General features: G+C 55.9%; 61 protein-coding genes (1 of these 61 cut by a window edge). 28 read left to right on the plus strand and 33 right to left on the minus strand.

From position 1 onward, the window contains the following. From ACEWL3_RS16065 to ACEWL3_RS16085, 5 genes are all read left to right on the plus strand, one after another. On the plus strand, positions 1-76 hold a 76-nt coding region (locus ACEWL3_RS16065), incomplete at its 5' end, for a DUF1153 domain-containing protein (RefSeq protein ID WP_435001205.1). A 98-nt stretch (positions 77-174) separates the two neighbouring features. Next, positions 175-882: a response regulator transcription factor CtrA gene (ctrA, locus tag ACEWL3_RS16070; RefSeq protein WP_386178545.1), complete on the plus strand. Its 708-nt coding sequence runs from the start codon at positions 175-177 to the stop codon at positions 880-882. Between the two features lie 100 nt (positions 883-982). Further along, the gene (gene ligA, locus ACEWL3_RS16075) at positions 983-3,103 is read left to right on the plus strand and encodes an NAD-dependent DNA ligase LigA (RefSeq protein ID WP_386178548.1); all 2,121 of its coding nucleotides are present in this window, start codon (positions 983-985) and stop codon (positions 3,101-3,103) included. Then, entirely contained in the window at positions 3,100-5,190 is a 2,091-nt protein-coding gene (recG, locus tag ACEWL3_RS16080; protein ID WP_386178550.1) for an ATP-dependent DNA helicase RecG, read from the plus strand. Before ligA ends, recG begins: the two co-directional genes overlap by 4 nt. A gap of 98 nt (positions 5,191-5,288) precedes the next feature. Further along, positions 5,289-5,417, plus strand: a complete 129-nt coding sequence (locus ACEWL3_RS16085) for a hypothetical protein (RefSeq protein ID WP_302622750.1) — start codon at positions 5,289-5,291, stop codon at positions 5,415-5,417. 235 nt (positions 5,418-5,652) lie between these two features. Here ACEWL3_RS16085 and ACEWL3_RS16090 read toward each other — a convergent pair whose 3' ends face one another. Then, the gene (locus ACEWL3_RS16090; protein ID WP_386178552.1) at positions 5,653-6,114 is read right to left on the minus strand and encodes an iron-sulfur cluster assembly scaffold protein; all 462 of its coding nucleotides are present in this window, start codon (positions 6,112-6,114) and stop codon (positions 5,653-5,655) included. Positions 6,115-6,195: 81 nt separating this feature from the next. On the opposite strand from ACEWL3_RS16090, the gene hisI reads away from it, so the two are divergent. Next, complete coding sequence (gene hisI / locus ACEWL3_RS16095; RefSeq protein WP_386178555.1) at positions 6,196-6,552, plus strand: phosphoribosyl-AMP cyclohydrolase; 357 nt, start codon at positions 6,196-6,198, stop codon at positions 6,550-6,552. Between the two features lie 75 nt (positions 6,553-6,627). Further along, entirely contained in the window at positions 6,628-6,831 is a 204-nt protein-coding gene (locus ACEWL3_RS16100) for a hypothetical protein (RefSeq protein WP_386178558.1), read from the plus strand. Positions 6,832-6,840: 9 nt separating this feature from the next. Here ACEWL3_RS16100 and gluQRS read toward each other — a convergent pair whose 3' ends face one another. The 4 genes from gluQRS to ACEWL3_RS16120 form a co-directional block, all read right to left on the minus strand. Further along, positions 6,841-7,692 carry a tRNA glutamyl-Q(34) synthetase GluQRS gene (gluQRS, locus tag ACEWL3_RS16105; protein WP_386178561.1) on the minus strand — a complete coding sequence of 284 codons (852 nt, stop codon included), beginning with the start codon at positions 7,690-7,692 and terminating at the stop codon, positions 6,841-6,843. Beyond that, the gene (locus ACEWL3_RS16110; protein WP_386178564.1) at positions 7,689-8,303 is read right to left on the minus strand and encodes a class I SAM-dependent DNA methyltransferase; all 615 of its coding nucleotides are present in this window, start codon (positions 8,301-8,303) and stop codon (positions 7,689-7,691) included. The genes gluQRS and ACEWL3_RS16110 overlap by 4 nt, the downstream gene beginning before the upstream one ends. 39 nt (positions 8,304-8,342) lie before the next feature. Beyond that, positions 8,343-9,680, minus strand: coding sequence for a methylenetetrahydrofolate--tRNA-(uracil(54)-C(5))-methyltransferase (FADH(2)-oxidizing) TrmFO (trmFO, locus tag ACEWL3_RS16115; protein WP_386178567.1), 1,338 nt, complete (start codon positions 9,678-9,680; stop codon positions 8,343-8,345). A gap of 269 nt (positions 9,681-9,949) precedes the next feature. Next, on the minus strand, positions 9,950-10,735 hold the full coding sequence (locus ACEWL3_RS16120) for an enoyl-CoA hydratase (protein WP_386178570.1): 786 nt from the start codon (positions 10,733-10,735) through the stop codon (positions 9,950-9,952). Between the two features lie 59 nt (positions 10,736-10,794). Here ACEWL3_RS16120 and ACEWL3_RS16125 point away from each other — a divergent pair, with 59 nt between their 5' ends. Then, on the plus strand, positions 10,795-11,223 hold the full coding sequence (locus ACEWL3_RS16125) for a PaaI family thioesterase (RefSeq protein ID WP_386178573.1): 429 nt from the start codon (positions 10,795-10,797) through the stop codon (positions 11,221-11,223). Positions 11,224-11,286: 63 nt separating this feature from the next. On the opposite strand, the gene ACEWL3_RS16130 is transcribed toward ACEWL3_RS16125, so the two are convergent. Then, entirely contained in the window at positions 11,287-11,517 is a 231-nt protein-coding gene (locus ACEWL3_RS16130; protein WP_386178576.1) for a DUF1127 domain-containing protein, read from the minus strand. Between the two features lie 98 nt (positions 11,518-11,615). Between ACEWL3_RS16130 and ACEWL3_RS16135 the strand changes: the two genes are divergently transcribed. From ACEWL3_RS16135 to ACEWL3_RS16150, 4 genes are all read left to right on the plus strand, one after another. Then, positions 11,616-13,022, plus strand: coding sequence for an aminotransferase-like domain-containing protein (locus ACEWL3_RS16135; protein ID WP_386178579.1), 1,407 nt, complete (start codon positions 11,616-11,618; stop codon positions 13,020-13,022). Between the two features lie 177 nt (positions 13,023-13,199). Next, entirely contained in the window at positions 13,200-13,661 is a 462-nt protein-coding gene (rplM, locus tag ACEWL3_RS16140; RefSeq protein WP_114878548.1) for a 50S ribosomal protein L13, read from the plus strand. Between the two features lie 2 nt (positions 13,662-13,663). Continuing rightward, the gene (gene rpsI / locus ACEWL3_RS16145) at positions 13,664-14,152 is read left to right on the plus strand and encodes a 30S ribosomal protein S9 (RefSeq protein ID WP_386178584.1); all 489 of its coding nucleotides are present in this window, start codon (positions 13,664-13,666) and stop codon (positions 14,150-14,152) included. A gap of 155 nt (positions 14,153-14,307) precedes the next feature. Continuing rightward, the gene (locus ACEWL3_RS16150; protein WP_435001178.1) at positions 14,308-15,807 is read left to right on the plus strand and encodes a tyrosine-type recombinase/integrase; all 1,500 of its coding nucleotides are present in this window, start codon (positions 14,308-14,310) and stop codon (positions 15,805-15,807) included. Here ACEWL3_RS16150 and ACEWL3_RS16155 read toward each other — a convergent pair. The 5 genes from ACEWL3_RS16155 to ACEWL3_RS16175 all read right to left on the minus strand — a co-directional run bounded on the left by ACEWL3_RS16155 (position 15,804) and on the right by ACEWL3_RS16175 (position 18,484). Then, positions 15,804-16,196, minus strand: coding sequence for a hypothetical protein (locus tag ACEWL3_RS16155; RefSeq protein ID WP_386178590.1), 393 nt, complete (start codon positions 16,194-16,196; stop codon positions 15,804-15,806). The two genes, ACEWL3_RS16150 and ACEWL3_RS16155, sit on opposite strands and share 4 nt — an antisense overlap. Before the next feature lie 222 nt (positions 16,197-16,418). Further along, a complete protein-coding gene (locus ACEWL3_RS16160; RefSeq protein ID WP_386178593.1) occupies positions 16,419-16,991 on the minus strand; it encodes a tyrosine-type recombinase/integrase in 573 nt (190 codons plus the stop codon). Positions 16,992-17,140: 149 nt separating this feature from the next. Continuing rightward, entirely contained in the window at positions 17,141-17,440 is a 300-nt protein-coding gene (locus tag ACEWL3_RS16165; RefSeq protein ID WP_386178596.1) for a DUF6626 family protein, read from the minus strand. Between the two features lie 137 nt (positions 17,441-17,577). Then, a complete protein-coding gene (locus ACEWL3_RS16170; protein WP_386178599.1) occupies positions 17,578-18,186 on the minus strand; it encodes a hypothetical protein in 609 nt (202 codons plus the stop codon). After that, positions 18,170-18,484 carry a hypothetical protein gene (locus ACEWL3_RS16175; RefSeq protein WP_386178602.1) on the minus strand — a complete coding sequence of 105 codons (315 nt, stop codon included), beginning with the start codon at positions 18,482-18,484 and terminating at the stop codon, positions 18,170-18,172. Before ACEWL3_RS16175 ends, ACEWL3_RS16170 begins: the two co-directional genes overlap by 17 nt. Before the next feature lie 315 nt (positions 18,485-18,799). Between ACEWL3_RS16175 and ACEWL3_RS16180 the strand changes: the two genes are divergently transcribed. After that, positions 18,800-19,759 (plus strand): BstXI family restriction endonuclease, encoded by a 960-nt coding sequence (locus ACEWL3_RS16180; RefSeq protein ID WP_386178605.1) that lies wholly within the window; start codon positions 18,800-18,802, stop codon positions 19,757-19,759. Here ACEWL3_RS16180 and ACEWL3_RS16185 read toward each other — a convergent pair. Beyond that, the gene (locus ACEWL3_RS16185) at positions 19,749-20,996 is read right to left on the minus strand and encodes a DNA-methyltransferase (RefSeq protein ID WP_386178608.1); all 1,248 of its coding nucleotides are present in this window, start codon (positions 20,994-20,996) and stop codon (positions 19,749-19,751) included. The genes ACEWL3_RS16180 and ACEWL3_RS16185 overlap by 11 nt on opposite strands. 137 nt (positions 20,997-21,133) lie before the next feature. On the opposite strand from ACEWL3_RS16185, the gene ACEWL3_RS16190 reads away from it, so the two are divergent. After that, positions 21,134-21,604, plus strand: a complete 471-nt coding sequence (locus ACEWL3_RS16190) for a DUF6641 family protein (protein ID WP_386178610.1) — start codon at positions 21,134-21,136, stop codon at positions 21,602-21,604. A 271-nt stretch (positions 21,605-21,875) separates the two neighbouring features. Further along, positions 21,876-22,892, plus strand: a complete 1,017-nt coding sequence (locus tag ACEWL3_RS16195) for an LLM class flavin-dependent oxidoreductase (protein WP_386178613.1) — start codon at positions 21,876-21,878, stop codon at positions 22,890-22,892. On the opposite strand, the gene ACEWL3_RS16200 is transcribed toward ACEWL3_RS16195, so the two are convergent. The 10 genes from ACEWL3_RS16200 to guaA all read right to left on the minus strand — a co-directional run bounded on the left by ACEWL3_RS16200 (position 22,856) and on the right by guaA (position 32,372). Next, on the minus strand, positions 22,856-23,224 hold the full coding sequence (locus tag ACEWL3_RS16200; RefSeq protein ID WP_386178615.1) for a hypothetical protein: 369 nt from the start codon (positions 23,222-23,224) through the stop codon (positions 22,856-22,858). The genes ACEWL3_RS16195 and ACEWL3_RS16200 overlap by 37 nt on opposite strands. After that, positions 23,217-23,834: a TetR/AcrR family transcriptional regulator gene (locus ACEWL3_RS16205; RefSeq protein WP_386178617.1), complete on the minus strand. Its 618-nt coding sequence runs from the start codon at positions 23,832-23,834 to the stop codon at positions 23,217-23,219. Before ACEWL3_RS16205 ends, ACEWL3_RS16200 begins: the two co-directional genes overlap by 8 nt. Next, positions 23,827-24,696, minus strand: coding sequence for a polyphosphate kinase 2 (gene ppk2 / locus ACEWL3_RS16210; RefSeq protein ID WP_386178619.1), 870 nt, complete (start codon positions 24,694-24,696; stop codon positions 23,827-23,829). The genes ACEWL3_RS16205 and ppk2 overlap by 8 nt, the downstream gene beginning before the upstream one ends. 51 nt (positions 24,697-24,747) lie before the next feature. Continuing rightward, positions 24,748-25,734, minus strand: a complete 987-nt coding sequence (locus tag ACEWL3_RS16215) for an alpha/beta fold hydrolase (RefSeq protein WP_386178621.1) — start codon at positions 25,732-25,734, stop codon at positions 24,748-24,750. Continuing rightward, positions 25,709-26,626 carry a homoserine O-acetyltransferase MetA gene (gene metA / locus ACEWL3_RS16220; protein ID WP_386178623.1) on the minus strand — a complete coding sequence of 306 codons (918 nt, stop codon included), beginning with the start codon at positions 26,624-26,626 and terminating at the stop codon, positions 25,709-25,711. Before metA ends, ACEWL3_RS16215 begins: the two co-directional genes overlap by 26 nt. 96 nt (positions 26,627-26,722) lie before the next feature. Next, entirely contained in the window at positions 26,723-27,583 is an 861-nt protein-coding gene (locus ACEWL3_RS16225; protein ID WP_386178625.1) for an ATPase, read from the minus strand. 17 nt (positions 27,584-27,600) lie between these two features. Beyond that, positions 27,601-28,527 carry a DMT family transporter gene (locus ACEWL3_RS16230; RefSeq protein ID WP_386178628.1) on the minus strand — a complete coding sequence of 309 codons (927 nt, stop codon included), beginning with the start codon at positions 28,525-28,527 and terminating at the stop codon, positions 27,601-27,603. A 110-nt stretch (positions 28,528-28,637) separates the two neighbouring features. Next, positions 28,638-29,732 (minus strand): OmpP1/FadL family transporter, encoded by a 1,095-nt coding sequence (locus ACEWL3_RS16235; protein ID WP_386178631.1) that lies wholly within the window; start codon positions 29,730-29,732, stop codon positions 28,638-28,640. Between the two features lie 132 nt (positions 29,733-29,864). Continuing rightward, a complete protein-coding gene (locus ACEWL3_RS16240) occupies positions 29,865-30,740 on the minus strand; it encodes a DMT family transporter (protein WP_386178634.1) in 876 nt (291 codons plus the stop codon). Between the two features lie 57 nt (positions 30,741-30,797). Then, a complete protein-coding gene (guaA, locus tag ACEWL3_RS16245) occupies positions 30,798-32,372 on the minus strand; it encodes a glutamine-hydrolyzing GMP synthase (protein WP_386178637.1) in 1,575 nt (524 codons plus the stop codon). Positions 32,373-32,577: 205 nt separating this feature from the next. Between guaA and ACEWL3_RS16250 the strand changes: the two genes are divergently transcribed. Then, positions 32,578-34,116, plus strand: coding sequence for a trimethylamine methyltransferase family protein (locus tag ACEWL3_RS16250; protein ID WP_386178640.1), 1,539 nt, complete (start codon positions 32,578-32,580; stop codon positions 34,114-34,116). Positions 34,117-34,137: 21 nt separating this feature from the next. Here ACEWL3_RS16250 and ACEWL3_RS16255 read toward each other — a convergent pair whose 3' ends face one another. Then, positions 34,138-34,440 (minus strand): DUF6477 family protein, encoded by a 303-nt coding sequence (locus ACEWL3_RS16255; RefSeq protein WP_114878562.1) that lies wholly within the window; start codon positions 34,438-34,440, stop codon positions 34,138-34,140. Positions 34,441-34,695: 255 nt separating this feature from the next. On the opposite strand from ACEWL3_RS16255, the gene ACEWL3_RS16260 reads away from it, so the two are divergent. From ACEWL3_RS16260 to lipA, 3 genes are all read left to right on the plus strand, one after another. Then, positions 34,696-35,820, plus strand: coding sequence for a DUF6456 domain-containing protein (locus ACEWL3_RS16260; RefSeq protein ID WP_386178643.1), 1,125 nt, complete (start codon positions 34,696-34,698; stop codon positions 35,818-35,820). Positions 35,821-36,001: 181 nt separating this feature from the next. Then, positions 36,002-36,457 carry a hypothetical protein gene (locus ACEWL3_RS16265; protein WP_386178646.1) on the plus strand — a complete coding sequence of 152 codons (456 nt, stop codon included), beginning with the start codon at positions 36,002-36,004 and terminating at the stop codon, positions 36,455-36,457. Between the two features lie 91 nt (positions 36,458-36,548). Next, positions 36,549-37,502 (plus strand): lipoyl synthase, encoded by a 954-nt coding sequence (lipA, locus tag ACEWL3_RS16270; protein WP_386178649.1) that lies wholly within the window; start codon positions 36,549-36,551, stop codon positions 37,500-37,502. 27 nt (positions 37,503-37,529) lie between these two features. Here lipA and ACEWL3_RS16275 read toward each other — a convergent pair whose 3' ends face one another. The 4 genes from ACEWL3_RS16275 to hpt form a co-directional block, all read right to left on the minus strand. Then, complete coding sequence (locus ACEWL3_RS16275; RefSeq protein WP_386178652.1) at positions 37,530-38,420, minus strand: c-type cytochrome; 891 nt, start codon at positions 38,418-38,420, stop codon at positions 37,530-37,532. A gap of 3 nt (positions 38,421-38,423) precedes the next feature. Then, on the minus strand, positions 38,424-38,888 hold the full coding sequence (locus tag ACEWL3_RS16280; RefSeq protein WP_386178655.1) for a c-type cytochrome: 465 nt from the start codon (positions 38,886-38,888) through the stop codon (positions 38,424-38,426). Between the two features lie 98 nt (positions 38,889-38,986). Next, a complete protein-coding gene (locus tag ACEWL3_RS16285) occupies positions 38,987-39,160 on the minus strand; it encodes a hypothetical protein (protein WP_386178658.1) in 174 nt (57 codons plus the stop codon). Further along, complete coding sequence (gene hpt, locus ACEWL3_RS16290) at positions 39,157-39,693, minus strand: hypoxanthine phosphoribosyltransferase (RefSeq protein WP_386178661.1); 537 nt, start codon at positions 39,691-39,693, stop codon at positions 39,157-39,159. The genes ACEWL3_RS16285 and hpt overlap by 4 nt, the downstream gene beginning before the upstream one ends. Positions 39,694-39,760: 67 nt before the next feature. On the opposite strand from hpt, the gene ACEWL3_RS16295 reads away from it, so the two are divergent. Next, the gene (locus tag ACEWL3_RS16295) at positions 39,761-40,216 is read left to right on the plus strand and encodes a type II toxin-antitoxin system RatA family toxin (protein ID WP_386178664.1); all 456 of its coding nucleotides are present in this window, start codon (positions 39,761-39,763) and stop codon (positions 40,214-40,216) included. Continuing rightward, complete coding sequence (locus ACEWL3_RS16300) at positions 40,213-41,487, plus strand: MmgE/PrpD family protein (protein WP_386178667.1); 1,275 nt, start codon at positions 40,213-40,215, stop codon at positions 41,485-41,487. Before ACEWL3_RS16295 ends, ACEWL3_RS16300 begins: the two co-directional genes overlap by 4 nt. Here ACEWL3_RS16300 and ACEWL3_RS16305 read toward each other — a convergent pair. The 4 genes from ACEWL3_RS16305 to ACEWL3_RS16320 all read right to left on the minus strand — a co-directional run bounded on the left by ACEWL3_RS16305 (position 41,469) and on the right by ACEWL3_RS16320 (position 44,889). Beyond that, positions 41,469-42,650, minus strand: coding sequence for an ammonium transporter (locus tag ACEWL3_RS16305; RefSeq protein WP_386178670.1), 1,182 nt, complete (start codon positions 42,648-42,650; stop codon positions 41,469-41,471). The two genes, ACEWL3_RS16300 and ACEWL3_RS16305, sit on opposite strands and share 19 nt — an antisense overlap. A gap of 136 nt (positions 42,651-42,786) precedes the next feature. After that, complete coding sequence (locus ACEWL3_RS16310; protein WP_386178673.1) at positions 42,787-43,269, minus strand: CinA family protein; 483 nt, start codon at positions 43,267-43,269, stop codon at positions 42,787-42,789. Positions 43,270-43,273: 4 nt separating this feature from the next. Beyond that, entirely contained in the window at positions 43,274-43,762 is a 489-nt protein-coding gene (locus ACEWL3_RS16315; RefSeq protein ID WP_386178675.1) for a phosphatidylglycerophosphatase A family protein, read from the minus strand. Further along, entirely contained in the window at positions 43,759-44,889 is a 1,131-nt protein-coding gene (locus ACEWL3_RS16320; RefSeq protein ID WP_386178678.1) for a bifunctional 2-C-methyl-D-erythritol 4-phosphate cytidylyltransferase/2-C-methyl-D-erythritol 2,4-cyclodiphosphate synthase, read from the minus strand. Before ACEWL3_RS16320 ends, ACEWL3_RS16315 begins: the two co-directional genes overlap by 4 nt. Positions 44,890-45,079: 190 nt before the next feature. On the opposite strand from ACEWL3_RS16320, the gene dusB reads away from it, so the two are divergent. The 5 genes from dusB (at position 45,080) to ntrX (ending at position 52,260) form a co-directional block, all read left to right on the plus strand. Next, positions 45,080-46,066, plus strand: coding sequence for a tRNA dihydrouridine synthase DusB (gene dusB / locus ACEWL3_RS16325; RefSeq protein WP_386178681.1), 987 nt, complete (start codon positions 45,080-45,082; stop codon positions 46,064-46,066). Further along, positions 46,063-47,136, plus strand: coding sequence for a two-component system sensor histidine kinase NtrB (locus tag ACEWL3_RS16330; protein ID WP_386178684.1), 1,074 nt, complete (start codon positions 46,063-46,065; stop codon positions 47,134-47,136). The genes dusB and ACEWL3_RS16330 overlap by 4 nt, the downstream gene beginning before the upstream one ends. After that, positions 47,136-48,503 (plus strand): response regulator, encoded by a 1,368-nt coding sequence (locus ACEWL3_RS16335; RefSeq protein WP_386178687.1) that lies wholly within the window; start codon positions 47,136-47,138, stop codon positions 48,501-48,503. The genes ACEWL3_RS16330 and ACEWL3_RS16335 overlap by 1 nt, the downstream gene beginning before the upstream one ends. 101 nt (positions 48,504-48,604) lie before the next feature. After that, complete coding sequence (locus tag ACEWL3_RS16340; RefSeq protein ID WP_386178690.1) at positions 48,605-50,830, plus strand: sensor histidine kinase NtrY-like; 2,226 nt, start codon at positions 48,605-48,607, stop codon at positions 50,828-50,830. A 14-nt stretch (positions 50,831-50,844) separates the two neighbouring features. Further along, positions 50,845-52,260, plus strand: coding sequence for a nitrogen assimilation response regulator NtrX (ntrX, locus tag ACEWL3_RS16345; protein ID WP_386178692.1), 1,416 nt, complete (start codon positions 50,845-50,847; stop codon positions 52,258-52,260). A gap of 60 nt (positions 52,261-52,320) precedes the next feature. On the opposite strand, the gene ACEWL3_RS16350 is transcribed toward ntrX, so the two are convergent. Beyond that, positions 52,321-53,325 carry a nuclear transport factor 2 family protein gene (locus ACEWL3_RS16350; RefSeq protein WP_386178694.1) on the minus strand — a complete coding sequence of 335 codons (1,005 nt, stop codon included), beginning with the start codon at positions 53,323-53,325 and terminating at the stop codon, positions 52,321-52,323. A gap of 90 nt (positions 53,326-53,415) precedes the next feature. Next, positions 53,416-53,889: a hypothetical protein gene (locus ACEWL3_RS16355; protein WP_435001197.1), complete on the minus strand. Its 474-nt coding sequence runs from the start codon at positions 53,887-53,889 to the stop codon at positions 53,416-53,418. 152 nt (positions 53,890-54,041) lie between these two features. Between ACEWL3_RS16355 and trkA the strand changes: the two genes are divergently transcribed. Both trkA and ACEWL3_RS16365 read left to right on the plus strand, forming a co-directional pair. Next, positions 54,042-55,418 carry a Trk system potassium transporter TrkA gene (gene trkA / locus ACEWL3_RS16360; protein WP_386178700.1) on the plus strand — a complete coding sequence of 459 codons (1,377 nt, stop codon included), beginning with the start codon at positions 54,042-54,044 and terminating at the stop codon, positions 55,416-55,418. A gap of 24 nt (positions 55,419-55,442) precedes the next feature. Continuing rightward, positions 55,443-55,786, plus strand: the start of a protein-coding gene (locus tag ACEWL3_RS16365) for a TrkH family potassium uptake protein (protein WP_386178703.1). 1,195 nt of this gene lie beyond the right edge of the window; only the first 344 of its 1,539 coding nucleotides appear in the window; the start codon lies at positions 55,443-55,445; its stop codon lies off the right edge, out of view.

Below are 55,786 nucleotides of genomic sequence, written 5' to 3' on the forward strand. Positions count from 1 at the left end.
GTGGGTCCGTGCGGTCACAGATCACGGGGAAGCGGCATTAAAAGCGACTGCATTGCAAAAATATAGACAACTTTAGGTTGCGAATCTGTTAGTCCAATCTCTGTTAGCGAGTGGTTAACCTTTTTTGTTCACGATCTAGTCCAAAGCAATGAAGCCGCCCCGGAGAGAATATTAATGCGTGTATTACTAGTCGAAGACGATCCAACTACTTCTCGCAGCATTGAGTTGATGCTGACCCATGCGAACCTCAATGTGTATGCCACCGATCTGGGTGAAGAAGGGATCGACCTGGCGAAACTCTATGATTACGATCTGATCCTTCTGGACCTTGATCTGCCAGACATGAATGGCCACGAAGTTTTGCGCCAACTGCGTTTGTCACGCATTGATACGCCGATCCTGATTTTGTCCGGGGCTGACGACACCGAAAGCAAGATCAAAGGTTTCGGATTTGGGGCGGATGATTATCTGACCAAGCCGTTCCACCGCGAAGAACTGGTGGCGCGGATCCACGCGATCATCCGCCGCTCCAAGGGGCATTCGCAATCTGTGATTGAAACCGGGCAAATCGCTGTGAATCTGGATGCCAAAACCGTCAGCGTCAACAATTCAACAGTGCATCTGACGGGCAAAGAATACCAAATGCTTGAGCTGCTATCCCTGCGCAAAGGGACGACCTTGACCAAGGAAATGTTTCTGAACCACCTCTACGGCGGCATGGATGAACCTGAACTCAAGATCATCGACGTGTTCATCTGCAAATTGCGCAAAAAGCTGAGTGTTGCAACCGGCGGCGAGAATTACATCGAAACAGTCTGGGGCCGGGGCTATGTGCTGCGTGACCCGGAACCTGCTGCAATGAGTTTGGCGGCGAGCGCTTAAGCCACCATCCATCCGAAACGACCCTCCAAAACGTGCTAGACCTGCCCCCCGTCGCCACCTATCTAAGAAGATAGAAGCGACACTTCCGGGGGCAGGTCTTGTGACATCAGAGATTGCAATAGAAGCGCTGACCGAAGCGCAGGCCAAGGATGAACTTGCGCGGCTTGCCAAAATTCTGAACGATGCAAACGCCGCCTATCACACACAGGACGACCCGGAAATTGACGATTCTGAATATGACGCGCTGAAACGTCGCAATTCCGCAATCGAGGCGCGGTTCCCGGACCTGAAGAGGCAGGATAGCCCCAGCGATCAGGTCGGTGCCACACCAGCCGAAGGTTTTTCGAAAATCACCCATGCGGTGGCGATGCTGTCACTCTCAAATGCTTTCGAGACTACCGATGTTGTTGAATTTGATGCGCGTGTTCGAAAATACCTTGGGATAGATGGCGCGACCAAGGTGGCCTATACCGCTGAACCAAAGATTGACGGTCTGTCACTGTCCTTACGATACGAGGACGGCCGGCTTATCCATGCTGCAACACGCGGTGATGGGGCCGTGGGCGAAAACGTCACGGCAAATGCGCGTACAATTGGCGATATCCCACAGGTCCTGAAAGACGCGCCATCCGTTCTTGAGGTGCGCGGCGAAGTGTACATGAGCCATGCCGATTTTGCGGCGTTGAATGAACGTCAATTGGCGGCGGATGCCAAACCCTTTGCCAATCCGCGCAATGCGGCCGCAGGATCACTGCGCCAGCTGGATGCCAGCATCACAAAATCACGCCCGCTGCGGTTTTTTGCCTATGCATGGGGCGCGCTGTCAGCCCCGCTCGCAGACACCCAGATGGGTGCCATCACACGGTTGTCGGATTTTGGGTTTTCCACCAACCCGCTTACCGCGATCTGTGATGGACCGGAATCGATGCTGGCCCATTATGCCCTGATCGAGGAACAGCGTGCAACGCTTGGATATGACATCGACGGCGTGGTCTATAAAGTCGATGATCTGGCGCTGCAGGACCGGCTCGGCTTCAGATCGACCACCCCCCGCTGGGCGATCGCCCACAAATTTCCGGCAGAACTGGCCTGGACCGTGCTGGAGGGCATCGACATTCAGGTCGGGCGCACGGGCGCTCTGTCCCCCGTCGCGCGGCTGCGGCCAGTGACGGTTGGTGGTGTGGTCGTGTCAAACGCAACCTTGCATAACGAGGATTACATCAGCGGTCTGGACAGCAAGGGACAGCAAATTCGCGGCGGCAAAGATATCCGTGTGGGCGATTGGGTGCAGGTCTATCGCGCCGGCGATGTGATTCCGAAAGTCGCTGACGTGGATCTGAGCAAACGCGATCCCGGTGCCACCGCTTTTGTCTTTCCGACCCTCTGCCCGGAATGCGGCAGCGAGGCGGTCCGGGAACCGGGGGATGCGGTGCGCCGTTGCACGGGTGGGCTGATCTGTCCGGCGCAGGCTGTTGAAAAGCTGAAACACTTTGTGGCGCGCGGGGCGTTTGACATTGAAGGGCTGGGTGCAAAGCAGGTTGAACAATTTTATGCCGATGGTTGGATCAAAGAACCGGCTGATATCTTTACCCTCAAAGATCGGTATGGTCAGGGTCTGCAGCAATTGAAAAACCGGGAAGGATGGGGCGAGAAGTCTGCGAACAACCTCTTTCAAAGCATTGAATCTAAACGGGATATCCCGCTGGGCCGCTTGATATTTGCGCTTGGCATCCGCCATGTGGGCGAAGCGGCGTCAAACCTGTTGGCACTGCATTATGGCACCTGGGATGCGTTTGAAGCGGCGATGATCGCCGCAGAGGCGCAACAAGGATCCGCGTGGGATGACCTGATCGGGGTCGATGGCGTCGGGGCCGTGATGGCGGGATCGGTGGTAAACGCCTTTGCGCAATCGGCCGAACGTGCGTCCATCGATCGGCTGATTGCGCAGTTGAATGTCATCGCCGCAAAACGGCCCGACACATCCGGCAGCCCGGTTGCCGGAAAGACGGTGGTTTTCACCGGCACGCTTGAAAAAATGACCCGCGCAGAGGCTAAAGCGCGGGCAGAGCGGCTGGGTGCGAAAGTGTCCGGGTCGGTCAGCGCCAAAACAGATATTCTGATTGCCGGCCCCGGTGCCGGATCCAAAGCGATAAAGGCCGCTGAATTGGGCATTGAAACCCTGGATGAAGACGGCTGGCTCGCGTTGATCAGTGACATATGAGCGGGCGGCCGGAACCACTTTTCCCGCTGTTTGCAGGATTGGAAACGCTTGAAGGCATCGGCCCGAAAACCGCGCAACTGTTTGCGCAACTTGGCATTCTGGCCCCACGGGATCTGTTGTTCACCTTGCCCTATTCCGGAATTGATCGCGCCCTGTCTCAAACGGTGAAAGACGCGGTATTGCCTGCAACATTGACGGTGGCCGTGACCATTGGCGCACATTACCCCGCCAAGAACAAAGGTGGGGCGTACCGCATTCACGTCGAGGACGCCAAGACCAGCTTTCAATTGGTCTATTTCCATGCGCGCGGCGATTTTTGGAAAAAACAACTGCCTGAGGGGTCACGCCGAATTGTCTCGGGCCGGGTTGAGCTTTTTGACGGCACGGCCCAGATGGTGCACCCCGATTTCGCCGTGGCCGAAGCGGACGCAGACGCTATTCCGGCATTTGAACCCGTCTATCCGCTGACCGCAGGGATCACCCAAAAGCTGATGTACAAAGCCACCCGTGGTGCCATTGCGCGGGTGCCTCAAATGGCCGAATGGTGCGATGCAGGGCAGGTGAACCAATCAGAATGGCCTGATTTTCTGACGGCGGTCACGCGGGCGCATGATCCTGTGTCGCTGACGGATCTGGCCCCGACCGCACCAGCGCGCGAACGGTTGGCCTATGATGAACTTTTTGCCCATCAGGTGACCTTGGCGCTGGCCCGACAAAAGGAACGCCGCAAGAAGGGCCGATCCAGCACCGGTGACGGGCGGTTACAGGCCCGGGTGATGGCCGCGTTACCCTATAAGCCGACCACAGCGCAGAACCGCGCAATCGCGGAAATCATCGGCGATATGGCAACCCAGCAGCGCATGAATAGGCTCTTGCAGGGCGATGTGGGGGCGGGCAAGACGCTTGTGGCCTTCATGGCATTGTTGCGAGCGGTCGAGGCGGGCGGGCAGGCGGTGTTGATGGCCCCGACCGAAATCCTTGCCCGCCAGCACGTTCAGGGGTTGCGCCCCCTGGCCGATCAGGCGGGCGTGGTGCTGGAAATTCTGACCGGACGGGACAAGGGCAGCGAACGACAGGCCAAGCTTGCGGCATTGGCACGCGGCGATATTCAGGTGCTTGTCGGGACCCACGCCGTGTTTCAGGCGGATGTCCATTTCAATGATCTGCGGCTTGCCGTGGTGGACGAACAACACCGGTTTGGCGTACGTCAGCGTCTTGAGTTGGGTCAGAAGGGCCATCGTGCGGATGTTTTGGTGATGACCGCAACGCCAATCCCACGCTCGCTCGCCTTGGCGCAATATGGCGATATGGACGTTTCCGTACTGGATGAAAAACCACCCGGTCGCAAACCGATCAAGACCGCATTGGTCAGCACCGAACGAATTGATGAGGTTGTGGGACGGCTGCGTTCTGCCATTGCCGAGGGGCGGCAGTGTTACTGGGTCTGTCCTTTGGTTGAGGAAAGTGAAATCAGCGACTTGATCGCTGCCGAGGAACGGTTCAAACGGTTGCGCGCCGCCTTGGGCGAGGGGGTCGTGGGGTTGGTGCATGGGCAAATGCCGCCCGCGGAAAAAGATGCGGCCATGCGCGCGTTTCAGAACGGCGAAACCCAGGTTCTGGTGGCCACGACCGTCATTGAGGTGGGGGTCGATGTGCCAAATGCCACGATCATGGTGGTGGAGCGCGCCGAGATATTTGGCCTGGCCCAGTTGCACCAGTTGCGGGGCCGCGTGGGGCGCGGCCAAGAGGCATCGACTTGTTTGTTGATGTATCAGCCACCGCTGAGCGAGAGCGGCAGACAACGTCTGGAGGTTCTGCGCGAGACCGAAGACGGGTTCATAATTGCCGAGACCGACCTGAAAATGCGCGGCACCGGCGATCTGATTGGCACGGCACAATCGGGGGTGCCGCGTTTCCGGGTGGCCGATCTGGAACGGCAGGCGGGGCTGATGGCAGTGGCGCAGTCGGATGCCCGCAAACTCTTGAACGATGATCCTGCATTGACGTCCCCTCGCGGCAAGGCGACGCGGCTGTTGCTGTGGTTGATGAGGCAGGATGAAGCGATCCGTTTGATTTCAGTAGGTTAACGGGTTTCAGTCTATTTTGTTCGCAAATGTTCCCATTTAGTTCTTTACAAGTGGTTAATAAAATGAGAACAAAGAGGCAACAAAGACGGAGACACAGAATGACAACGCTAAAATCGCTCAAATCCATCGCAACCCGGTCGCAAGGCACGTTGTTGCAGGATGCCGTCGGTGCGGCTGCTTTGATTGTGATGCTTGTTGTTGGTCTGCACCTTCCGGCCTTTGTTTGATATCTGCCTGCGCTCTCATGCCGCTTGCCTGACGCATCCGTCCCAAATTGATGCTGCCAACTGACACTGCCTGTCTGACGTTGGCATCGGGGGTATCCCCTACGGCAAATCCGGGTCCCGCATGAGAAACGCTTTCCTTGCGCCGCCATCCTTTTCAGGATGTGCGGCGTTTTTTTTACACAGCATGTCAGCCCGGACTTCAAAGCCCGCCCCAGCCGACATTCCATGCATCAGATCAAGGTTTGCTGACTTCTACCGGGGCCGATGCGTGCTGCATCGCCTCAGCCAGCGCTTCAATGCTCAACATGATCGACGCATGCCGGTTCTTGTATTCAACGGCGGGCGTCAGAACTTCAAATCCGTCAAAGGGCGGATCGGGCACCGGCCCATGGTTTTTCAGCATGGCACGCAATTGATCGCGGGCCTTTTCGACTTGTTCCAGCGTCGTGCCCAGTGCCGCAGCACCCATGACAGCCGCCGCTGCCTGGCCCAATGCGCAGGCTTTGACGTCTTGGCCCAACTGCGCCAACCTTCCGTCTGCGACGCGCACACCAACCGTTACCGTAGACCCGCACAGCGGCGAACGGCGCTTTACCGTGGCATCCGGCTCATCCAGGTGTCCCAGATGGGGAATGTCAGCAGCCAGCGCCAGGATACGCGCCGAGTAAAGTTTGATAAGATCGGTATCGCCCGACATGGTTGTTTCCTTTGCCTTTGAATGCCTACATAACCCCCCACACCAAAGATGCAAAAAACTTTTCTGAGAGGGGCCAAGCGGATGCGATTTGATCCTGCAAGTCTGACCTTTAACGACGCCGGGCTGATTCCTGCGATTGCGCAGGAGGTAGACAGCAAAGAGGTGCTGATGCTGGCATGGATGAATGTGCAAAGCATCACTCAAACGCTGGAAACGGGACGCGTGACGTATTGGAGCCGCTCTCGGCAGGCTTTCTGGATCAAGGGTGAAACCAGCGGCCATGTGCAGGAACTGGTGGAGCTGCGCTTTGATTGTGACCGGGATTGCCTTTTGGTGATGGTGCGCCAGACCGGGCCGGCCTGCCACACCGGGCGGCGCAGCTGTTTTTTTACGGCTGTCGAGGATGGCAAAGAGCGTGAGTTGACCAAACCCATCTAGCCGCCTCAGCGCGATCATTTGCAAAGATCAAATACTTCCGCTGGCCTGTTTATTCAAAGGGGTCAGGGTTGGGATTTGGCATATGACCACGGCAATAACTGGGATGAATTCCCGGGCGGGTACAAAGACGTGCTGCAGTATTTCAAGATCGACGTGCCGATCGTACGGTTCAAATTCGTGCAGAAGGGCGAGACATTGGGTCTGGCGTTTGACGGGCTGATCCATGTGAATGGCCGATGGGTGACTATGCCCAAACCCCGGCGCAGCCTACCAGGTTAAGAAAAGCGCCTAAAGCTCCACCATGAAACGAATATCCTCAGGTGTCTTACCCTCAGACCGATAAAGAGAAATGGCCCGCGCATCGTCGCGTTTGGCGAGCCGTTTGCCCGCTGCGTCCCGGATCAAACAGTGGTGGTGATAGGTGGGTGTCGGTAGCCCTAGAAGCTTTTGCAGAACGACGTGGATTTTTGTCGCCTCGAACAGATCCTCACCGCGCACCACATTGCTAATGCCTTGAGCCGCGTCATCCAGCACCACCGAAAGATGATAGGATGTGCCCATATCACGACGGGAAAGGACGATGTCACCAATCTCCAAGATCAAGGTATCGGCATCAACGCGGATATCTCCGTGCCGGTGCCCTGTTTCAGTGAAATAAACATTGTTATCAAAGCACTCAACCGCTTTCCTCATGTCCAGCCGCAAGGGGCAATTCGTGGGTCTCAGGCCCGTGCGACAGGCCGATGCACGGCATGTACCAGGGTAAATTATCCCGTCCGGCCCCTGCAACGGCGCGCCTTCCTGAGGAGCCGAGGCCGCCGCCGCGATATCTGCGCGAGAGCAGGTGCATGGATAGAGCAACCCATGCTGCCAAAGCTGATCAAGCGCGCCGTCATAAGCGGCTTGGCGCTCCGACTGCCGCATCACAGGATGTGGCCACCGCAATCCCAACCAAGCCAGATCATCATAAATCTGCGCCTCCCATTCAGGGCGCGCGCGTGACTTGTCAATATCCTCGATCCTGAGCAGAAATTCACCCGCATGTGCCTGTGCCATATCAAAGGCCAAAAGCGCCGAATACGCATGACCAAGGTGCAGCGGCCCTGTGGGTGACGGTGCAAAACGTGTTCGAAAGATCAATTCTTTTCAATCACATATACATTGGACTTCAAGTTAATACCCGGTAAATGCGGTCCGTGTTCGCGAAACAGCAAACAGGCGGCACCACAGTCGATCCATTCACTGACCCGTGCCTCGTTGGCCTTGTCCTGCAGTGCGTGATCGTTGAAAGAAAACACCATCAGCCCGCCTTTCGCGAGCCCCTTCATCAAGGTATCAAACACAGAGATCGGGGCAGCACCGGCCCCAATGACCCCGATCGCGGCAATGGCTGCATAATCGCCGGGCGCATGGATCAGCGGTGCATCAGCCTCGACATGATGCAAGGTCCGATAAACGCCTTTGTCATTGGCCTGCGCCAGCATATCAGCCGACAGATCCATCCCATCAATCGTGGTAAATCCGCCCAGTTTGAGTGCCAAACCCGAAAGCCCGGTGCCACAGCCAAAATCAAGAATGGGTTGGGTGGGATCGTCAGTGTATTTGGCAAGCGCTTTTGCACATCGCTCAGGGGTGGCATAGCCGTTTTCGCCCACTTCGGCCTCATAGCTCGCGGACCACTTGTCATAGAGTTCGCGGGTTGAGGCGGCATCGCGCGCGCTATACGCTTTGTCGAGAAAGTTATCACTCATGCAGAAAAATCTACGAAGGATGCATGGTCCCGTCCAGCCTTAACTTTCCAGCCAGCTTTGCCAGTCTGCCTTGGCGCGATCCGTATAGGCCTTGTAGCGGTCCTTGCGCCCCCGCCGACCTGATTTCAGGCCATCCACAGGGGGAAAAAGGCCAAAATTGACGTTCATCGGCTGAAAGGTTTTTGCCTCGGCACCGCCAGTGATATGGGTGATCAATGCGCCCATCGCTGTTGTGTTGGGCGGTGCGGTGATCGCTTCTCCCTTGATCTCGGCAACTGCCATGCGCCCGGCAAGCAGACCCATCGCGGCACTTTCAACATATCCTTCGACGCCAGTGATTTGACCTGCAAAGCGAATATGAGGGCGTGCGCGCAGACGCATCTGGTCGTCCAGTAGCGTGGGGGAATTGATAAAGGAATTGCGGTGAATCCCGCCAAGGCGCGCGAATCGCGCATTCTCTAGCCCTGGAATCATTTTAAAAACATCGGCTTGTGCGCCATACTTCATCTTGGTCTGAAAGCCGACTATGTTGTAAAGCGTGCCCAGTTTGTTGTCGCGACGCAGTTGCACAACGGCATATGCTTTGACGTCGGGCTGATGCGCATCGGTCAGGCCCACAGGTTTCATCGGACCAAAGCGCAGGGTTTCGCGGCCGCGTTCGGCCATGACTTCTATGGGCAGACATCCGTCAAAATAACCCGCAGTTTCGCCTTCGCGGAATTCGGTTTTATCCGCAGCCAGCAACGCGTCGATAAATGCCTCGTATTGGTCTTTGTCCATCGGGCAGTTCAGGTAGGCGGTGCGCTCTTCCTCGGTTTCGCCCTTGTCGTAGCGCGACTGCATCCATGCTTTGTCCATGTTGATGCTTTCAAAATAGACAATTGGCGCGATGGCGTCGAAAAATGCCAGCGCCTCGGCACCGGTTTGGGCGGCAATGGCATCTGCCAAAGAGCCGGAAGTCAGCGGCCCGGTCGCAATGATCCAGTGGCCGTCATCGGGCAGTTCAGTGATTTCGCCGTATTCAACCTTGATGTTCGGGTGGGCCAGCAACGCATCTGTCACCGATTGGGCAAAGGAATCGCGGTCAACCGCCAGTGCGCCGCCCGCAGGCAGACGGTGTTTGTCAGCCGTGGCCATGATCAACCCGTTCGCTGCGCGCATTTCCCAATGCAACAGGCCCACCGCGTTTTGTTCGCTGTCATCAGACCGGAATGAATTGGAACAGACCATTTCGCCCAAAAGCCCGGTCTGGTGTGCGAATGTGCCGACCTTGGGTCGCATTTCATGGATCACGACAGGAATGCCCGCGTTTGCCGCCTGCCAGGCTGCTTCTGATCCGGCCATGCCGCCGCCGATGATATGGAGTGTCTCTGTCATGAAACGCGATGTAGGGCAGGGTGCTTTGGTAAGCAACAGGAAGCCCACACCTGCGGTACATTTACTTGACTAGAAGAATGTAAGGGAGGGGTGATTTTTGGGGTCGCCGCTGCAGGTATGGTCGGTCAGTGAGAGGCTGACCTGGAGGGACCTTCCGCCGTCGGCGACCCAAAATCATCAAGGCTATTGGCCTTGCCCTATTGATGCCTCAATTATGCCCGATTTACTAGAGCAAAAACGTAAACAATCGCAATCATATTTGGAAACAATCATTGCGACCAGTCGGGGGGGCGTTTTTCGATGAAGGCATTGATGCCCTCTTGAGTGTCCTTATTCTGCATATTTTCAACCATAACGTCGCCAGTATAGGCATAGGCCTCAGCGACCGGCAGCTCCAGTTGTTGATAAAAGGCGACTTTGCCCAGTTTCACAGCCGACCCCAATTTAGAGGCAATTTGATCGGCCAACGCCGCGGTGGCGGCGCTGAGGTCGTTGCTTTCCACGACACGGTTGATCAGGCCAAGCTCCTCAGCGCGGGTGGCGTTGATAAAATCGCCTGTGGTAAGCATCTCAAACGCCTTTTTTCGAGCGATGTTGCGGCTGAGCGCCACCATCGGGGTTGAACAGAACAATCCGATATTGACGCCGTTCACGCCGAAACGTGTTTCTTTGGCAGCGACCGCCAGATCGCAGGTGGCAACCAACTGACACCCCGCGGCGGTTGCGATGCCATGTACCTGGGCAATGACCGGCTGCGGCATGAACCGTATGCGGGCCATCAAGGCAGAGCATCGGTCGAACAGTTCCCTGAAGGCGGCAACCCCGCCGTCCGCCTCTTTTCGTTTCTCTGCCATCTGGCGCAGGTCATGGCCGGCGCAAAATGCTTTGCCAGCGCCCGCGATGGTGATGACCCGGACCTGCGCATTGTTTGCCAGACCATCCAATCCGCATTGCAAAGCGGCCAACATCTCATCGGACAGCGCATTCAGCCGCTCTGGTGCGTTCATTGTCATGTGCGCCACTGGTCCGCGTACTTCAATCTCAAGAATTGCCATCTTGCTCTCTTACCCTCAAATAGGTCAATCCTAGGTCAACAATGCAGGAAAGAACAACCATGCCCGTAATGATGGACAAAGAGGCGCTGACACACTTCATGCAAGAGGTGTTTGACCAGGTGGCAGACGAATTTGCCGTCGATCATGTGGGCGAGGGCGAAATCACCATGCGGTTGCTGACCGCGCACCGGCATCTGCGCCCCGGTGGCACCGTGTCTGGCCCGTCGATGTTCGCGCTTGCAGATGTTGCGGCATATTTGGTGACACTGGCCATGATCGGACCACAGGCATTGGCCGTGACCACAAATTGTTCAATTGATTTCATGCGCAAGCCGCTGGCAGGGGTGGATTTGATCGCCAAAGCGCGGCTGCTGAAGCTGGGCAAGCAACTGTCGGTGACAGATGTGCTGATATTTTCAGAAGGATCTGACAAACCGGTGGCGCGGGCCAGTCTGACCTATGCGATCCCGCCAAAATCCATCGGGTAAGATGAAAAAAGGGCCGGGAAAGACCCGGCCCAGTGAAGAGGTCTGAAAGTCACCACAGGGATGTTATGGCTTCCAGAACACGCGGCAAGCCTCCGTTTCGGCCTGATCCGGTGTCAGTCCCACATCGCGCAATTGCCATGACTCCAGCTTGCGCAGCGCCATACGTGTGCGACGGCGTGTGGCCCATTTCGTCACACAGACCGCAAATTTGACCGCCAACAGCGCAGCGATTGGCATGCCGCGTGTATTGATGGTGGCCAACATCTCGGAAGAGAGGGTCAATGCGTGTGTCATGGGTATCTCCTTGTCCTAAATTGTATTGACACAATATAGCAAATCGCTACGATCAATTGGTACAAAGATTGATCTGAAATGACTAGGCAAACATTGTAATGGGTACAATTTGGCAACCGGAACTGTCCGATGGCGCAGGGCCCAAGTACAAGGCCGTGGTGGCGGCGATCCGCAAAGCGATAAGCAAGGGCGAGCTTGGTGTCGGGGACAAATTGCCACCAGTGCGCGATCTGGCCTGGAAGCTTGGCATCACTCCCGGCACCGTGGCCCGAGCCTATACCATTCTGACCGATGAGGCGGTGCTGACTGCCGAGGTCGGGCGCGGCACCTTTGTGACGGCACCCTTGCGCGACGTGCCTTATGTGCCAATCGAAATTGATGCGGTGGCGCACATGGGCCCGCATGACATGCACCGCGTTAATCTGTTTTCGCCGGTGCTGCCAAGCATCGGACAGGCTGCACTGATCCGGGAATTGCTGGGGCAGGTGGCCGACAACCCGGCGTCGGGGGTGATGCATTACCCGACACGTGCGTCTGCGGTTCCGGCCCGCAAGGCTGCGTTGAAGTGGTTGGCCAACACACCGCTTGGGCCGATAGACGCAGAAGATGTTGTCATGACGATGGGCGGGCAGCACGGTATTTTTTTGGTGTTGCAGGCGGTGCTGAGCGGGCGTCGACCTACGATTCTGGTCGAAGAGCTCGCCTATCCCGGCTTTCGCCGCGCCGCCGAATTGTTGCGCGCGGATGTCGTGCCGGTTGCGATGGACGAGGACGGTGTGATCCCGGAGGCCCTTCATGCCGCAGCCAAGGGGTGCGATGCCCAAGTGTTTTGCACATCCCCCGAAGTTCACAATCCGACGGTTGCACACACGCCGCTTGCGCGTCGTGAAGAATTGGTGGCCGTCGCACGCAGCCACGGTTTGCAAATACTGGAGGACGATTGTTACCGCATGGGGATAGAGCGGGCCGCCACCTACCGGGCATTGGCCCCTGAATTGGGGTGGTATGTTTCGTCGATCGCAAAGACGCTGACGCCCGCGCTGCGTCTGGGGTTTGCCGTGGCACCGAAAGGCAAGACATCCGGCCTGCGGCGCGCCAAGGAACATGGCTTTTTCGGGCTGCCAACACCGATGCTTGATCTGGCAGCCCTGTTGCTGGGTGATCCCCGGGTCAATGCCCTGACGGCCAAGGCCCGCGATATCTACGGGCAATATATCCAGACCGCAGCGGATACCCTGCAGGGGTACGACGTCAAATGGCGGCTGGATGTCCCGTTTTTGTGGCTCACGCTGCCGCAGGGCTGGCGGGCGGTCGCGTTCTGCCAGGCGGCAGAGGCGGCGGATGTGCCGGTGCGACCTGCCGAAGAATTCGCCGGTCGCGATGCGCGCGTGCGCCATAAGGTGCGCCTTGCCATCAACGCGGGCGTTTCCATTGAAAGCTTTGCGGCCGCTGTCCAGCGCTTGCGGGACTTGCTTGATAATCCACCGGAACAGATTTCGGTATGACGATATTTCGGTGTAAGAATGTGGGGTAATATATTACCTATTTAATAAACCATTGAATTTATAGCATTAAATAAGGCGCGCACCGCTTGACGTGGCAAACCGCATGTTTATAACCCGCCCATCACATGAAGGCATCGCCCGTTTGGCTGTGCTTTTACCATCAAACGGGAAATTCCGATGAAAACCTTTTCTGCAACACCGGCAGACATCGACAAGACATGGATCATCATCGACGCTGAAGGCGTTGTTTTGGGCCGTCTTGCGTCGATCATTGCCACGCGCCTGCGCGGCAAGCACAAGCCGTCATTCACCCCTCACATGGATTGCGGCGACAACGTCATCGTTATCAATGCTGAGAAAATCCAGATGACCGGCAAGAAGCGCGAAGAAAACTTCTATTGGCACACTGGCCATCCCGGCGGGATCAAGCAGCGTACCAAGGCACAGATCCTTGAAGGCGCGCACCCCGAGCGGATCGTGACCCAAGCCGTCAAGCGCATGTTGCCCGGCAACCGCTTGTCACGCCAGATCATGACCAACCTGCGCGTCTATGCAGGCACCGAGCACGGCCACGAGGCGCAAAGCCCTGTCGTTCTGGATGTGAAATCAATGAACTCTAAAAACACGCGGAGTGCATGAGCATGGCTGACGAAATCAACACACTCGAAGATCTGGCCGAAGTTGCAGGCATCGCCGCAGCTCCAGAGGTTGAATTGACACCCCGCGAGCCCGTCCGTGACGAGCTCGGCCGGGCATACGCCACAGGCAAGCGTAAAGATGCGGTCGCCCGCGTCTGGATCAAGCCGGGTTCCGGCAAGGTCACTGTCAACGGCAAGCCGCAAAACGAATATTTTGCGCGTCCGGTGCTGCAGATGATCCTGGCACAGCCATTCAGCATCACAGACCGCGTTGACCAGTTCGACGTGGTTGCCACAGTCAAAGGTGGCGGTCTGTCCGGTCAGGCCGGTGCGGTCAAGCATGGCGTGTCCAAAGCATTGCAGCTTTACGAGCCCGCTTTGCGCGGTGCACTGAAAGCAGCAGGCTTCCTCACACGCGACAGCCGCGTGGTGGAACGTAAGAAATACGGTAAGGCCAAGGCGCGTAAGAGCTTCCAGTTCTCAAAGCGCTAACTACGAACGAGTATATTACTCAACAATTACAAAGGGTTGCATGTTTTGCAGCCCTTTTTTTGTGCGTAGCAGAATTGTAGCAGTTCGCTGAATTCATTGACGTATTGATTTAGCGAAATTAGCATAACGATAGCGTTTGAGGTTGCTATTGGGGTGTGCAGTTGGCGTTTTACGAGAACAAAGTTGAACACTACGGCGGGGCACTTGTGCTTTTTCAACGCAATTTGTCTGTCGCAGTGCCCAACTCCAAAAGTCATCGCAAACAAACTTGGTATATGCGGCTGAAAATTGGTGGGCGCAAAGGCTACGTTACGCGCAGCACTAAGCTGACTGTTTACGAAGATGCATACGAGTTTGCGAAAGGTGAATTGCTAAGGTTGCAACAAGCTGCAAAGCTTGGGCACAGCTTGGATGAATACACTTTTGAGAAGCACTGGAACGACTGGTATGGACGCAACTTGCGCAATGGCACGTGGGCGGATGAGCGCGCGCGCTGGCACAAAATGTACTTCAATCGCTACTTCAAAGATTACTTCTCAAATAGCGATAGCAGCTCAATGCTGCTTAACGACATAACCTCACAGTATGCAGCTGGATATTGGGATTGGCGTAAGGGCTACTGGAGCAGTGAAAACGCTGCGAAGCTGCAAAGCTACAATCCAAAACGACGTGGCGCCAAAACACGCGGGACTGCAAACGCAAAGAAAGCACCTGCACTAAAGACACTGCAGATGGAACAAAGCGCGCTAAATCAGATATTCTACGATGCAATGGAACGCGGGCGCATGCAGCAAATCGTTAAGATGCGCGTTGCGAATAAAGGCGCTACTGCAAACAGGCGTGCAGGTTTTGACACAGGGCGGGAGTACGCAGTGCTTGTGCGAAACTTGCGTAGCTACAGGGATTGTGTCGGGCGATTTGCAAGCGAAGGGCTGAACGCATGGCATAAACTGCATCGCATACAGCTTTCACATTTCATTATGTTTTTGCTGCACAGCGGCTTGCGCGTTGGTGAAGCGCGAGAGATGCGTTGGAGTGACGTTAAGCTGGACGAAGTTGTTGAGGGTGAAGAAGAGCGCATTGCAGAAGTGCGAGTGAGTAAGGCGACGAAAAAGGGGCAGGCGCGTTTTGTGCAAACACAGCCAAGCGCAAATAACGCACTGAAAGAGTGGCAAAAAGTAACGCCACACAACGCGCGAAATGACTTTGTTTGGTTTGGACAGCAACTTGATGCTGACGGCAAAGCAACACAGATTGGCGACCTAAACAAAAGCTTTCAACATTATTTGCGCGCTATTGAATTTGACGGCAGGCAAGACGGCTTACTGAACGACAGGGACGGGGACAGGCGCAGCTTGTATAGCTTGCGGCACACATACGCTACGCAGCGCTTGGAGAAGGGCGACGTGAGTGTATACGACTTAAGCATAAACATGGGCTGCAAGGTTAAGCAGATTGAAACGCATTATTCACACGTTGTTTCAAAGCAGCGCAGGCAGCAGATTACACGCACAGTGCGAAAAAAGAAAAGCAGCGCTGAGAACGGCGCTGCTATGCAAGATGACGCGTTTTTTGCTGAAATTCGACGTCGTTATAAAGTTGGTGAAATCAGTGACGCGGCGTTCTTAGAGTTTGTGAAAAGTAACGCTAGCTAAGCGCGCTTTTTGTAGTACTCATCTACGCTGTAAGCTTTGCCAAAGTAATCCATTCGGCACATTTTGGTTAGGTCAAAATGTGTTTCCAGCACTTGCTTGAGCGACTTATTATCATTGCGGAACTCGCCGTAGGCAAATTTGCCATTAAAGTGTGTTTTGAAGTTGCTGGGCAATGGTCCATGCTCTTTGCACCAAGTGTCAGTCCAGTTAGCTGCTGTCGAAATTTTCCAAACATCGTCAACGTCGAAGCCGTTGATTTGCAGGCAAAGAAAAGCTGCCAGTTGTAGCTGTAGCTTCATTTGCTCGTAGTCGTTGCCACTAGTTTGCACATCAATGTCAAACATCACTTGCTGGTTGCGGTTGAAACTTACGATATAATTTACGTTCATTTTGGTTCTTTCATGTTGATTGGGATTTGTAAGGAGGTGTTCTCAACTTACCTTTTCAATCTACCATAAAACGGAGCGCTTGTCAAGTTGACGTGCCTGTAAACCATTGAAAACAAAGCGTAAAATGGAACTTTTTGGCTGCTTTTTACTCACTCAAGCTGTTGTTTCAGAACGAAACTTTTTTCAACTTTTTTCAACTTTTTTCGATTTTCTTAAACTTTATCACTGGAGCTCAATCGCGTTGCGCAGCTTGCTTTCGTTATAGTCAATGTAGCGCTGCGTCGTGCTAATGCCTTTGTGTCGCGCAAGTGCCTGTATCACGCGGACGTTAACACCCTTGTCCGCAAGCTCTGTCAAAAACTGGCGTCTGCCGCTGTGACTACTTGCGCCTTTGATGCCAGCAAGCGAGTAAAAGCGCGCAAACAAGTTCACAATTGTCTGCGCACTAAACCCACCGCGCTTTGCACTGAAGAACAGTGCTGCATTGGGATTAGTGATGTGACGCGGATAGGTTGCTGCAAACGCGGCAAGCGCTTTCTCCAAGCGCTTGCTTACAAGCACCGTGTTCGCCTCGTCGCCCTTCGTCTGTCCTGCCGCCAAGTAAACCGTGTCACGCACTGCGCCGTCCGCATCAAATACGTCACCAACTTTCAGCCCTGCAATCTCACATGCACGTAGCCCAGCATAAAAGCTGAATGCAAAGATTGTGTGGTTGCGCGTTGGATAACGATGACCGTTGATAAGCGTGTTAACACGCTTTTGTTCTGCTTGCGTCAGTAGCTTTGCCTGTTTCATATCTCACCTAAAATGTGTGCTTTTACTGTAATCCATTGTAATTCCACACATTTTATAAAACGATCGAAAAAGGCAGTTAGGCTAAGTCTTTGTTTTCAAATGCCGTTCAGCACTAATGTTACATATTATGAATTTCATAACATTTTGAGCTAGGCAGCCACGCCAGCTGCAATCTCAGCAACTTTGTGTTTGTGCAGTAAGTACTCACTCAAAAGCCGCTCCACTTCCGCCAGCCCGCGCTGTCCCACTTTGTCCTGCCGCTCAGCTAATCTCAGCCGCGTTCGCGCCAAGCAGTTTATTGCAGCGTCTAAGCTAAAGTCATGTCCTGCGTGTTTTTGCCAAGCAAACCAGTTCCTGTTCTTACTGCACCAATCTTTGCTAAGTTCTTCAGCTGTCTCAATCTCATCTATCTCAATCAGCTTCATGTATGTGTAGTTCAATAATTTCATCTAACTTTCCTTTGTTCGAAAACTTCGTTTGTTTGCTTTGAAGTTTTGATTTGGCAAAAACTTAGGATTAGCTGCAAACGCGCGTTTGCAACTTCCAGCGTTTCCGCCATTCACACATCAGTCAGCATCGCCGTTTTTCAGTGTGTTGCAGTCTGTTCTGCTATCTTCTTCCTGCGTTTAGCTAGTGCCTCCCGCATAAGTGCATTTTCCGTTATGCACTCGTTGTTTGCTTGTATTTTGAGTAAACGGCGTAACTTTTGGATTGGCTTGGTTTTTGGGTGTTGAGACAGATGCGTTGCGCGCAAGCAAAGTGTGTCAGCTCCCAATTTCCAAAATTCGTGTAGCCCATAGTTGCTGCAAGCCGCTGAATTTCTAGCTGGTTTAATGTCTGTAAGCTCATAGCCCATAGTAAAACTACTTGCTTCGTCCCAACTGCGCTTCGCTACATCGCAAAACTGTTCTGCGTTAACGCCTGGTTGCGCGACAAAATGATAGTGCACATTGCTGCCGCTGCTCCCCAGCTGCTTAAACACAACGCGCTCAATCCTATGTCCCGCATCAACCAAGTTGCGCCCCAAATACGCCCTATCCAAGCCGTTAAAAAACTTGCGCACAATTGCTTCCGCTTTGTGCTCGCTAATGCTGTGACCGTCTGTAAACATCAGCGTGCCAAAAACAGCCCAGTCTGTTGCTGCAAGCCAAGTTGCCAGCGCATAATGTTGTTTATTATTATCTACGTAGCTCATTTTTTCTCGTCGTTTGTACTGGTTTGATTGGGGATTGTGGACTTGCGGCGTTTGACTTGCGCACAAGCTTGCTACGCGTTTTGCCAGCGTTTGTTTGTACCCTGCGTTTTGCAGCATTGTCGCGTTTGCCACTACCCAGTTCTATCAGCCGCTGCCGCCTGCCACTTTGCTCGCGCAACATTTGCCGCAGCATCAAAACCGTCATGTCCATCGCTGTCTGCTGTCCTTCGTCGTCCAGCTTCATGTAGCATGCAAAAACCAACTCAAGCTGCTGTCGTAATTCGTCAATGTTTCTCATGCGCTAATCTCCAAAGCTATTTATACTTTGTAGGCAAAGACTTGAGAGGAATTACGTTGAACCTGACAGGTCTTTTTTAAGCAATGCGCTTTGCTCATCCAACTTGCCCTCGTCGTGTTAGCTGCGATAGCTTACTTAGCTCACCTATGTTCAACTTTGTAATCTTGCTTTTTTAAGAGAAACTGAAAGTCACTCATCAGCATTATACTTTTGTAGCTTCTGAATACTCACTTTTCTTCTATTTACTGCAGGTCAACAGCTTGCCTTTGAACGTAAATTGAGTTGTGATATCGCCAGTGTTCAATGAGGTTCGTAATGGCTCGTCTTCCAAAGCTTCCAAGGCTGCTTGCAGGGAAAATTTATAAGACAGGTCAGACCCGCGGTGCAGATGATGACCAAGTCTTCCAGAATAGGGTAGGTAGAAACTCTACTGTTCTTATACCTTTTGGTGTATGGCAGGCGCATTCTAACATACGAGTTAAAGCGTATGAGAACGGATATATCGTTTTGATATCTCCTACAGAATACTTCGATAAATATGGGCAGGACATTTCCGTGTTTGGTCTCGAAGTTGGTGTGAACGCCCTTGTTTACTATGAAAAACGTGAAGATTGGCTTATGCATTTGCCAGAGAACTATGGCTACCGGGAGCCAAACTCTCGTACGTCACCACTGAACGGTCAGTATGCTGCGCGAATAGCTAATACAACGGCAGATAGCGACAAGCGTATTAATAGAGGTTATACAAACTCAGGGTTGAAGGGGGCTGGCATACGTCTCTACGAGTATGCAGATACTAAAGCTTTGGATGAAACGCGGCTTCAACTGGAAGCTGCGTTTTGGCACACAGTTGATGCGAACGAGAAGATGCTAAGTGCAGGTATGCTGCAGGAAGATATCGATTGTCGTAGTAAAGCTATTTTGGACCGCTCAAAAGAATTAGGTCTACTCTCATATGATGACTTAATTGGAGCGCGTATTCTTAATGCAGCGAAGGAGCTCGTATGTCCACTATGCCTTGAGCCTATTAGTGCCGCAGGTATGCTTAGTAGGCTGCCGCAAGCTTCAGGTAGAGAGCGCCATGACCTAACAGTAACTGAAATCAATCTCTTCCACATCAAAGAGCTCGCTTTTGGTGAGTTTAATCATAAGCCATATAATCTTGGTTGGGGTCATCATCACTGTAATGTTGTATGCAAAGATGTTGGCATATCGCATACTTTAGATTGGATGAAAGAGGTGCTAGGGCGAAACGCAATCGTGCTCACGGAATAATGGCAAATACCTCTGACTTTGCCTTCTCGTTTTGGATTGTAGGACTGGATTTAGACCCGTTGTCATAATTGATGTTGCTGCCGCATGCCGCTTGTAAACTGTTCCTAGCGTATTCAATCCACTTCTCTTCGATTTCAATACCTACTGCTCGTCGCTGCAATCGCTTCGCCGCCAACATCGTACTGCCAGAACCATTGAAGCAGTCTAGCACTACGTCGCCTGGATAGCTGCTCGTGGAGATAATCAGCTCCAATAGGTCTCTAGGTTTTTCAGCAGGATGTTTGCCACGATATTGCCTAACGTTCATGTGGTCCCAAGCGTCAGTGAAAGGCAGGGTTGGGTTCACATTAAAGGCACGGATAACGTCCTCATATGCTGGCATAAATTCGATGTGACCTGTTGCCATAAAGGCGTCGCAAATCTTCGAATACTGTTCGCGGCTAGGGATATTTCTGCCTGTTTCCCAATTCGAGACTGCTCCACCATTATTGACTTTGCCATACGCGCCTATAACTTCAGTAAGAAGGTTGGAGCTCATTTCGCATTTCTTTCGGCACTCCTTAAGGAACATACCAAAGGGAGAGCGTTTGAGATTGCCAACTGCTGCAGGTGAGCAAACAACTATCTTTTCACTATGTGGATACCACTGGCGCAAAGCTGTTTTTTTCATCTTTTGCTTCCATCCATCATAGCCTGGTTCATTTGGCTTTGTCCAAGTTATGATGTTGTGCATGTTCATCATCTTTGACCCTTGGACATAGATGAACGGTGCCATTTCCGAAGAGCAAAAGAGGTATATTGTTCCATTTGGACGCAATACACGACGCCACTCCATCATATACTCATCAATCCAACTCAAATATTCGTCATTATCAATAAAGCTAGCATCTCCATAAATGTTGGCTTTTTTTGTCGTATGATAAGGTGGGTCAGTCAGGACCAAATCAACAGAGCTATCTGGTAGTTGCTTCACAAGTTGAAGAGAGTCCCCTTGAGCAAGGAGGCTTTCATCAGTTCTATACGCTGCATTACTTCCAATAGCCTCTGCAATAAATTCAAATGCTACTTCACGATTGTGAGGAAAGACTGCTTTTTTGCTTGTTGGGGTTGTGAACTGCATGAGATATACCTGATGTTTTTGGTGAGAGTAAGCAATATGTTGTGCGCTCGCAACCGTTACCACACCAACTGTTGCGGTTTTCTTGCGCTCAGCCGCTTTCCTAAATGCTTCTTCCATGCTGTTGATGCACTTAGTTCCAAGCAGCGCAACTATTTCTCAGTTTTTTTATAAAAACGGATAGGTAAGTATCTGATTTTGATCGTAATTGTGACGACAGGACGCAGACTTATGTGAGCAACATAAGGAGCAATATCATGTCTGTATTAGCAAAACTCACCGTCAAAACCGTCACCCGTGCAAACAAGCAAGACCCTGTGCAGCAGCGCAGGCAGAAGCTGATGGCTGGGATTGAGGAGCAGCTGAAAGTGGCTGCGGCAGCAGTGAAGGGCGAAAGCTACGAAGTGCGGCGCAAGGTATGGGCTAAGAACGAACACGGCGAGAAGGTGCTGGCGGAGCGGATGCGCAAGGTACGCGCTTGGTTTTTTGAACAAGACGGCGGCTGGTATGTGCAGTGCAAATACGGAAGTAAGGCGCTTGAACTGGGCAAAGGCGGCAACGCTGTATTTGTGAAGGAGCTGGACGATGTTGAGGGGGCGCTGCAGGCTTTGCACGCGGCGGTGGCTGCTGGTGAACTTGACGAAGTTATTGAAAACATGATGAAATTTAGAACTACAAAGCCATTTGAGAGTAAGCGGAGTGAGCAAAAAATCGTAGCAGGTAGTTAGCAGATTTTATCAAGGAGCTGTAAGTTATTGAATTAATTGTGTCTATTAGACCTTACGAATAGCCAAGCGCTAAATTTACCTACGATTATTGCAAAGAAGGCCGCCTCTGTTTGGGGCGGCCTTTTTTATGTCGACACGCTGACGCGCGCCGACCGGAATGGGGGCGCTGCCCCCAGACCCCCGCGGTATTTTTGAAAAGGGTGAAGAGGCTGGGGGTTTTAAAGAACGGCAGCGATATTATGTGAAGCGATGTCACGCTTAGGAAACAAAGATGAAATTCTCCGTTCTCGACCTTGCCCCGATCCCTGATGGGTCAGAGGCAGCACAGGCCATTCGAAATACAGTTGATTTGGCCAAAAGCGCCGAAGACTGGGGTTATCACCGGTATTGGATGGCAGAGCATCACAACATGCCTGGCATCGCCTCGGCGGCGACATCCGTGCTGATTGGGCATGTGGCAGGCCATACCCAAAAGATGCGCATCGGGGCGGGTGGTATCATGCTGCCCAATCATGCGCCCTTGGCCATTGCAGAGCAATTTGGCACGCTTGCGGCGATCCACGGCAACCGGATTGATCTGGGGCTGGGACGTGCGCCAGGTGGTGATGGGGCGGTCTATCACGCCTTGCGACGCGGCGGTGATGACTTTCCAGGCGATGTCGCCGAATTGATGGGCTATCTTGGCGATCCGCGTCCCGATGCCTCGGTGCGCGCGATACCGGGCGAGGGCAGCCGTGTGCCGATCTGGATCCTTGGGTCATCGCTTTATGGCGCGCAATTGGCGGCACATTTTGGTCTGCCCTATGCCTTTGCATCGCATTTTGCGCCGGACGCGCTGGAAGAGGCGCTTTATCTTTATCGGAGGGACTTCAAACCGGCGACACCGGAGGGCAAACCCTATTTCATGTTGGCGGCCAATGTCTTTGCCGCTGACACAGATGCGAAAGGCGCGTATCTGCGTACCTCGATGCAGCAGGCGTTTGCGCGCATGCGGACCGGCAAACGGGGCAAACTGCCACGTCCCGTTGAGGATATTGACAAAGAGATTGGTACCCCTGTTCGGCGTGCCGTGGACCAGATGCTGCGGGTTTCGGCCGTTGGATCGGCAGAAACGGTTAAGCGGCAATTGGCTGAGATGATTCAGGCCTACCGGCCGGATGAGATTATTCTGACCGGGCAGATACATGATCATGCCGCGCGGCTCAGGTCGTTTGAAATTGCGGCTGGTGTGATGGCGGATTTGGCAGGCGATCAGGACGCGCAGTTGGTGGGGGCGGCAAGTCGGTAATAGGTGCGGCCGCTTTCGGCCTTTCGCACTTCGATACAGGTTTCGTCGATCAGCCATTGCGCCATTGCAAATGACTGGGCGCGCACAGCGATGTTTGAGCCGTCTGGCAAAGCGACCACCGCACGCACATCAAAACGCAACTCATCCGAGGTATCGAACGTCGACAGAACCTTGCCTGTCATATATCCCGCATGCACGTGATGGTCAGGCGTGCGGTAGATGAAATAGGCAGCGCTTGCGATTGTGAACACCAATCCAGCAACAAACAATGCGCCCCATTCGTGGGCCGGATATTGCCAGCGTTCCGGTAGCATCCGCACAAACCTATTCATCTGGCCTAACCAGACCCAGCCCCCGCAGATATATCCCGATGCCGCTTTCCAAAAGCTCATCGGCTGGAAACGGCGATGCCCGACCCGGGGAATTGCGGGCGAAAAGTTCGACCACACCGTGGCTCATTGCCCAGATATGCGCAGAGAACATCGACGCAGGCGGGCGTTTGTCAGCCGGAATATGTTTGCTGAGGTCGGCGGCAGCCTGTTCCAGCACCCCATTGGCACGATTGGCCACAGCGGCCAGTTCGGGTGTCCTGTTCACCGAAATGCCGCTTTCAAACATCGCAATGTAATGGCCGGGGTATTTGCGGGCAAATGCCAGATAGGCGCGGCCTGTCGCCTCAAACGCCTTAAGCGCCGAAGGTTGGCCGGACTGGTAGGCAAATTCCATCAGATCGGCAAAAATCTCGTAACCCTGCATCGCACCTTCGGCAATCAGATCTTCACGCCCCTCAAAATGCCGGTAAACAGCCGCCGGGGTCACACCCGCCTGTTTAGCAGCCTCAGAGAGGGTAAAGCCGGTGGGCCCGCGTAGTTCGATCAACTCAAGCGCTGCATCAATCAGCGCCTGTCTGAGATTGCCGTGGTGATAGCCGCGTTTAGGCATCCCAGATGTCCGGTCCGCCACAGATCGACGTATCGATTGGTCCGATGGCCTTCGTATTTTTTTGTGGATAATCAAAGGAGTGCAAGACGACCCTCATAGCATTTAGCCGTGCGCGGCGTTTGTCATCGGACCGGATCACCGTCCAGGGTGCGTCGGTGGTATGACTGCGGGTCAATGTTTCCTGGATCGCGGTGGTATAGGCATCCCATTTCGTCAGGCCTTTGACGTCGATGCTGCTGAGCTTCCATTGCTTGAGTGGATCACGTTCGCGCGCCAGCATGCGCCGCAGCTGTTCGGCGCGCCCCACGTTCAACCAGAATTTGAAAAGATGGATACCATCTTCGGCCAGCATCGCCTCAAACGGGTTGACCTGTCTAAAGAAATGCGCCCGTTGTTCGTCGGTGCAAAAGCCAAAAACCGGCTCAACGACGCCGCGGTTGTACCAGCTGCGGTCGAACAAGATCATTTCACCGGCTGAGGGCAGGTGCTTGATATAGCGCTGAAAATACCATTCACTTTGTTCGGTTTCGGTGGGTTTGGACAAGGCGACGACCCGAGCCGCTCGGGGGTTCAGATGTTCCAAAATCCGGCCAATTGTCCCGCCCTTGCCAGCCGCGTCCCGGCCTTCAAACACCATCGCAATACGCGTGCCGCTGTCGCGAACCCATGACTGCAGTTTCACCAGTTCGATCTGGAGCTTTTTATAGTCTTTTTCGTACCGCTTGCGCGCCAGCCGGTCGCTGTGCGGATATGAGGCCGCCAGAATATCATTTTTGTCCGCGCTGCGAATGGCAGTGCGGATATCTTCCGGGGCTTCATTCTCAAAAAAAGCGCTGATCGCGCCGTCAAAGGGCAGGTCCATATGGCCTCCTGAAATTCAGTGTCTGATCTTATATATGGGATGTTAAGCCGATTAACGCAAACCCGCACGCGTTGCAGCACGCCCAATGGCGTCGACAACGGTCTCAGGGTTGGTGTGATGCGGCATGTGGCCGAGACCCGGCAATATCGTCAGTGCACCATTTGGCACGTCGTTTATCAAAACCTCGGCGTGGACGGCGGCGGGCACGATGGTATCCGCATCCCCGTGCACAATTTCAATCGGCATGGTGAGGGTGCCGTATTGTTTCTTCATTTCAATGATATAGGGCAAAAGCCCGTTGACCTGTTGGGCGTTGGCGCGGGTTGATGCGCGGCGCAGCGTGAGGCCGGAACCGACATGGTCAACATAGCCTTTGGGAGGGTCTTGCGGTGCAAAGATGGAGCTGACGCTGGCGTCCACGGCCCTGTCTGGCAAATAGGCCGTGACCAAAGGGACCAGCACAGCACCGCCAAGCGCCGAACTGGTTGCTGCATAGGCCCAGCCAAGGCTGCCCGGCCAAGGTTCGGATACGGCAGAGACCAGCACCAGTGCCGCAGTATCACTCGGGCGGGCCAAGCCCCATGCCAAGGCCACAGCACCCCCATAGGAGTGGCCCAGAACAATCGGGTTCTTGACGCCGATCTGGTCTGCGGCCCTTTGCAGGATCGCCGCCTGTTCCTGCGGGGTCTCAGACACGGTGTTCCAGGCACCGGCGTTGCCGGGCAAACGCCCGGTCCAGCCCATTCCGGGGCGGTCAAAGGTGATGACCCGGTAATGGTCGGTGAGGTGCCCGGTCAGGCCAAAGGTAAAATCGCGCAGATTGCCGCTCGCCCCATGGATCAGCACCAGATCGGGACCTGTGCCACTTACATGGACATGCACCGGAACGCCGTCGGTCATGACGATGTCGCCAATCGCCGGATACTCTGCCTCTGCAGCGGTCTCGCGCGCATTGGCGCGCCATTGGGTCAGCGCAATCACCGCGATGAAGCATCCGAAAAACAAATACACCTTAACCCCCAATGTTGGAAATCTCATAAGGAGTAGATTGATACATCTCATTGATCCAATTGCCATAAAGCAGATGCGCGTGACTGCGCCAGCGGTTGACTGGCATAAGCGACGGGTCATCGTTTGGATAATAATTGCACGGCACATTGATCGGTGTTCCAGCCGCAATGTCCCGGTCATATTCCTGTTTTAGCGTGTCCCGATCATATTCAAAATGATTAAAGACATAGAGGGCACGGTGGGCGGGATCTTCGATCAGACAAGGGCCAACCTCGTCACTCCCGAGCAACGTCGTGAGGCCGGGTTTCGCGTCCACTTCAGCTTGTTTCATTTCGGTCCAGCGCGAGACGGGCATCACACATTCATCTGAAAAGCCGCGCAGAAACGGCGATGACGTTGCAAGGTTCTTGTGACGAAAACAGCCGAAAGCCTTGGCATCCAGCAGATGCTTTTTGATGCCGTGGAAATGGTGGATCATCGCCATCGCACCCCAACAGACCCCAAAAGTGGCATGCACGTTGGTTTGCGTCCATTCCATCACTTGGATGAGTTCATCCCAATAGGTCACTTCTTCGAATGGCATATGTTCGATCGGCGCGCCGGTGATGATCAATCCGTCAAATTTCTGGTCCGTGACCTCTTCAAACGGGTGATAGAAGCTTTCCATATGTTTGGCGGCGGTGTTGCGGGTCTGGTGATCGGACATGCGCAACAAGGTCAGTTCGATCTGCAGGGGTGTGGCACCGATCAGACGGGCAAATTGGTTTTCCGTCTGAATTTTCTTGGGCATCAGGTTCAAGAGCGCAATGCGCAACGGGCGAATGTCCTGCCGTGCGGCCAGTTCCTCGTCCACCACCATCACACCCTCGCGCGTCAGCACGTTATAAGCGGGCAGGGTGGATGGGATCTTGATGGGCATGGGACACTTTCGCTATCTTGGCTGCTTTAGATAGACCGCGACATTGACCCTGCCAAGAGGGCGCACATCACGAAGGGGTCAGGCAGATCGCACAGATCAACCGGCGTCGGGCAAGGTGGTGGAAATCAGGTCCACAAAATCGTCCTCACTGCGCAGCGTGCCGATCTGATCGGGGGTGATGGTCACCCCCCAGTTCGCCATGGCGGCATAGCGGGGTTGCCGATGGGTCAGGGCCTTTGCATAGGTCCACCGAATGAATGCATTGGGGTCAACGTCATCCTCTGAGCATTTGTTTTCGTTCAGATATTCCTGCCAGATGCGCGCAAGAAATTCAGGTTGATAGGCCATCGGTTTCGGGGCTTTGTCAAAGCGACGGATCAGTTCCTGAGTATGGGCATCGTCGCCCTTGATCCAGACCAGCAAACATTCCTCCGACAACGCGTTCAGCAGTGGATCCTGCGGGTCGCCGGGATTGACCCATTCACAGATCGACCCCCCGGTGTCGCAGATAAAGTGATCATAGCCATAAAGGTTCTGCGCACGGGTCGAGAAATAACCGGTGTCCAGTAACGCGGAAATTTCGGCCTGTTTGAATAATTCCTGGCGTTTGGCATATTCCGCCATTGGCAAACCGCCCTTGTCCGGGTCGCCAGGTTTGCCCAACCAGGTCGCCACAGGGCTAAGGTTTTTGAAGGTGATGTTTGAGCCGATATAGATGCTGTCGCTCAAGAGCAGATCGCGCAGGAACGGCACTTTCATCGCTTCTGCCTTGGCATTGTCCGCAATGGTTTCGCCCAGATAGCGGGTGCCGATCCGGTAGTCGATTGAGTAGTGAAACCAATTTCCTGAGCCGCGCAACAGGCCGGAAAGATGGGTTTTTCCCAATCCCGACATGCCGAACACCAGCACTTTGCGATGGGCGGCGTCGCGCCATTCTTGGGCAGAGGAATAAAGCATAAAGTCGGGTCCGTTGATCAGCGTTTCCCCTGAGTACCCCAGCCGCGCAGCAGACGCCAGATGCGGCCATCAAGCACAATCAATCCAAGGGCAAGCAGTGCAAAACCGCCAAACGCTGACGCGCGCAGTGTTTCGTCGCGCACCCATGCCCCAAGAACGATTGCCACCGGTGCGACCAGCAAGGTCACCAACATCAGATTGCCACTGCCCGCCATGCCCAGCACGCGGTAATAGAGCAGATAGGCAAATGCCGTGGCCGCCAGCGCGTAATAGGCAATCGCCAGCAAAGTCGGCGTTTGCAGGTTCAGGGTTAGTGGTCCTTCGATCAGCCATGAAACGGGCAGCATGATCAGCGTCGCCCCGGTGACCATACCCGCTGCCGCCACCTGCGGCGGCTGATCTGACAGCATTTTGCGCGCCCAGACGCCCGCCAGCGCATAAGACACGGTGCCCGCAATAACGGCCAGTTGCGCCAGCGACCGAATGTCGAAATTGCGCAGGTTTTCCAGACCGATGGCCGTGGCGACACCTGCAAATCCCAGCACGACGCCCACGGCCTTGCGGGTTGAAATACGCTCATCCGCGAAAAAGATCGCCGCGGCCAGCACCCCGAATATGGCGGTTGCGGCGTTCAGGATCGAGGTCAGGCCGCTTTCAATGTGCAATTGCCCCCAAGCCATCAGGCCAAAGGGAACGACGTTGTTCAACAAACCCATACCCAGAAAAGCAGCCCAGACACGCGGCTCCCTCGGCAGGGGAAGCCGCATCACCGCGACGGCAATCCAAAGTGCGATCATCGCCCATCCAACGCGGTGCGCGACCGAGGTCAGCGGCCCGATTTCGTCCAGCGCCACGCGAACGGCCAGAAACGATGCCCCCCAGAGCAGCGCCAACAGCAACATTTCGGTCCAGGCGCGTGAAGATATGGTTTTTTGGATCATCATGCCGAAGCACTATCCCAGACCGCACCCGTCGGCGACCCGGTTCATGCGCAAGACATGAAAAAAGCCCGGCGTATTTGACACCGGGCTTGATTGAATTATGTCGAAGAAGATTAGAAGTTGTAACCGATTTTGATGCCGATAGAGATTGCATCGTTATCGGCAAACGGTACGCTGCCCAAAGTTGTCGTTGCAACTGCGTCACCCAAATTAGTGTAACGCGCGCCGGCTGAAATATCCAAGCGGTCGGACGCCTGATATTTTGCACCAAGGGAGATGTACTTTGCACCATCCGTCGGTCCGAGAGGGGACACCAAGCTATCACCATTCTCACGCTGGTAACCAATTGCGACTGAACCTGACCATTGATCATTAAACCGACGGCCAACACCAATTTCGTAGTCTGTGGAATCTTCGATTGTTGTCAGGCTGGTGCCGGGAGGGGTGAATCCGGCAAAAACTGTTGGCCTTACTATGGTGTCGCTATACCGAGCATAGCGGATTGAGCCAAACACCAAAGTATCTTTGGCAACTCCAGTTTGAAATTCCAGATTTAGACTTTCCGGTGTTTGCACTCTCGTGTCCGCTGATGGACCACCAAAATTTTCTGTTGTAGGTAAATCGTGCTTGATCGCAGACTGATATGTTAAGGCAACACGCAAGGCGATTTCGGGTTTTTCAAATGCACCGCCAATGACATACCCAAACGCGCCATCGGAACCGAAATTTGCATTGTACCCGCTTAGCCCACCGTACCCGGCACCTTGAAGTGTCACGCGTGCTTCAAGTTCTTGGTAACGAACACCACCGTGGACGCTCCACGCGTCATCGAATTTATATCGTGCTAAAGCGGTAAATGCGATGCTATCTACAATACCTTCCGTCCCGCCATATGTTGAACCAGGCACAGTCGGATAGGTTAGGTCGGACCCAAAAGGCTCGTCTACGATAAAGGCGAATGACCATTGATCGTTTAATTCATAGCGCAAAGCGCCACTAATGATGTTGAAGTCACCTGTTACGTTACCGGTCGATGTCCCGCCGTCATTCCCATCAACAGTTGGGCTTGATCTGCCGAAGCTCAACTCAAAACGGTTACCGCTCTCAAAGATGATCCCAATGTCTTGGTTGGACCGGTCAAGACCGCCAGCCTGTGCGGCGAATGCGGACGCGGTCAAGGCTGTTGTAGCCAGAATAAATCTCTTCATTATCACTCCTCCCCAGAAGTTACCCGTCGCGAGGTACAATCATAGGGTGTGCGCGGGATGAACGTGTTATGTGGACAAATGTGCCATTCGGTCAATTACTGACGCTAGGGCACATCTATTCGTGACCCTACGTTACGGCTTTTGAGCAACACCTTTGCGCGTCTCAAACCAGATGTTTAGGTAATTCCCGGCAAATATCACCACAGCTCCGACAAAAACCCAGATATCCAGCGATTCTTGATAGAGCAGCATCCCCAGGACCGCGATGACCGGCAGGCGGATGAAATCAATCGGTACGACCACAGTTGCGGGCGCAATCGACAGGGCGTTGGTCAGGCAATAATGTGCAAGCAGGCCGCAGATGCCTATCAGCGCCAGAAACGGCAGGCTGACAGCGTCCGGCAGGGCGATGTCGCCGTCATATCCAGCGGTAATCAACCCAAAGACCAATTGCATGGTGGTCAGGTAAAACAAAATGCCGGTGATGGTCTGGGTCCGCGTCAGGCGTTTGGTGAACATGATCGTCAGCGCAAAGAAGATTGCGGAGGACGCCGCAGCAATCAAACCTGCGTTTATGCCATCGATGCTGGGCCGGGCGACAATCAGGATGCCGATAAAGCCCATGATCGCGGCAACGCCACGCATAAACGTCAGCCGTTCGCCCAAGATCAGGGGCGACAGCACGATCACCCAGAGCGGTGAGGTGAATTCAAGTGCAAAAACCTGCGCCAGCGGAATGACAGTCACCGCATAGAACCACAGGTTTTGCCCGGTGAAATGCGCCAGATTGCGAATGACCTGCTGGCCCATGTTGCGGGTGTTGATCTGACGCCATGCCCCCGTGGCAAATGCGACAATGATCACTACGAATACGCCAAAGGCGCTGCGGTACATCATGATCTCAAATGTGTCGAACCGCGCGCCCAGTTCCCGCCCGGCGATGGCCATGGCCGAAAACGACGCAATTGATCCGATCATCCAAAGTGCGGCGCGCAGGGTTGTGCTCATGTCATGGGGTCCAAGTCAGGCAGTTCGGCGCAGTGAGCCGCAATTCGCGCCGGTGCATTATTCCCATTCAATGGTGCCCGGTGGCTTGGATGTAATATCATAGGTTACCCGGTTGATGCCCGGCACTTCATTGATGATGCGTGTTGCCGTTTCACCAAGGAAATCATGCGTGAACGGATAATAATCAGCTGTCATACCATCGACGGATGTCACCGCGCGCAGGGCGCAGGCAAAATCATAGGTCCGACCATCGCCCATCACACCAACGGTGCGCACGGGCAGGATCGCAACGAAGGCCTGCCAGATCTCGTCATAAAGCCCATGTTTGCGGATCTGGTCGATGTAGACCGCATCAGCCTGGCGCAGAATATCGAGCTTGGGACGGGTGATTTCACCGGGACAACGGATCGCAAGACCGGGGCCGGGAAACGGATGACGACCGATAAAGCTTGTAGGCAGGCCCAATTCACGGCCCAAGGCGCGCACTTCGTCCTTGAACAACTCACGCAGGGGTTCGACCAGTTTCAACCCCATCTTTTCAGGCAGGCCACCGACATTGTGGTGGCTCTTGATTGTCACCGAAGGGCCACCAGAAAAGGAAACCGATTCGATGACATCGGGATAGAGCGTGCCTTGCGCCAGAAACGTCGCATCGCCCACGGCCTTGGCGTGTTTCTGGAACACATCGATGAACAGCTTGCCAATGATCTTTCTTTTTGTTTCCGGGTCACTTACACCGTCGAGTTCACCCAGGAACAGTTCCTGTTCGTCGGCATGGATCAGCGGCATATTATAGTTGTCGCGGAACATGGTGACGACTTCCTCAGCCTCACCCTTGCGCAGCAAACCATGATCGACAAACACGCACGTCAGCTGATCGCCAATCGCCTCGTGGATCAAGACCGCAGCAACAGAGGAATCGACGCCGCCCGACAACCCGCAGATGACCTTTTGATCGCCCACCTGCGCCCGGATCGCGGCAATCGCCTCTTCGCGGTAGGCGCGCATGGTCCAGTCGCCTTTGAAACCGGCCAGTTTGACAAAGTTCTCATAGAGCTTGGCCCCATTGGGCGTGTGATGAACCTCTGGGTGAAACTGAACCGCGTAAAAATTGCGTTCCGTATCGCCGGTGATGGCAAAAGGTGCATTGGGCGAGGTGCCATAGACCTCAAACCCCGGTGCAATTTCGCTGACATGGTCACCGTGGCTCATCCAAACCTGTTCACGGTCGGCCTCGAACCATCCTTCCAGCAGCGCCAATTTGCGCGCCTCAGGGGTTACATATGCGCGGCCAAATTCAGCGGTCCCATGGCCGCGTTCCACTTTGCCGCCAAGGCACTGCATCATCACCTGCTGGCCATAACAGATACCAAGGATCGGCACGCCCAGATCAAAGACCGACTTTGGCGGCATCGGCGCGCCTTCGGCAAAGACAGAAGACGGGCCACCCGAAAAGATCACTGCTTTTGGCGCAAAATCAGCCAGAAATGCGTCCGTGACCGTGTTAAAGGGGTGAATTTCGCAAAACACGTGCAATTCGCGCAGGCGGCGGGCGATCAGTTGCGTCACCTGGCTGCCAAAGTCGATGATCAGCAGGCGGTCATGGTCGGAGGGGGAAATGATATCTGTCATGGGTGTCTGATTATGCGTGGGCGGCGAGGGTGGCAAGAGGTGAAGGGGCGCGGACCGTGGATCGGGCCGGTTATCTTGGCCCGAAAATCGACTTCTTCACTCTGGGTCATGTCGCTTTCTTCTCAGGCTAGCCGTTATCCGCGCGAAGGGTGCGTGGGGAATGGGATACCTACGGGGCAACAGTTTGCACGAGAGGGGATACACAATGGCGGAATCAGCACGGCGGGCTCGGGGTGGCGGCGGTGCCGCACGGCGCGCAGAGCGCAGCGCGGTGTCGTTTGAGACGGCAAAGTATATTGAGCGCAATATCCCTAATTTCGAAGTGCTGAACGAAGAGGCGCTTGAGATTATTGAGCGCAACGCCGACATTATTCTTGAAGAGATCGGCGTGAATTTCCCGGACAACCCAGACGCATTGGACCTGTGGCGCGCCGCTGGCGCGTCGATTGACGGCGACCGCGTGCGTATCCCCAAAGGTCTGGCCCGTGAGCTGTGCAAAACAGCGCCTTCCGAGTACACGCAACATGCCCGAAACCCGGCGCGCAACGTTGTGGTGGGCGGAAAGAACCTTGTCTTGGCACCTGTCTACGGCCCGCCCTTCGTGCGCGACGCTGCGGGTGGTCGGCGCTATGCCACGATGGCGGATTTCAACAAATTCGTGAAACTGGCCTATATGTCGAAATGGCTGCACCATTCTGGTGGTACAGTGTGCGAGCCGACGGATATTCCGGTGAACAAACGCCATCTCGACATGCTTTATGCGCATATGACGCTTAGCGATAAGCCGTTTATGGGATCTGTGACCGAACCCAGCCGCGCGCAGGACAGTGTTGATATGTGCGGCATCCTTTTTGGTGAGGACTTTGTTCAGAAAAACACCGTGATGACATCGCTCATCAACATCAACTCACCGATGACATTTGACGATGTCATGATGGGCGCACTCAAGGTCTATGCCGAGAATAACCAAGCTTCCATTATCTCGCCGTTTATCGTCGGCGGGGCGATGGCACCGGTATCGGTGATGGGAACGCTGACGCAGGTCATGGCCGAAGTTCTGGCGGGCATCGCCTATAGCCAGTTGGTGCGCAGGGGCGCGCCGGTGATCTTTGGTGCCTTCGTGACGTCGATTGACATGAATTCTGGTGCGCCGACATTTGGCACCCCCGAGGCAGCGCATATCACCTATGGCGCAGGCCAACTGGCACGGCGCATGAACTTGCCTTTCCGGTCTGCTGGATCTTTCTGTGGCTCCAAGTTGCCGGATGCGCAGGCGGCTTATGAAACCGCGAACAGCCTGAACATGGGGCTGCTGGCAGGGGTAAACTTCATGCTGCATTCATGCGGGTGGCTTGAGGGCGGTCTGGTCAGTTCCTTTGAAAAATTCGTGATGGACGCGGATCAATTGGGCGCGCTTCATCACATCGCAAAGGGCATTGAAATCGACGAGAATGCCCAGGCCATGGATGCGATCCGCGAAGTGGGTCCGGGTGGCCATTACCTTGGCTGTGCGCACACTCAGGCCAATTTCAAGGCAGCATTCTGGAAGTCTGACCTGCTGGATTACAAACCCTTTGAGACATGGGAAGACGAAGGCGCACGCGACACGCAAGCCCTCGCGTCAATCCGGGTTGAGAAAATGTTGGCCGACTATCAGCAGCCAGCGCTTGATCCGGCAATCCGCGAGGCACTGGATGCCTATGTGGCGCAGAAAAAGGCGGCCGAGCCCGACAGCTTTATGTAGGCTGGCCGCAGCGCCGCAGGATCAACCTGCCACTTCGGCAATTTGTGAGGCCTTCAGCACGCGGGCCTCACCAACCATCGCGATCAGGACGTCAATGTGACGGATCAGGCTATAACCTGCATCCGCCGCTTTGCGTTGGGCGTTCAACTCCGCCTCTATCTCCATCAGCTTGAGCAGTGCGGCACCGTGCCGGGGCAACACGCCATAGCCCAAGAGCCGGGGCAGGTGGTTCGTGCGCGAATATCCCTCTGCTCCGATGCGCGCGGCGCGCATCATCAGACGGGGACGGTGGAGCGTGTGCAGCATGGAAATCAAATCTTGCATGGTGGGTCCTTTGGTCACTTGGAGGGAGGCGGTCAGAATCGCCTTGTCCTCAGCACAGTGGCACAACTCATCCGGGTGTTGCGCGGCGCGATGGGACCCCGCGCGGTGCTTTCATAACTGTTTATCTTTTAGAAACAATGATTACCAAACCGCCTTATTTTAACGAATAGGTAACAGATACATCCTTAGGTTGTGTGGATAAAATTGTCTGTAACTTTGTGGATAACTTTCCTTAGACGGGAGAAAGATGCAGGAATGGAAACCCCAGTCATTTTGAACATGCCGGGATGGGTGCCCACCGGGGCGCTCCATTATCTGGCCCATACTGAACGTGGCCAGCCGATCCGCGCGCTGGCGCGTGTGGCGGGTTGTCATGCGTCAACTGTCATGCGGCAAATCCGGCAAATTGAAACGCGCCGGGATGATCCGCTTGTTGACGCCGCCCTGCGCAAGCTGGGGTCGGTGCCGCTGAGTTCAACGCCCAAAAAATCATACAAAACAAGCAAGGAATGCGCCCCGATGGCAATAACGCCAACCGATGCCCTGCCAGATGAAGCCACATTGACGCGCGAAGCGCTGCGAATTCTGCGGCGTTTGTGCGAAACCGGTGCCGTCCTGGCGGTTGCCGCAGAAATGGAAAAAGCCGTCGTTGTGCGCGACCTGGCCAGTGGCGGCAGCACCCGCACAGCCGTGGTGGCATCAAATGTGGCGCAGGCGATGGCGCTCAAGAATTGGATAGCTGCCGGGAATACCGGCCGGATCATCCGGTATCACATCACCGCCGCCGGACGCGCCGCACTGGACGGGATGTTGGAAAATCTGAAAGAGCCGGTATCAGCGCAAAAGGGATTTGCCGAAGCACAGACAGCGTTTTCCGGGGCCCAGGATGCATGGGATGAAGACGGCGAAGGACAGGGCACCGCGACCCAACGGGCCAAATATAATCTGGCTGAAAGCCCACTGGCCGCTCTGGCGCGGCGCCGTGATGCAAAGGGTAAGCCGTTTTTGCGCGACGATTTGGTCCATGCGGGAGAACGGCTGCGCGAGGATTTTGAACTTGCACAGATGGGCACGCGGGTCGCCCAGAACTGGGATAATTTCCTGACACCGGGCACCGGGGGCGCAACGAAACGCGGTGGCGGTGGCGTTGACGCGCCTTCGGCTGCGCGTGCGCGGGTTGCTGCGGCACTCGCCGATCTGGGGCCGGGGTTGTCGGATGTCGTATTGCGCTGCTGTTGTTATCTTGAAGGGCTTGAGACGACAGAAAAACGGCTGGGCTGGTCGGCCCGTTCTGGCAAGATCGTGCTGCGCATCGCGCTGATGCGGCTCAAGCGGCATTACGATGAAACGATTGGTCCGGGTGGCCCGATGATTGGCTAGGACCGATGCGGTGTTGTTCATTTGGTGGTCACATCTGGTGATCGGGGCGGGACCGCGATGTCCGACGGTATTTAAGAAAGGGTGAAGCAGGGCGCTGCTCAAATTTGCGTGTGTTGCGTGGTTGTCTATGGGCACGATTATTACCGTGGATTATCAAGGCGCACCCAAAGGAGCTTGCCCCATGACCGCCCAGGACCGCCGCGATGCTGCCGCTTTATTGATCCTGCGAATTGGATTGGCGTGGTTCATTTTTCTGTGGGCCGTCCACAAGGTCATCACGCCCAAGCAATATCAGTTCCTGGCCAGGAATTTTGACGGTGTTGATCTGTCGTTAAGCCAGATTTATCTGGCCGGCGGGGTGCAGATTGCAATCTGTGCCCTGGTTGTGTTGGGGATTTTTCGATATGCCAGCTACGGCGCATTGGCGGCAATGCATTTTTATACGCTTACCCGCCGTTGGGAGGGGTTCTTTGACCCATTTGCCGTCAATGCAAAAGGTTTTCCGATCAACCGGAATCAGGTGATTGATCTGGCTGTGATGGCCGCATTTATCGCTTTGTTGCTGATGATTGCCCGTGATCATTGGAGCGTGGGTGGCTGGCTGCGCCGCAAGATGGGGGCGCGGTGGTGGCATTAGGCACGTTTTGCATGACAGGGTTGCGGGCTGTGGCCTTTTGTTAGCCGCAAGATATTGTTAGACAGGGACAAACCAGCCAAAGGTCTTTGCCATGCGTGATCTGAAAATCCCTGCCGAGCGCCACCCTGAAAAGGCCCGCAAGCCTGACAATGCGCAGCCGAAAAAGCCAAGCTGGATCAGGGTCAAGGCACCTGGCGGCAAGGGCTATGCCGATACCGCCAAGATCATGCGCGATCATAAACTGGTCACGGTGTGCGAAGAGGCGGGATGCCCCAACGTCGGGGAATGCTGGAGCCAGGGCCATGCAACGATGATGATCATGGGCGAGGTGTGTACCCGCGCCTGCACGTTCTGCAACATCGCGACCGGCAAGCCGCCGGAAGATCTGGATGTGTTTGAGCCGGGCCGCGTGGCGGATGCCGTTCAAAAGCTGGGCCTCAATCACGTGGTTATCACATCAGTGGACCGTGACGATGTCGCGGACGGCGGTGCGGAGCATTTTGCCCAGACCATCCGGGCCATCCGCAAACGGTCGCCCGACACCACCATTGAAATTCTGACCCCTGATTTTATCCGCTGTGACCCATCGGTACTTGAGATCGTGGTCGAGGCGCGCCCGGATGTCTTTAATCACAACCTTGAAACAGTCCCGGGGCTTTATCCCGAAGTGCGCCCCGGCGCGCGGTATTTCCATTCATTGCGGCTGTTGCAGCGGGTCAAGGAATTGGATCCCTCGATGTTCACCAAGTCGGGCATCATGGTGGGGCTTGGCGAAGACCGCCAGTCGGTCATTCAGGTCATGGAAGACATGCGCGCAGCTGACATCGATTTTCTGACCATTGGGCAATACCTGCAACCCACGCCAAAGCACCACCGGGTCGATCGGTTTGTACATCCGGATGAATTTGCGGCCTATGAAAAGGCGGCCTATGGCAAAGGGTTCCTGATGGTTTCGGCCACGCCGCTGACGCGGTCCAGCTATCATGCGGGCGATGATTTTGCGCAGCTGCGCGCGGCGCGCCAGAAAAAGCTGGGCATTTCCTGACAAGCTGAAATTAGCGATTGCAACCGGTCACTCGACCGCCGGTATCGCCTTGAGGTAAGCTGCAATCGCAGCCCGGTCGCTTTGTGGCAACTGGGCGAGGTTGCTGACCACTTCGGCCATCTCGCCCCCGGCACTGTCATATTCAGGTGTAAAGCCAGACGTGAAATATTCGATCAGATCTGCCTCTGACCATTCAAGCTTGGCGGGTGTGATGTTGGGAATTGTGCCTTTGCCCGACGGGTTCGGCGCGCCGGACAACCACGCATCGCGATTCAGCCCGCCAAGGGCGTTGCGCGGTGTGTGGCATTCGCCGCAATGGGCCAATCCCTCGGCCAAATACCGCCCGCGCGCAACCTCCTCAGTAAGGTCGCCATTCAGCACAAATTCATCTGACCCGAACAGCATTTTCCATAACCCCAAACCGCGCCGGATGTTGAACGGAAACGATACATCGTGCGCTTTGGAGGGGATTGCTGATGCAGGCAGGCTTTGCATGTAGGTGAAAAGGTTGATCACATCCTGCTGGTCAAGATGCGCGTAAGCGGTATAGGGGAACGCTGGATAATAATGGCTGTTGTCGGGCGAAACGCCTTTGGTCACCGCACGCGCAAATTCAGCCAAGGTCCAGGCACCAATCCCGTGAACCATGTCAGGTGAAATATTGGGGGCATAAAACGTCCCGAAATCACTGGGAAAGGGCAGACCACCGGCCAACACCAGTTTTGCATCCTCGGTGGCACCCGGAACGGCATGGCAGGACACACATCCACCAGCCGCGAAAACCAACTGACCCGCCTCGGGATCAGGGGCCGTGCCCTGACCAAAATTGGGGTCAAGGGCAGCAGGGGCCGTCAAGGCAAAAAAGCCCCCGGCGGCGATGACCGCACAGGCCAAACCTGCTGTTAGAAAACCCCGCAAGGCTTAGTTCTTTGGGCCGCGGAATGTATCGTGACATGCCTTGCAAGCCCCGCCGATGGCACCCATGCCTGCTTTTACCGCATCCAGATCTGCGGCGCCCATCATGTCGGCGCTGGCCTTTTCCAGTGCAGCGAATTTGCCTGCAAAACCTGACGCATCCGTCCAGATTTCAGCCTTGGCGCGGGATCCTTCGATGGCACCTTGTTCGGTGCCTGCGATCCACAATGACGTCCCGTCCAACTTTGCCAGCGCATTCAGGTTTGCCGCTGCTGAAGCCACTATTGCGGCGTCAAATTCGGCGTCCCCCTTGGCAATGTCACCCAACAACCCGGTATTATAGCTGATCATTTGCATCTGTGCGTGGCGGGCGGCGACCGCTTTTTCGTTCGCGGTCGCGGCAAGGCCAGCGGTTGCCACAATGGCAATGCTTAACCCGATGGCAAATGGAAGGCGCGGTAAAGATGTCATAAAGGTCTCCTCTGTTGATCCGAACCTAACATAAGGCATTCCCGCAGGAGTAAACATTTCCGTGAGCATCTGTGCCTTATTGAGAGGGGGCGAAATGATCAAAATTTGCGCGGTATCCGTTCTGCGGTGGCCCAGTCCGGCCACCAGCCCATCCATTCGAGACCCCAGATCACGGCCGCCAGTGCGATCACGCCAAACACCAGCTTGACCCGTGTGGGTGACGGGGGATTGCGCGCCCATCGCGACATGCGAAAAAGCCAATTGGGGCTCATACAAACCTTACCTTACCGATGAACGGCAGGTTGCGGTTGCGTTGGGCAAAGTCGATCCCGTAACCCACGACGAATTCGTCCGGGATTTCAAAGCCGGTCCAGTCGGCCTTCATATCGACCTCGCGACGGCTTGGCTTGTCCAGAAGCGCGATGGTTTTGAGGCGGGCAGGTTCGCGCGATTTCAGCAGGTTTGTAACATGGTGCAGCGTGTGGCCGGTATCGACGATATCCTCAACCAACAATACGTCACGTCCTTCAATTGGGCCGCGTAAGTCTTTGAGAATGCGCACTTCCCGGCTGCTTTCCATGCCATCTCCATAGCTTGACGCCTCAAGGAAATCGACCTCGATCGGAAGGTCCAACTCGCGCACCAGATCAGCAATGAACACGAATGAACCGCGCAACAATCCCACCACAACCAGTTTGTCCGTGCCTTCGAATTCGTCGTGAATGGCGCGGCACAATTCTTCGATTCGGGCGGCAATGGATTTGGCCGAGATCATCTCGTCTATGACATACGCGCGATCTGGCATGGCTTTGCCCTTGAATTTATGCAGTGAAACAGTGAGATAGGGCTAACGCTGTCAGCACCGGAAATCAATGCCTACCCATTCAGAGACCAAACCACTGCCCTACACCGCGCAACAGATGTACGATCTGGTTGCGGATGTGGGCAGGTACCCGGAATTCCTGCCATGGACTGCTGCTGCGCGCATCCGGTCCAACGAAGACCGTGGCGATCATCGGGTCATGGATGCCGATCTGGTGATCAGTTTCAAAGTGTTCCGCGAACGGTTCACCAGCCGGGTCGTGCTGTGGCCCGAGACAAAGAAAATACACACTGAGTATCTGAACGGGCCGTTCAAGCACATGTTGTCGAACTGGACGTTTGAAGACACTGATGGTGGATGCAACGTGCATTTCGATGTCGATTTTGAATTTCGCAACGCCATTTTGCAAAAAATCATTGGCGTGGTGTTCAACGAGGCGATGACCCGCGTCGTGCGTGCCTTTGAAAGCCGCGCCGCCGATCTTTATGCCCCTGTTGAGCCATGAGTGTCACGGATCAGCTGATTAAATTTGCCGCCGTGACCCCGCCAAAAGACGCGATGACGATGATGCGGCTGTCACTATTTGACTGGGCGGTATGTGGTATTGCAGGCGCGCGCGCACCGGATTTTGATGAATTTGTGGCAGCACAACTGACGCGCGGGCAGGGGCCAGCAACGGTGATTGGCGGGGGCACGGCACCTGCTGCCACTGCGGCGTTGATCAATGGAACGCTGTCCCATGCGCTTGATTATGATGACACGCATTTTGCCCATATCGGTCATCCGTCGGTCGCCGTGATCCCCGCCGTTCTGGCGCTGGCCGAAGAGGTCGACGCGCCGATGCGTGAGGTGGCTGAGGCTGCGACAATCGGTATTGAGGCGTCGATCCTCACCGGTCTCTGGCTGGGCCGTGCGCATTATCAGGTGGGGTATCACCAGACCGCCACCGCCGGGGCATTTGGGGCCACCCTGGCCACCGCGCGCCTGTTGGGTCTTGATCCGTCAGAGATGCGGCACGCACTTGGTTTATGTGCGTCGATGGCATCGGGCCTGAAGGCACAGTTCGGCACCATGGCCAAGCCGCTCAACGCGGGGCTCGCCGCGCGTACCGGGGTTGAGGCGACGCTTTGGGCTCAGGCGGGCATGACTGCGGCCCATGACGGCATGGCGGGCCCACTGGGGTTTGCCGCAACGCACCAGGGTCAAAACGAAGATATCCGTCCGGGCAAGGGCGATTGGCACATCACCACCATCAGCCATAAATTTCACGCCTGTTGTCATGGCCTGCACGCCATGCTTGAGGCATTGGGCGACCTGCGGCTGACGTCAGACGACGTATCCGGCATTCACATTCGCACCCATCCACGCTGGATGTCGGTGTGCAATATCGCCGAACCAACCACCGGACTTGCCGCCAAATTCAGCTATGCCCAGACCGCCGCGATGAAACTTGCGGGTCATGATACCGGTGCGATCGCCAGCTTTTGCGATGCGATCTGCACCGATGATGAGGTGCGTGCGCTGCGCGGAAAGGTCAAAGTGTCACAAGACGACCGTTTGACCGAAACCCAGGCGGAAATCACAGTAACCGAAAGTACCGGCGCATTGCGGCGGTTGCGGCATGATTTGATGACACCGATGAGCTTGGCAGAACGGGCCGAGAAGTTGGGCGCAAAAGGGGTTGCCTTGCTGGGCGATGCCCGCGCCGATGATCTTTGGCAGATCGCGCAGGGCGAAAACCTGCGCGATCTCACCGATCAACTGCTCATGTCATAGGCCCGTTCGCCGTGCACGCTGAGGTCGAGACCGTTGGTTTCAATCTCAAGATCCACACGCATCGGAATGATGGCCCGGCAGATCACGATCAGGCCCAGCGTGACCACCGCCGTAAACGCGCCAACGATCACCAGCGACCCAAGTTGGGCGGCCCATGTGCCAGCACCCAGCACCGCGATCATGATCGTGCCAAAAATACCACCAACACCGTGCACCGCAAAGACATCCAGCGTGTCGTCAATCTTGAACCGGTTACGGATCAGCACGACCGCTTCCTGACACAAGATACCGGCCACGGCACCGATTAGAAGCGCGGCCCATGGCCCGACAAATCCGGATGCAGGTGTGATAGAGGCAAGCCCGGCGATGGTGCCCGTCACAATGCCAACCAGTGAGGCTTTGCCAAATTTGATCCGTTCCCACAGCGCCCAAGTGAGCGACGCTGTTGCGGCAGATATATGGGTGACGGTGATTGCCATTGCGGCACCGCCATCAGCGGCCAGTTGCGACCCCCCGTTGAACCCGAACCAGCCGATCCACAACATCGTGGCCCCGATCATTACAAAACCGGGATTGTGCGGCGGCGTTGTCTGATTCTTGCGCGGTCCAAGGAAAATGGCGATGATCAATGCTGCCAGACCTGCGGTCTCATGCACCACGATGCCGCCCGCGAAATCCCTGACGCCCGTCTCTCCAAAAATACCACCATCGGCCAACATGCCACCGCCCCAGACCCAATGTACGACAGGCGCGTAGCAAATCAGCATCCACAGGCTTGAGAACAGCAGCATAAAGCCAAAGTTGATGCGTTCGACGTAGGCACCAACAATCAAGGCCGGGGTGATGATCGCGAACGTCATCTGGAACGCAAAGAACAGGATTTCAGGCAGGCTACCGCTCAGGCTGTCTGCGGTGACACCGTTCAGACCCGCCTTGGCCAAGCCGCCCCATAGCCCGCTTTCACCGGGGCCAAATGCGATGGAGTAACCGACAAAGAACCAAAGCACGCTCATCAGACAGGCGATGGCATAACAATGCATGAACACGCTCAACACGTTGCGCGCGCGGACAAGCCCACCGTAAAACAGCGCCAGCCCCGGCAGCGTCATAAACAAGACAAGGGCAGTGGCGGTCATGATCCATGCGGAATCGGCAGCATTCATTGGGGTTTCTCCGGGCAGTGCAAACAATGGGAGAACCTCAAAGCCTGCGGGGACTGCATGGGAAAGGATCAGAGCGCCGATAAATTATGCAAAACTGCAATTGCACAACATTTGGGCGGCCCCGGTGCCACGCTGCCTAATTTGAGGGCGCTTCTGCAACCGCCTTCGCCAGAAGGGCCAGCGCGTGATCGCGGGCCTTCATGCGGACCTGAGCGCGTCCCAAAGCACCAAAATCATGGGTTTCAGTGAGCTGCTTGCTGGCTGTGGCCAGACCGAAACACACGCGGCCTTCGGGTTTGTGATCCGATCCGCCGGGGCCTGCAATCCCGGTGATGGACACCGCGATCTGCGCATCTGATCGGGATAGGGCCCCTTGCGCCATCTCCTGCGCGGTCTCTTCGGACACCGCACCGTGGTCGCGCAATGTTGCGGCAGATACGCCCAGCAGGTCGATCTTGGCGGCATTGGTGTAGGTGACGAAACCGCGGTCGAACATCGCAGACGATCCCGGCAGATCGGTAAGTGCCGCAGCAAGCATGCCACCTGTACAGCTTTCTGCGCAGGTGATCATGATGCCTTTTTTGATAGCCTCAGCAAGGAGTTGGGCGGGGATGCTCATTCGGTCACGTCCCGTGATAGAGCGCCGCAAGGGCCATCACACCAATCGCGGCAAACACGCCGGCAAACACATCATCCAGCATCACACCCATCGCGTCACCGCGACGATCCGCCCAGCCTACGATCCATGGCTTCCAGATATCGAACAGCCGGAACAGCGCAAAGGCCGCGATCCAACCGGGCCACATCGCCAGAATGCTGATCTGCATCGACCACGCGGCATAGCTGAGCGGCAAGAGTGCGATCCACTGCCCGACCAATTCGTCCACGACAATCTCTGACGGATCATGTTCGTCCGACCCTTGAGTCATTGCTGCGGTTGCCCACCATCCAATTAAAAAGGCTGCGACAACGCCAAGGATCAACAACGGAAACCCGCCGATGATATGGACAAGCCACGCATAGGGCAGGGCGACCAGTGACCCCCATGTACCGGGTGCCGGACGAATGTATCCGACGCCCAAAAGGGTTGCGGTCAGTTGGACAATTTTCATGATTTCACCAATGTTGCTGTGGCCATGGCGGCGATCCCTTCACCGCGTCCGGTAAAACCAAGCCGCTCTGTTGTGGTTGCCTTGACCGACATGCGGGCAATGTCGATGTCCAAAATCTCCGCCATGAATTTGCGCATCGCAGTGCTGTGGGGTCCCACCTTGGGGTGCTCACAAATCAGCGTGCAGTCGACATGGCAAAGCGTAAAACCCTTCTCGCGAACCAACCCAACCGCATGGCGCAGAAACACGTCACTTGATGCGCCTTTCCATTGCGGATCAGAGGGCGGGAAATGTTGCCCAATGTCGCCCATCGCCAGCGCCCCGTAAATCGCGTCTGTCACCGTGTGCATCCCCACATCGGCGTCAGAATGACCGACAAGCCCCTGATCATATGGGATTTTCACGCCACAGAGCATCACATGATCGCCCGGGCCAAAGGCATGCACGTCAAAACCGTTACCAGTGCGAATGTCCATTCTGTTCTCCAATATGCGGGCCGCGCGGGCGAAATCATCTGCAGTGGTGATTTTGATGTTGTCCCCGTCGCCGGGGGTCATGGTAACGGTAATCCCAGCGGCGCGCGCTACCTCTACATCATCCAAAGCGGTGCCGGCATAGGCTTCGTGTGCGGCGCATATTGCGGCCACTTCGAAACCTTGCGGCGTCTGTGCCGCGAAAAGCCCGGCGCGGTCTGTCGTCCCGGTGATGCGGCCATCTGCCCCGCGCCAAAGCGCGTCTGTGATCGCCAGACCCGGAGCCGCCGCCGAGGCCGTGACAAGCGCGTCTAGCACGCCAGAAATCACCTGCGCCGACACACAGGGCCGCGCGGCATCATGGATCAGCACATGCGTTTCACCTCCCAGCGCAGCGAGGCCATTGCGCACCGATGTGGCGCGATCTGCACCTCCTTCGGCGATGGTGATCCCCTGATCCTCAAACGAAGCGGCATGTGCCATGTCATCAGGGTGCAGGACCACTACAATGCGGTCGATCCCCGGATGATTTTGAAAAGCGGCCACCGTGTGATCAATCACCCGGGTGCCGGCCAGCATTTGCCACTGCTTTGGCGCATGGCCGCCAGCACGGGTGCCGCGCCCGGCGGCAACGATCAGCGCTGTTGTGGTCATGGATGAGTGGCCTTTTGCATGATGTCTGTCTAGGCAAAGCAGGGCAGTCACGCAATCACCGCGATAATCTGCCCATAATTTAGGCAAACCTCGGCAAGCGATTGCTTTTTACCTGCCAATTTCATTGAGCTTGCAGCACCTTGGCGCTAAACCACCCCAATCGCCGCATGGATTAAGGATTAAGCATGTGATGCCCCCATCGCTGCCTTTCGACTCGCCTTACCCGGTTTTCCTGGCCCCGATGGCCGGAATCACCGATCTGCCATACCGAACGCTTGTCGCGTCCTTCGGTGCCGGGTTGGTGGTGTCCGAGATGGTGGCGTGCCATGAACTGCTTTGTCGCCGTCCAGGCACCCGTGAAAAAGCCGAGCTGGGCCTGGGCATTCAAGGCACCGCCGTTCAGATCGCCGGGCGCGAAGCAGAACCGATGGCCGAAGCCGCCCGAATGATCGAGGCGCGGGGCGCGCGGATTATCGACATCAACATGGGCTGTCCCGCGAAAAAGGTCACACAAGGCGCGTCCGGTTCGGCGCTGATGAAAACGCCGGACCATGCGCTGCGCCTAATCGAAGCGGTTGTGGGGGCCGTCAAGGTGCCGGTGACGCTCAAGACCCGTCTTGGGTGGGATGATACGATGCTGAACGCGACTGAGATTGCGGTGCGCGCCGAGGCGGCGGGCATTCAGATGATCACCATTCATGGCCGTACCCGGTGCCAGTTTTACAAAGGTCACGCCAATTGGCGCGCGATCCGCGAGATCAAGGATGCGGTACAGATCCCCGTGATTGCCAATGGCGATATTGTGAGTACGGCCACCGCGCGCACGGCACTTGAAGACGCGGGCGCTGACGGCGTGATGATCGGGCGCGGCGCGCAGGGCAAGCCGTGGCTTTTGGCGCAAATTGCTCACGATATTTTCGGCACCCCGGCACCCACGATCCCTTTTGGGGCGGCTTTCACTGACATGGTTGCTGGGCATTATGCGGCCATGCTGCGCTTTTACGGCAAAACATTGGGCCACCGTGTCGCGCGCAAACATCTGGGCTGGTACATGGACACATGCGGCACACCTGCCGATCTGCGCCGTGCGGTGCTGACCGCCAAAACGGTGCCACAGACGCAAGCCTTGATCGCGCAGGCGATGCAAGGGGATGCAGATATGGTGGCGGCGGCATGAAATCAGACTTGCGCATCTGGGCCTCATTGCCGGTTCCGGCAGTCATCATCGCGCCCGACGACAAGATCATCGACATCAACCCGGCCGCCGAAGGGTTTCTGAATGCGTCAACGAAATCGGTTGTGGGGGTCCCGGTCTGGGACATCATCGCAATTGATGACCCGTTCGAGGTGGCTTTTGCACGGTCGCGCGAACAGGGCACACCGCTGTTCGTGAATGATGTGGATGTGGGGTCGGGCCAACGTGCGCCTTTGCAATGCGGGTTGCAGATTGCGCCGCTGACAGAGGCACCCGGTCATATGATCATGATGATCACGCCGCGCGAATTGGCCGGGCGCATGACCCAAAATCACACGGTCAAATCCGCCGCAAAATCGGCCATCGGCATGGCCGAAATGCTGGCCCATGAGATCAAGAACCCGCTGGCGGGGATCACCGGTGCAGCACAGCTGTTGTCAATGAACCTTGCGGCGGATGAGTTGGAGTTGACGGACCTGATCGTTGCCGAAAGCCGCCGTATCGTCAAACTGCTGGAGCAGGTTGAGCAGTTCGGAAATCTGACCGAACCCGTACGCCAGCCGGTCAACCTGCACGATGTGCTGGACCGCGCACGCCGCTCGGCTCTATTGGGGTTTGGCGCGCAGATGAAGATTATCGAGGATTATGATCCCTCCTTGCCCATGGCTTTGGGCGACAAGGACCAGCTGCTGCAGGTGATCCTAAACCTGCTGAAGAACGCTTCAGAGGCTGCGGGCGAGGGCGGCGGCACCATTCGTCTGCACAGCTACTTTGAACACTCATTTCGATTGCGCCGATCTGATGGGTCCGGCCAATCGCTGCCTTTGCAGATCGAAATAATCGACGATGGCCCCGGTTTGCCCGAACACATCAAGGGTGATGTGTTTGATCCTTTTGTTTCGGGTCGTGAAAACGGCACCGGCCTTGGGCTGGCTTTGGTCAGCAAGATCATCTCGGAACACGGCGGCTGGATTTCGGTCACGTCGGTGCCTGGCAAAACCGTGTTTCGCATTTCGCTATCCCGCGCCCCTTTAGAATCGGAGAAGACATAATGGATGGTACCGTTCTGGTCGCAGACGACGACCGCACGATTCGCACCGTTTTGACCCAAGCGCTGACCCGCGCAGGATGTAAGGTGCATGCCACCTCAAGCCTGACCACCCTGATGCGTTGGGTCGCTGAGGGCAAAGGCGATTGTGTGATCACCGATGTCGCAATGCCCGATGGCAACGGGTTGGAGATGCTACCGAAGATTTCACTGGATCGGCCTGATCTGCCGGTGATTGTTATTTCGGCCCAAAATACGATCATGACGGCGATCAAGGCAGCTGAGGCGGATGCTTTTGATTATCTGCCCAAGCCGTTTGATTTGCCCGATCTGATGAAACGCACTGCGCGGGCACTGGACCGGAACGGCACGCCAAAGCGCGCTATGCCAACCGGTGATGGTGACGCTCAGGACGAACTGCCGCTGGTGGGGCGCACCCCGGTGATGCAATCGCTCTACCGCGTCGTGGCGCGGGTGATGAATGCGGATCTGCCGGTATTGATCTGGGGGGAAAGCGGTACGGGAAAATCGCTGATCGGCAAGGCGATACACGACTATTCCGACCGCCGAAGCCTGCCGTTTGTCACCGTAACAGCCGGCGATCTGCAAGACATAGAGGGGCCAGCACGGGTGCTGGCGCGGGTACGTGGGGGGACGTTACTGATTGATGAGATCGGCGATATTCCCCAGACCCTTCAGGCGCGTATTGCGCGGATGATGGATGCACCGGGTGAATACAGCCCCCGATTTCTGGCAACCAGCCAGACCGATATGGCCGCCGCGATGAAAGATGGCACATTGCGCCGTGATCTTTATTATCGGTTGTCCGGGGCAACGCTGCATGTGCCGAACCTGCGCGACCGGGTTGAGGATATTGACCTGCTTGCCACGCATTTTCTGGAGCGTGCCGAGGGCGGCAACGCTGGCGCGCGGCGTCTGTCCGAGGGGGCGATCAAAGTCTTTGCCAACTATCCCTGGCCGGGCAATGTGCGGCAGTTGGAACATGCGATGCGGCAATTGGCGCTGACCAGCCGCGCGCCCCAGATTACCCAGACCGAGGCCGAGCAGGTGCTGGGCGCGCAGCCCGATCAAGAGCCACTGCATGCCCAGGCCAGTACCGAACGTCTGGGCGCTTCGGTCGAGAGGCATTTGCGGCGCTATTTCGATCTGCACGGCACGTTGTTGCCGCCACCGGGCCTGTATGGCCGCATCCTGCGCGAGGTTGAGGCACCTTTGATTGAAATCGCTCTGGCCTCAACCGCTGGAAATCAGGCCAAATGTGCCGATCTGCTCGGCATCAATCGCAATACTTTGCGCAAGAAGATCACCGACCTCGATATAGAGGTGACACGCGGTCGTAAAATGATGTAAAAGGGCCACATAACCGTGGCCATCAGGTATCAACCCTGATCAGGACCACAAAATATGGCGGTAGGTGCGTGCGCGCACCACATCATCGGTGAGGAGAGCGGGTGGCAACCCGGTCACGCAGTTTTACACTGGAACGTCTCGGTCGTTTGCGCCGGATCAAGCGTGTGCGCAATGGCGTCACGTTGGGTCTGGTCGTGCTCGGCCCGATTCTTGCGATGGCGACCTACTTGATTCTTGGTCCCTTGGGCCAAAGTGCGAATACGCCGGGCTTGCGGCTTATCCTGTTGCTCGATCTCGTTTATGTGCTGTTGATTGCAGCCCTTGTTCTGGCACAGGTCGCCCGTCTGATTGCGGCCCGGCGGGCCAAATCCGCGGGATCGCGACTGCATCTGCGGCTGACCGGGGTCTTTGCGCTGATGGCGTTGATCCCGACGGTGACGGTCGCGGTATTTGCAGGGCTTACGGTCAATGTCGGGCTAGAGGGATGGTTTTCGGACCGCGTCAGCGGTGTGGTCAGCAACTCACTGGCCGCCGCGCAAGCCTATGAGGCAGAGCAGCGCGAAGACCTGATCTCGGATGCCGTCGCTCTTGCCCGCAGCATCGACAATGCGCGGCGCCAAGGCATTTCGCTCAGTGACAGTGAACTGCTCGGCGAAGGTCAGCGGCAAATCCAGCGCGGGTTGCGCGAGGCCTATCTTATTGATGGCACTGCACAAATCAGGGCGCGAGGTGATCGATCTTATCTTTTTGATTTTGAGGAACCGACAACCAGCCAGATTGAGGCGGCCGCATCTCAAGAGGTGTTGGTCATCGAAGATTGGCCCAATAATGAGTTCCGCGCGCTTGTTTCGATGACGTCATTTGTGGACCGGTATCTGTATGTCAGCCGGGACGTGGACGGCGAAATCCTGTCCTTGCTGGACGAGACGAAAGAGACGGTGCGCCTTTACCAGCAGTTGGAATCGGACCGTGGACGGTTGTTGTTTGAATTTGCGCTGGTTTATCTGGCATTTGCCGTGATCCTCATTCTGGCCGCGGTCTGGTTGGGCCTGTGGTTTGCAGAACGTCTGTCTGGTCCTGTGGGGAGGTTGACCGGGGCGGCACAACAGGTCGGGGCAGGGGATCTGAACGTGCAGGTCCGCGAAGAAGACGGCGATGATGAAATTGCGATGCTGGGCCGTTATTTCAACCAGATGACCAAACAATTAAAGGGTCAGCGCGAGACGTTGCTCGACAACACCCGTCAGATTGAACGCCGGCGCCGCCTGTTTGATTCGGTCCTGAGTTCGGTCACCTCCGGGGTTGTGGGGCTTGACCCGGAAGGCTGCGTGACATTCGTCAACCGTTCGGCGATGCGGCTTTTGGATTGGACCGAGGAACAGCAGTCGCTGGCACTGACGGTTGCCGTACCGGAATTTGGTCCGCTCTTTGACACAGTGATCTCCGGCCCCGGTGAGGTGGCACAGGGCGAAGTCAAAGTCTCGCGTCAGGGATCAATGGAAAACCTGCTGGTCCGCATGGCCACGCGGCGCGGGGACGACGGGGGGCTTGAAGGCTACGTTGTGGCATTTGACGACGTGACCGATTTGGTCAGCGCACAACGTATGGCAGCCTGGGGCGACGTGGCGCGCCGGATCGCCCATGAGATCAAGAACCCCCTGACGCCCATTCAACTGAGCGCGGAACGTATCCGGCGCAAATTCGGCCCAAAAGTCGGGGAGGATGCGGAGGCGCTGGAGCAGATGACCGGCGTGATCATCCGCCAAACCGGCGACCTGCGCCGGATCGTTGACGAGTTTTCCAAATTTGCGCGGATGCCCGAGCCTGAGACATCCGTTCAGGACATCAAACAACTGGTCCGTGACGCCGTATTGTTGCAACAAACCGGACAGCCCGGCGTTAAGATCCGGGCCAACCTGCCGGATGATCCGGTTATGGCGCAGATTGACGGCACTATGATCTCGCAGGCGTTGACAAACCTGATTAAGAACGCAGGAGAAGCCATTGAAACGCTCGTGGAAAAAGGCGCGCCTGAGGGGCTGATCCCGCAAATCAACCTGACCCTTACGACAGACGAGACAAGCGCGATATTGACGATTTCCGACAATGGCATCGGCCTGCCCGAAGACCGGGCTGCGTTGTTTGAGCCCTACGTCACGACCCGGAGCGAAGGCACCGGTCTGGGCTTGCCGATCGTCAAGAAGATCATCGAGGAACACGGCGGCACGCTTGTCCTCGAGAATGCGCCCGTTTTTGACGGGCAAAACCATTTTGGGGCCATGGCGGTGATCACGCTGCCTTTGCTTCCCCATGTAACGACTGAGTAGAGTGGAGAAAACCGATGAGTGACATTCTGATTGTAGACGATGAACGCGACATTCGCGAACTGATCTCGGATATTCTGGAGGATGAGGGGTATATCACCCGGCTGGCCGGCAACTCTGATGACGCGATGGCCGCGATCAATCTGGAACCTCCGTCGCTGATGGTGCTCGATATCTGGCTGAAAGACAGTCGCATGGACGGCATTGATATCCTCAAGGCGGTCAAACGCGACAACCCGGATGTGCCGGTGGTCATCATCTCTGGTCACGGCAACATCGAAATTGCTGTCGCCGCGATCAAGCAGGGGGCGTATGATTTCATTGAAAAGCCCTTTAATATTGATCAGCTGTTGGTGGTCATCCGGCGCGCCATGGAAACCTCGCGGCTGCGGCGCGAGAACCAGAGCCTCAGACGCCGCGATGTGACCAGTTCAGAGATGATCGGTGCCTCGGCTGCGTTCCGGGCGTTGATTGGCCAACTCGACAAAGTCACAAAATCCAACGGCCGGGTGATGCTGACCGGACCCGCCGGGTCGGGCAAGGAAGTCGCCGCACGTTATATTCACGCACAATCGGCTCGTGCCTCGGCCCCGTTTGTCACGGTCAATTGTGCCGGTGTAGAACCGGATCGCATGGAAGAGGTGCTATTTGGTCGCGAAAACGCAGAGCGCGGCGTTGAGCCGGGTTTGCTTGAGCAGGCCCATGGCGGGGTGATCTATTTTGATGAAGTGGCCGATATGCCGCTTGGCACCCAGTCGAAAATTCTGCGGGTGTTGGTGGATCAGCAATTCACCCGTGTTGGCGGCAACGACAAGGTGCGCGTCGATCTGCGCGTGGTGTCGAGCACAAACAAGGACCTGGACGCCGCCATCAAGGCAGAGACCTTTCGCCAGGAATTGTTTCACCGCCTGAACGTCGTGCCCATCGCCGTCCCGGCGCTTGAGGAACGGCGCGAAGACATTCCGCTTTTGGCAGAACATTTCATTGCGGAAATGCACAAATCCCAAGGTTTGCCACAACGTAAATTGAGTGAGGATGCGATTGCGCTGCTGCAGACAATGATCTGGCCGGGCAACGTGCGTCAGCTCAAGAACCTTGTGGAACGGGTGTTGATCCTGGGCGATGGCACTGGTCCTATTGAGGCCCGCGAATTGCCGGGCGAGGATGATCACAGCGAAGAAGATGGCCGCGTCGTGCTGTCGGGTGCCCTGGCAACCTTGCCCCTGCGCGAGGCGCGCGAGGCGTTTGAGCGCGAGTATCTGCTGACTCAGATCAACCGTTTTGGCGGTAACATCAGCCGCACGGCAAACTTTGTCGGCATGGAGCGCTCGGCCCTGCACCGAAAGCTCAAGTCACTGGGCGTGGTGACGTCTGCCAAATCCGGGGTGCGGGTGGCCCATGTGGATGTGGATGAGGACGAGAGCGTCGAGTAGGGGGCGGATCCCCTATCAATTGAGATGATCTTTTCGGCGCGACGCTTTGCTTCAGACTGCTCAGCCCGCGCCGAGGTCGCCCAGAACATCGACACCCTGCATCTTTAGAAAATGCAGCATGTCGATAAACACCCAGTTTTCTGCCAGCTTGTCGCCTGCGCGGCGGTAAATATCGACAACGCGCATGTCGGCACGGGTGTCATTGCCCGGAATGCCCATAAAACCGTCGGCATTGGTCAGCGTCAGGTTTGGCCATCCAAAGAACCCGCCATAGGTGCCTTCAGCCATCCGGCAGAGGTGCCCGTTGAAAACTCGGTCACTGATGTGGCGGCGAAACGGGCCTTGGTGCTGTTCGATGTAGCGATCAATCGTATAGGTGGCCCCAATGCCTTCGGGCCCACACCACAGCATGTCTTCGGTCCAGTTTTCAGACAGTTCTTCATGGGGCGTGCGTTCTTTCGGGTTTTCATTGGCATCTGAGATGGCCCCGATCATCCGGTCAATCAATGCGAGGGTCTTTTTGCCTTCGGGTGGATCGCAGGCATCCAACAAGCGCCCATCATGGGTGCGTGGGCCGGGCTGCACCAAATGCGCTGCTGTTTGATTTGGAAACCTGTTCACGCCCGCCTGTGTCATCAGGTGCAACAGATCGCAAAACATCGCCGTTTCGACGATCCGACCATTTTCAACGCGGTTAAATTCTGCATAGCGCAGCATCGCGATCCTGCGGGTGGCGGGAATGTTCAGAAAAGGCGCATCAAAAAGCCCCATCAAATGCCCCATCGACACAGTCCATGTGGAATTGAACCCGTCAATTTCATTTAATCCGGCAAAGAATATGTCCTCGCGGCGTTGCAGGCTGGTGAAACTGCGCAAAAGCGGGGACCAAAACGCCTCAGCGGCCCCATTGGGACCGGTCTGTGTTTCAAACGGATGCACCCCGCGCCAGATGCAAGTCTCAGCGCAGCGTTCTGCCAGAACGTGCACGATTGTCTCTGGGGTGGCTTTTTCCAGCGCGGCATAATGCGCCTGAACCAATACTTTGGCATCTTGAAGCTGGGACATTACACAGATCTTTTTTGGGTGATTCACCCCCCAACACTAGTTTCATGCACACGTGTGCACCAGCGAATACTGGTGGCGTCCCAGCGAAACCTAACCGCGGGTCACGATCTGAAAAGAGCCGTCAGAATTCCGGATCACACAGGAATTGCGATTGAGGTTCGGAAGCGTGGTTGTTGCCCGTGCAGGCGCGGCGCGTGCAATGGCATCAGGGCAGGGCGGAATGCTCACCGGGGCATAGCCTCTGTCGGCCATACATTGCGCCTCGACCCGTTTGCGCAGACCGTCGTTGGGGTCAAAGGTCACAAGCTCACCGGGGATATAACGGCCCGGTCTTGTGACACATGCGCCCGCCGCGTTGCAGGCCCGGGATCCCGGAATATAGCGCGGCGGCATGCGGCGCACCTGGGTTGACGACGGCACCTCGCGCAGGGCACGCGTCTGACAGGCGGTTGTCTGTCTCTCAAGCGCGTTCACCGAAACGCCGGGTTTGTAATAGGTGTTAAGCGGTGCGCAACCGACAAGGATCAAGACACTTGCGAGCGCCATCAAATGATAATGTTTCATGGCATCATATTGCACCAAATCAGCGCGGAGCACAATTCTATTGCCCCTTGCCTTGACCTGCGTCTTGGCTTCTAACCGATCCCAATTGTACTGTGGGTGCTCGACCCGGCACGCGGTAAGGACGACATGCAACAACGACAAAAGGTGCAGTCATGAAGGTGATCATATGCGGCGCGGGACAGGTCGGTTGGCAGATCGCACGCCATCTCAGCGGTGAGAAAAACGACGTCACCGTTGTGGACAACAACGCCGATCTGGTGCGCCGTGCAACCGATACGCTGGATGTACAGGGCATCGCAGGCTTTGCGAGCTATCCTGACGTGCTGGACAGGGCGGGCGCGCGGGATGCGGATATGATCATTGCCGCGACCCATTCCGACGAGGTCAACATGGTCACCTGTCAGGTCGCCCATTCGGTCTTTGGGATCAACCGCAAGATCGCGCGCCTGCGCAGCCAATCCTATCTCGATGCAATTTACTCGGATCTTTACCGCCGCGATCACATGCCGATCGATGTGGTGATCAGCCCGGAAAAAGAGGTTGCAGCGGCGGCCCTGCAACGATTGGCCGCCCCCGCGGCCTTCGACACCGAAGTGTTCATGGATGGCAAGGCGCATTTGCTGGGCATCACGATCAGCGGCGATTGCCCAGTGATCAACACGCCCCTGCGCCAGCTGACTGATCTGTTCTCAACCTTGCGCGCCGTGGTGGTTGGCGTGCGCAGGGATGGGTCGCTTTTTGCCCCTGAGGCCAAGGATCAGCTTTTTGCCGGTGACGATTGTTATGTTTTTTCCCACAAAGACGACATTGCCCGCACAATGGAGATATTTGGCAAGAAGACCACCAAACAGGAGCGTGTGGTATTGGTGGGTGGCGGCAATGTCGGCCTGACCGTGGCGCAGCATCTTGAGGCGGGACCAACCCGAATACGGACCAAGGTGATTGAGAAAAACCGCGCCTGTGCCGAACGTGCAGCGGAAGCGCTGGAACGCACGATCGTGCTGAACGGTGATGGTCTGGATGCGGCGTTATTGGCAGAGGCGGGGATTGCACGCGCCGATGCAATGCTGGCAATTACAGATGACGACAAAACCAACATGCTGGCGTGCGTGCGCGCCAAGGCCGAAGGCTGCCCGTATGTGATTGCGCTGATCAACGACCCGACATTGGTTCCCTTGATGACACCGCTTGGCATTGACGCCTATATCAACCCGCGTGCCACCACGGTCAGTTCCATCTTGCGCCACATCCGTCATGGCCGGGTCCGCGCCGTCTATTCCATAGGGGATGCAGAGGCGGAGGTGATCGAGGCCGAAGTTCTGTCAACCTCGCCGATTGCCGGCAAACAGGTGTCAGAGATCGATTTTCCCGAAGGCGTCTTGATCGGGATGCTGCGCAAGGGGGACAAGGTGATGCGCCCCGTCGGATCAACCCGGATTGATGAAGGCGATGTTATCGCGCTTTTTGCATTGGCTGAGGACGTGCCGAAGGTTGAACAATTGATGCAAGTTTCCATCGACTTCTTTTAACCGCAAGAGGGATACTGTTTCGCTGTGAGCCGCCAAAGCTTTATCCGCGCCACGACGCTGCAACTGCCGCTGTTTTTGCTGCTGTTTGGCATCGCCTCGGCGTCGATGATCGTGCCTGCGGTTTACGGCCTCGTGGTGCGGGATCTTGAAGCGTCGCGGGCGTTTTTCTATGCCGGGTTGCTTGGGGTGATTGCGTTCACCATGATTGCCATTGCACATGCGGGGCGCACACCCCGGCACGGTGCTTTGGGGCCGCTCATGTCGCTGTTTGCAGCATTTGTGTTCCTGCCGATCCTGTTTGCCATTCCATTTGTGGAGGCGCTGCCGACAACTCTGTTTCTGCACGCGTATTTCGAGATGGTGAGCGC

The sequence above is a fragment of the Sulfitobacter sediminivivens genome, assembly GCF_042611115.2.
GTDB lineage: Bacteria > Pseudomonadota > Alphaproteobacteria > Rhodobacterales > Rhodobacteraceae > Sulfitobacter > Sulfitobacter sediminivivens.

Bases quoted from the DNA above. Each gene is read 5' to 3' on its own strand.
- ACEWL3_RS16200 (WP_386178615.1), bottom strand. From the start codon at position 23,224: ATGAATAGGTTTGTGCGGATGCTACCGGAACGCTGGCAATATCCGGCC.
- metA (WP_386178623.1), bottom strand. From the start codon at position 26,626: ATGCCCATCAAGATCCCATCCACCCTGCCCGCTTATAACGTGCTGACG.
- rplM (WP_114878548.1), top strand. From the start codon at position 13,200: ATGAAAACCTTTTCTGCAACACCGGCAGACATCGACAAGACATGGATC.
- ACEWL3_RS16190 (WP_386178610.1), top strand. From the start codon at position 21,134: ATGTCTGTATTAGCAAAACTCACCGTCAAAACCGTCACCCGTGCAAAC.
- ACEWL3_RS16255 (WP_114878562.1), bottom strand. From the start codon at position 34,440: ATGCAAGATTTGATTTCCATGCTGCACACGCTCCACCGTCCCCGTCTG.
- rpsI (WP_386178584.1), top strand. From the start codon at position 13,664: ATGGCTGACGAAATCAACACACTCGAAGATCTGGCCGAAGTTGCAGGC.
- ACEWL3_RS16205 (WP_386178617.1), bottom strand. From the start codon at position 23,834: ATGCCTAAACGCGGCTATCACCACGGCAATCTCAGACAGGCGCTGATT.
- lipA (WP_386178649.1), top strand. From the start codon at position 36,549: ATGCGTGATCTGAAAATCCCTGCCGAGCGCCACCCTGAAAAGGCCCGC.
- ctrA (WP_386178545.1), top strand. From the start codon at position 175: ATGCGTGTATTACTAGTCGAAGACGATCCAACTACTTCTCGCAGCATT.
- ACEWL3_RS16300 (WP_386178667.1), top strand. From the start codon at position 40,213: ATGAGTGTCACGGATCAGCTGATTAAATTTGCCGCCGTGACCCCGCCA.
- ACEWL3_RS16285 (WP_386178658.1), bottom strand. From the start codon at position 39,160: ATGAGCCCCAATTGGCTTTTTCGCATGTCGCGATGGGCGCGCAATCCC.
- ACEWL3_RS16120 (WP_386178570.1), bottom strand. From the start codon at position 10,735: ATGGCAATTCTTGAGATTGAAGTACGCGGACCAGTGGCGCACATGACA.
- trkA (WP_386178700.1), top strand. From the start codon at position 54,042: ATGAAGGTGATCATATGCGGCGCGGGACAGGTCGGTTGGCAGATCGCA.
- ACEWL3_RS16195 (WP_386178613.1), top strand. From the start codon at position 21,876: ATGAAATTCTCCGTTCTCGACCTTGCCCCGATCCCTGATGGGTCAGAG.
- ACEWL3_RS16310 (WP_386178673.1), bottom strand. From the start codon at position 43,269: ATGAGCATCCCCGCCCAACTCCTTGCTGAGGCTATCAAAAAAGGCATC.
- ACEWL3_RS16110 (WP_386178564.1), bottom strand. From the start codon at position 8,303: ATGAGTGATAACTTTCTCGACAAAGCGTATAGCGCGCGCGATGCCGCC.
- ACEWL3_RS16130 (WP_386178576.1), bottom strand. From the start codon at position 11,517: ATGACACACGCATTGACCCTCTCTTCCGAGATGTTGGCCACCATCAAT.
- ACEWL3_RS16335 (WP_386178687.1), top strand. From the start codon at position 47,136: ATGGATGGTACCGTTCTGGTCGCAGACGACGACCGCACGATTCGCACC.
- hpt (WP_386178661.1), bottom strand. From the start codon at position 39,693: ATGCCAGATCGCGCGTATGTCATAGACGAGATGATCTCGGCCAAATCC.
- ACEWL3_RS16215 (WP_386178621.1), bottom strand. From the start codon at position 25,734: ATGAGATTTCCAACATTGGGGGTTAAGGTGTATTTGTTTTTCGGATGC.
- ACEWL3_RS16280 (WP_386178655.1), bottom strand. From the start codon at position 38,888: ATGACATCTTTACCGCGCCTTCCATTTGCCATCGGGTTAAGCATTGCC.
- ACEWL3_RS16250 (WP_386178640.1), top strand. From the start codon at position 32,578: ATGGCGGAATCAGCACGGCGGGCTCGGGGTGGCGGCGGTGCCGCACGG.
- trmFO (WP_386178567.1), bottom strand. From the start codon at position 9,680: ATGACAGAGACACTCCATATCATCGGCGGCGGCATGGCCGGATCAGAA.
- ACEWL3_RS16180 (WP_386178605.1), top strand. From the start codon at position 18,800: ATGGCTCGTCTTCCAAAGCTTCCAAGGCTGCTTGCAGGGAAAATTTAT.
- ACEWL3_RS16085 (WP_302622750.1), top strand. From the start codon at position 5,289: ATGACAACGCTAAAATCGCTCAAATCCATCGCAACCCGGTCGCAAGGC.
- ACEWL3_RS16240 (WP_386178634.1), bottom strand. From the start codon at position 30,740: ATGAGCACAACCCTGCGCGCCGCACTTTGGATGATCGGATCAATTGCG.
- ACEWL3_RS16295 (WP_386178664.1), top strand. From the start codon at position 39,761: ATGCCTACCCATTCAGAGACCAAACCACTGCCCTACACCGCGCAACAG.
- ntrX (WP_386178692.1), top strand. From the start codon at position 50,845: ATGAGTGACATTCTGATTGTAGACGATGAACGCGACATTCGCGAACTG.
- ppk2 (WP_386178619.1), bottom strand. From the start codon at position 24,696: ATGGACCTGCCCTTTGACGGCGCGATCAGCGCTTTTTTTGAGAATGAA.
- ACEWL3_RS16170 (WP_386178599.1), bottom strand. From the start codon at position 18,186: ATGAGCTACGTAGATAATAATAAACAACATTATGCGCTGGCAACTTGG.
- recG (WP_386178550.1), top strand. From the start codon at position 3,100: ATGAGCGGGCGGCCGGAACCACTTTTCCCGCTGTTTGCAGGATTGGAA.
- ACEWL3_RS16175 (WP_386178602.1), bottom strand. From the start codon at position 18,484: ATGAGAAACATTGACGAATTACGACAGCAGCTTGAGTTGGTTTTTGCA.
- dusB (WP_386178681.1), top strand. From the start codon at position 45,080: ATGCCCCCATCGCTGCCTTTCGACTCGCCTTACCCGGTTTTCCTGGCC.
- ACEWL3_RS16125 (WP_386178573.1), top strand. From the start codon at position 10,795: ATGCCCGTAATGATGGACAAAGAGGCGCTGACACACTTCATGCAAGAG.
- ACEWL3_RS16185 (WP_386178608.1), bottom strand. From the start codon at position 20,996: ATGGAAGAAGCATTTAGGAAAGCGGCTGAGCGCAAGAAAACCGCAACA.
- hisI (WP_386178555.1), top strand. From the start codon at position 6,196: ATGCGATTTGATCCTGCAAGTCTGACCTTTAACGACGCCGGGCTGATT.
- ACEWL3_RS16090 (WP_386178552.1), bottom strand. From the start codon at position 6,114: ATGTCGGGCGATACCGATCTTATCAAACTTTACTCGGCGCGTATCCTG.
- ACEWL3_RS16260 (WP_386178643.1), top strand. From the start codon at position 34,696: ATGGAAACCCCAGTCATTTTGAACATGCCGGGATGGGTGCCCACCGGG.
- ACEWL3_RS16315 (WP_386178675.1), bottom strand. From the start codon at position 43,762: ATGAAAATTGTCCAACTGACCGCAACCCTTTTGGGCGTCGGATACATT.
- ACEWL3_RS16155 (WP_386178590.1), bottom strand. From the start codon at position 16,196: ATGAACGTAAATTATATCGTAAGTTTCAACCGCAACCAGCAAGTGATG.
- ACEWL3_RS16320 (WP_386178678.1), bottom strand. From the start codon at position 44,889: ATGACCACAACAGCGCTGATCGTTGCCGCCGGGCGCGGCACCCGTGCT.
- ACEWL3_RS16355 (WP_435001197.1), bottom strand. From the start codon at position 53,889: ATGAAACATTATCATTTGATGGCGCTCGCAAGTGTCTTGATCCTTGTC.
- guaA (WP_386178637.1), bottom strand. From the start codon at position 32,372: ATGACAGATATCATTTCCCCCTCCGACCATGACCGCCTGCTGATCATC.
- ACEWL3_RS16265 (WP_386178646.1), top strand. From the start codon at position 36,002: ATGACCGCCCAGGACCGCCGCGATGCTGCCGCTTTATTGATCCTGCGA.
- ACEWL3_RS16165 (WP_386178596.1), bottom strand. From the start codon at position 17,440: ATGAAATTATTGAACTACACATACATGAAGCTGATTGAGATAGATGAG.
- ACEWL3_RS16160 (WP_386178593.1), bottom strand. From the start codon at position 16,991: ATGAAACAGGCAAAGCTACTGACGCAAGCAGAACAAAAGCGTGTTAAC.
- ACEWL3_RS16350 (WP_386178694.1), bottom strand. From the start codon at position 53,325: ATGTCCCAGCTTCAAGATGCCAAAGTATTGGTTCAGGCGCATTATGCC.
- ACEWL3_RS16235 (WP_386178631.1), bottom strand. From the start codon at position 29,732: ATGAAGAGATTTATTCTGGCTACAACAGCCTTGACCGCGTCCGCATTC.
- ACEWL3_RS16330 (WP_386178684.1), top strand. From the start codon at position 46,063: ATGAAATCAGACTTGCGCATCTGGGCCTCATTGCCGGTTCCGGCAGTC.
- ACEWL3_RS16225 (WP_386178625.1), bottom strand. From the start codon at position 27,583: ATGCTTTATTCCTCTGCCCAAGAATGGCGCGACGCCGCCCATCGCAAA.
- ACEWL3_RS16305 (WP_386178670.1), bottom strand. From the start codon at position 42,650: ATGAATGCTGCCGATTCCGCATGGATCATGACCGCCACTGCCCTTGTC.
- ACEWL3_RS16135 (WP_386178579.1), top strand. From the start codon at position 11,616: ATGGGTACAATTTGGCAACCGGAACTGTCCGATGGCGCAGGGCCCAAG.
- ACEWL3_RS16230 (WP_386178628.1), bottom strand. From the start codon at position 28,527: ATGATGATCCAAAAAACCATATCTTCACGCGCCTGGACCGAAATGTTG.